At 68.0% G+C, this 56,269-nt stretch carries 51 protein-coding genes, 2 rRNA genes and 6 pseudogenes (1 of these 59 cut by a window edge); 22 read left to right on the top strand and 37 right to left on the bottom strand.

The window, feature by feature from the left end; genetic code table 11:
* The 3 genes and pseudogenes from N0A24_08640 to N0A24_08630 all read left to right on the top strand — a co-directional run.
* On the top strand, positions 1-334 hold the 3' end of the coding sequence (locus tag N0A24_08640; GenBank protein ID MCS7173433.1) for a PQQ-dependent sugar dehydrogenase. The gene continues 734 nt to the left of window position 1, outside the view; only the last 334 of its 1,068 coding nucleotides appear in the window; the start codon falls outside the window, past its left edge; it ends in the stop codon at positions 332-334.
* Positions 335-355: 21 nt separating this feature from the next.
* Complete coding sequence (locus N0A24_08635; protein ID MCS7173432.1) at positions 356-976, top strand: 5-formyltetrahydrofolate cyclo-ligase; 621 nt, start codon at positions 356-358, stop codon at positions 974-976.
* Positions 977-1,005: 29 nt separating this feature from the next.
* Positions 1,006-1,107 (top strand): annotated as a pseudogene (locus tag N0A24_08630) (DUF2662 domain-containing protein).
* On the opposite strand, the pseudogene N0A24_08625 reads toward N0A24_08630, so the two are convergent.
* The 18 genes and pseudogenes from N0A24_08625 to N0A24_08540 form a co-directional block, all read right to left on the bottom strand.
* A pseudogene (locus N0A24_08625) lies at positions 1,088-1,315 on the bottom strand (hypothetical protein). The pseudogenes N0A24_08630 and N0A24_08625 overlap by 20 nt on opposite strands.
* Positions 1,316-1,393: 78 nt before the next feature.
* Entirely contained in the window at positions 1,394-2,665 is a 1,272-nt protein-coding gene (eno, locus tag N0A24_08620; protein MCS7173431.1) for a phosphopyruvate hydratase, read from the bottom strand.
* A 10-nt stretch (positions 2,666-2,675) separates the two neighbouring features.
* Positions 2,676-2,933 carry a S4 domain-containing protein gene (locus tag N0A24_08615; protein ID MCS7173430.1) on the bottom strand — a complete coding sequence of 86 codons (258 nt, stop codon included), beginning with the start codon at positions 2,931-2,933 and terminating at the stop codon, positions 2,676-2,678.
* Positions 2,934-2,936: 3 nt separating this feature from the next.
* A complete protein-coding gene (gene mazG, locus N0A24_08610; protein MCS7173429.1) occupies positions 2,937-3,731 on the bottom strand; it encodes a nucleoside triphosphate pyrophosphohydrolase in 795 nt (264 codons plus the stop codon).
* Between the two features lie 45 nt (positions 3,732-3,776).
* On the bottom strand, positions 3,777-6,896 hold the full coding sequence (gene mfd / locus N0A24_08605; GenBank protein MCS7173428.1) for a transcription-repair coupling factor: 3,120 nt from the start codon (positions 6,894-6,896) through the stop codon (positions 3,777-3,779).
* A 159-nt stretch (positions 6,897-7,055) separates the two neighbouring features.
* The gene (locus N0A24_08600; GenBank protein MCS7173427.1) at positions 7,056-8,690 is read right to left on the bottom strand and encodes a copper amine oxidase N-terminal domain-containing protein; all 1,635 of its coding nucleotides are present in this window, start codon (positions 8,688-8,690) and stop codon (positions 7,056-7,058) included.
* Between the two features lie 2 nt (positions 8,691-8,692).
* Positions 8,693-9,298, bottom strand: a complete 606-nt coding sequence (coaE, locus tag N0A24_08595; protein MCS7173426.1) for a dephospho-CoA kinase — start codon at positions 9,296-9,298, stop codon at positions 8,693-8,695.
* Positions 9,295-9,783: an 8-oxo-dGTP diphosphatase gene (locus N0A24_08590; protein MCS7173425.1), complete on the bottom strand. Its 489-nt coding sequence runs from the start codon at positions 9,781-9,783 to the stop codon at positions 9,295-9,297. The genes coaE and N0A24_08590 overlap by 4 nt, the downstream gene beginning before the upstream one ends.
* Positions 9,780-12,359, bottom strand: a complete 2,580-nt coding sequence (gene polA / locus N0A24_08585) for a DNA polymerase I (GenBank protein ID MCS7173424.1) — start codon at positions 12,357-12,359, stop codon at positions 9,780-9,782. The genes N0A24_08590 and polA overlap by 4 nt, the downstream gene beginning before the upstream one ends.
* 2 nt (positions 12,360-12,361) lie before the next feature.
* A complete protein-coding gene (locus N0A24_08580; GenBank protein ID MCS7173423.1) occupies positions 12,362-15,751 on the bottom strand; it encodes a DNA polymerase III subunit alpha in 3,390 nt (1,129 codons plus the stop codon).
* 113 nt (positions 15,752-15,864) lie between these two features.
* Positions 15,865-16,008 (bottom strand): annotated as a pseudogene (locus N0A24_08575) (aminotransferase class III-fold pyridoxal phosphate-dependent enzyme).
* Positions 16,009-16,112: 104 nt separating this feature from the next.
* Positions 16,113-17,564 carry an Asp-tRNA(Asn)/Glu-tRNA(Gln) amidotransferase subunit GatB gene (gatB, locus tag N0A24_08570; protein MCS7173422.1) on the bottom strand — a complete coding sequence of 484 codons (1,452 nt, stop codon included), beginning with the start codon at positions 17,562-17,564 and terminating at the stop codon, positions 16,113-16,115.
* Complete coding sequence (gene gatA / locus N0A24_08565; GenBank protein ID MCS7173421.1) at positions 17,561-19,033, bottom strand: Asp-tRNA(Asn)/Glu-tRNA(Gln) amidotransferase subunit GatA; 1,473 nt, start codon at positions 19,031-19,033, stop codon at positions 17,561-17,563. The genes gatB and gatA overlap by 4 nt, the downstream gene beginning before the upstream one ends.
* Positions 19,030-19,326, bottom strand: a complete 297-nt coding sequence (gene gatC, locus N0A24_08560) for an Asp-tRNA(Asn)/Glu-tRNA(Gln) amidotransferase subunit GatC (protein MCS7173420.1) — start codon at positions 19,324-19,326, stop codon at positions 19,030-19,032. Before gatC ends, gatA begins: the two co-directional genes overlap by 4 nt.
* Positions 19,327-19,381: 55 nt before the next feature.
* A complete protein-coding gene (locus N0A24_08555) occupies positions 19,382-19,651 on the bottom strand; it encodes a NifU N-terminal domain-containing protein (GenBank protein ID MCS7173419.1) in 270 nt (89 codons plus the stop codon).
* Complete coding sequence (gene rpoN / locus N0A24_08550) at positions 19,651-21,093, bottom strand: RNA polymerase factor sigma-54 (GenBank protein ID MCS7173418.1); 1,443 nt, start codon at positions 21,091-21,093, stop codon at positions 19,651-19,653. Before rpoN ends, N0A24_08555 begins: the two co-directional genes overlap by 1 nt.
* Positions 21,090-22,439, bottom strand: coding sequence for a sigma-54 dependent transcriptional regulator (locus N0A24_08545; GenBank protein MCS7173417.1), 1,350 nt, complete (start codon positions 22,437-22,439; stop codon positions 21,090-21,092). Before N0A24_08545 ends, rpoN begins: the two co-directional genes overlap by 4 nt.
* 49 nt (positions 22,440-22,488) lie before the next feature.
* Positions 22,489-23,388 carry a nucleotidyltransferase domain-containing protein gene (locus tag N0A24_08540; GenBank protein ID MCS7173416.1) on the bottom strand — a complete coding sequence of 300 codons (900 nt, stop codon included), beginning with the start codon at positions 23,386-23,388 and terminating at the stop codon, positions 22,489-22,491.
* Positions 23,389-23,495: 107 nt separating this feature from the next.
* Here N0A24_08540 and N0A24_08535 point away from each other — a divergent pair, with 107 nt between their 5' ends.
* Entirely contained in the window at positions 23,496-24,398 is a 903-nt protein-coding gene (locus tag N0A24_08535; GenBank protein ID MCS7173415.1) for a LysR family transcriptional regulator, read from the top strand.
* Here N0A24_08535 and rocF read toward each other — a convergent pair.
* Positions 24,395-25,306, bottom strand: a complete 912-nt coding sequence (gene rocF, locus N0A24_08530; GenBank protein ID MCS7173414.1) for an arginase — start codon at positions 25,304-25,306, stop codon at positions 24,395-24,397. The two genes, N0A24_08535 and rocF, sit on opposite strands and share 4 nt — an antisense overlap.
* Entirely contained in the window at positions 25,288-27,549 is a 2,262-nt protein-coding gene (locus N0A24_08525; protein ID MCS7173413.1) for a TRAP transporter fused permease subunit, read from the bottom strand. The genes rocF and N0A24_08525 overlap by 19 nt, the downstream gene beginning before the upstream one ends.
* A gap of 82 nt (positions 27,550-27,631) precedes the next feature.
* Between N0A24_08525 and N0A24_08520 the strand changes: the two genes are divergently transcribed.
* Together N0A24_08520 and N0A24_08515 are read left to right on the top strand one after the other, a co-directional pair.
* Positions 27,632-28,438 carry a hypothetical protein gene (locus tag N0A24_08520; GenBank protein MCS7173412.1) on the top strand — a complete coding sequence of 269 codons (807 nt, stop codon included), beginning with the start codon at positions 27,632-27,634 and terminating at the stop codon, positions 28,436-28,438.
* A 3-nt stretch (positions 28,439-28,441) separates the two neighbouring features.
* Complete coding sequence (locus N0A24_08515) at positions 28,442-28,996, top strand: metallophosphoesterase (protein ID MCS7173411.1); 555 nt, start codon at positions 28,442-28,444, stop codon at positions 28,994-28,996.
* Positions 28,997-29,008: 12 nt separating this feature from the next.
* Here the strand turns inward: N0A24_08515 and N0A24_08510 are convergent, their stop codons facing one another.
* The 7 genes and pseudogenes from N0A24_08510 to N0A24_08480 form a co-directional block, all read right to left on the bottom strand.
* Positions 29,009-29,713 (bottom strand): HAMP domain-containing histidine kinase, encoded by a 705-nt coding sequence (locus N0A24_08510; protein MCS7173410.1) that lies wholly within the window; start codon positions 29,711-29,713, stop codon positions 29,009-29,011.
* Positions 29,714-29,722: 9 nt separating this feature from the next.
* The gene (locus N0A24_08505) at positions 29,723-30,307 is read right to left on the bottom strand and encodes a HAMP domain-containing protein (GenBank protein MCS7173409.1); all 585 of its coding nucleotides are present in this window, start codon (positions 30,305-30,307) and stop codon (positions 29,723-29,725) included.
* Positions 30,308-30,369: 62 nt separating this feature from the next.
* Positions 30,370-30,707: pseudogene (locus N0A24_08500) on the bottom strand (response regulator).
* Positions 30,708-30,715: 8 nt separating this feature from the next.
* Positions 30,716-31,381, bottom strand: coding sequence for a ferric reductase-like transmembrane domain-containing protein (locus N0A24_08495; GenBank protein ID MCS7173408.1), 666 nt, complete (start codon positions 31,379-31,381; stop codon positions 30,716-30,718).
* Between the two features lies 1 nt (position 31,382).
* On the bottom strand, positions 31,383-31,730 hold the full coding sequence (locus N0A24_08490; protein ID MCS7173407.1) for an FAD:protein FMN transferase: 348 nt from the start codon (positions 31,728-31,730) through the stop codon (positions 31,383-31,385).
* A gap of 85 nt (positions 31,731-31,815) precedes the next feature.
* Positions 31,816-32,304, bottom strand: a complete 489-nt coding sequence (locus N0A24_08485) for an FAD:protein FMN transferase (protein MCS7173406.1) — start codon at positions 32,302-32,304, stop codon at positions 31,816-31,818.
* 181 nt (positions 32,305-32,485) lie between these two features.
* Positions 32,486-32,656 (bottom strand): hypothetical protein, encoded by a 171-nt coding sequence (locus N0A24_08480; GenBank protein ID MCS7173405.1) that lies wholly within the window; start codon positions 32,654-32,656, stop codon positions 32,486-32,488.
* Positions 32,657-32,732: 76 nt separating this feature from the next.
* On the opposite strand from N0A24_08480, the gene rlmD reads away from it, so the two are divergent.
* On the top strand, positions 32,733-34,088 hold the full coding sequence (rlmD, locus tag N0A24_08475) for a 23S rRNA (uracil(1939)-C(5))-methyltransferase RlmD (protein MCS7173404.1): 1,356 nt from the start codon (positions 32,733-32,735) through the stop codon (positions 34,086-34,088).
* Between the two features lie 4 nt (positions 34,089-34,092).
* On the opposite strand, the gene N0A24_08470 is transcribed toward rlmD, so the two are convergent.
* Positions 34,093-34,506, bottom strand: coding sequence for a lytic transglycosylase domain-containing protein (locus tag N0A24_08470; GenBank protein ID MCS7173403.1), 414 nt, complete (start codon positions 34,504-34,506; stop codon positions 34,093-34,095).
* Positions 34,507-34,532: 26 nt separating this feature from the next.
* Here N0A24_08470 and N0A24_08465 point away from each other — a divergent pair.
* A pseudogene (locus tag N0A24_08465) lies at positions 34,533-34,640 on the top strand (energy transducer TonB).
* Here N0A24_08465 and N0A24_08460 read toward each other — a convergent pair.
* The 3 genes and pseudogenes from N0A24_08460 to N0A24_08450 all read right to left on the bottom strand — a co-directional run bounded on the left by N0A24_08460 (position 34,621) and on the right by N0A24_08450 (position 37,494).
* Positions 34,621-36,087, bottom strand: a pseudogene (locus tag N0A24_08460) (tetratricopeptide repeat protein). The pseudogenes N0A24_08465 and N0A24_08460 overlap by 20 nt on opposite strands.
* Positions 36,074-36,565, bottom strand: coding sequence for a hypothetical protein (locus tag N0A24_08455; protein ID MCS7173402.1), 492 nt, complete (start codon positions 36,563-36,565; stop codon positions 36,074-36,076). Before N0A24_08455 ends, N0A24_08460 begins: the two are co-directional and overlap by 14 nt.
* Complete coding sequence (locus tag N0A24_08450; protein ID MCS7173401.1) at positions 36,562-37,494, bottom strand: NAD-dependent epimerase/dehydratase family protein; 933 nt, start codon at positions 37,492-37,494, stop codon at positions 36,562-36,564. The genes N0A24_08455 and N0A24_08450 overlap by 4 nt, the downstream gene beginning before the upstream one ends.
* Before the next feature lie 60 nt (positions 37,495-37,554).
* On the opposite strand from N0A24_08450, the gene N0A24_08445 reads away from it, so the two are divergent.
* Entirely contained in the window at positions 37,555-38,154 is a 600-nt protein-coding gene (locus N0A24_08445; GenBank protein ID MCS7173400.1) for a sigma-70 family RNA polymerase sigma factor, read from the top strand.
* A gap of 91 nt (positions 38,155-38,245) precedes the next feature.
* On the opposite strand, the gene N0A24_08440 is transcribed toward N0A24_08445, so the two are convergent.
* A complete protein-coding gene (locus tag N0A24_08440; GenBank protein ID MCS7173399.1) occupies positions 38,246-38,599 on the bottom strand; it encodes a hypothetical protein in 354 nt (117 codons plus the stop codon).
* A 235-nt stretch (positions 38,600-38,834) separates the two neighbouring features.
* Between N0A24_08440 and N0A24_08435 the strand changes: the two genes are divergently transcribed.
* The 9 genes from N0A24_08435 (at position 38,835) to rpoC (ending at position 49,720) form a co-directional block, all read left to right on the top strand.
* Positions 38,835-39,413 carry a hypothetical protein gene (locus N0A24_08435; protein ID MCS7173398.1) on the top strand — a complete coding sequence of 193 codons (579 nt, stop codon included), beginning with the start codon at positions 38,835-38,837 and terminating at the stop codon, positions 39,411-39,413.
* 95 nt (positions 39,414-39,508) lie between these two features.
* A complete protein-coding gene (secE, locus tag N0A24_08430; GenBank protein MCS7173397.1) occupies positions 39,509-39,781 on the top strand; it encodes a preprotein translocase subunit SecE in 273 nt (90 codons plus the stop codon).
* 21 nt (positions 39,782-39,802) lie between these two features.
* Positions 39,803-40,390, top strand: coding sequence for a transcription termination/antitermination protein NusG (nusG, locus tag N0A24_08425; GenBank protein MCS7173396.1), 588 nt, complete (start codon positions 39,803-39,805; stop codon positions 40,388-40,390).
* 3 nt (positions 40,391-40,393) lie between these two features.
* On the top strand, positions 40,394-40,819 hold the full coding sequence (gene rplK / locus N0A24_08420; protein MCS7173395.1) for a 50S ribosomal protein L11: 426 nt from the start codon (positions 40,394-40,396) through the stop codon (positions 40,817-40,819).
* 11 nt (positions 40,820-40,830) lie between these two features.
* Positions 40,831-41,547, top strand: a complete 717-nt coding sequence (rplA, locus tag N0A24_08415) for a 50S ribosomal protein L1 (GenBank protein MCS7173394.1) — start codon at positions 40,831-40,833, stop codon at positions 41,545-41,547.
* 161 nt (positions 41,548-41,708) lie between these two features.
* Complete coding sequence (gene rplJ, locus N0A24_08410; protein ID MCS7173393.1) at positions 41,709-42,233, top strand: 50S ribosomal protein L10; 525 nt, start codon at positions 41,709-41,711, stop codon at positions 42,231-42,233.
* Between the two features lie 23 nt (positions 42,234-42,256).
* The gene (rplL, locus tag N0A24_08405; GenBank protein ID MCS7173392.1) at positions 42,257-42,640 is read left to right on the top strand and encodes a 50S ribosomal protein L7/L12; all 384 of its coding nucleotides are present in this window, start codon (positions 42,257-42,259) and stop codon (positions 42,638-42,640) included.
* Positions 42,641-42,877: 237 nt separating this feature from the next.
* Positions 42,878-46,270, top strand: a complete 3,393-nt coding sequence (gene rpoB, locus N0A24_08400; GenBank protein MCS7173391.1) for a DNA-directed RNA polymerase subunit beta — start codon at positions 42,878-42,880, stop codon at positions 46,268-46,270.
* Positions 46,271-46,282: 12 nt separating this feature from the next.
* Positions 46,283-49,720 (top strand): DNA-directed RNA polymerase subunit beta', encoded by a 3,438-nt coding sequence (gene rpoC / locus N0A24_08395; GenBank protein ID MCS7173390.1) that lies wholly within the window; start codon positions 46,283-46,285, stop codon positions 49,718-49,720.
* Between the two features lie 35 nt (positions 49,721-49,755).
* Here the strand turns inward: rpoC and N0A24_08390 are convergent, their stop codons facing one another.
* Together N0A24_08390 and N0A24_08385 are read right to left on the bottom strand one after the other, a co-directional pair.
* Positions 49,756-51,576, bottom strand: coding sequence for a PEP-utilizing enzyme (locus N0A24_08390; GenBank protein ID MCS7173389.1), 1,821 nt, complete (start codon positions 51,574-51,576; stop codon positions 49,756-49,758).
* A gap of 76 nt (positions 51,577-51,652) precedes the next feature.
* Complete coding sequence (locus N0A24_08385) at positions 51,653-52,789, bottom strand: NAD(P)/FAD-dependent oxidoreductase (protein ID MCS7173388.1); 1,137 nt, start codon at positions 52,787-52,789, stop codon at positions 51,653-51,655.
* Positions 52,790-52,974: 185 nt separating this feature from the next.
* Between N0A24_08385 and ispG the strand changes: the two genes are divergently transcribed.
* The 3 genes from ispG to N0A24_08370 all read left to right on the top strand — a co-directional run bounded on the left by ispG (position 52,975) and on the right by N0A24_08370 (position 54,917).
* Entirely contained in the window at positions 52,975-54,243 is a 1,269-nt protein-coding gene (ispG, locus tag N0A24_08380) for a flavodoxin-dependent (E)-4-hydroxy-3-methylbut-2-enyl-diphosphate synthase (protein ID MCS7173387.1), read from the top strand.
* Positions 54,244-54,319: 76 nt separating this feature from the next.
* Positions 54,320-54,673 (top strand): SPW repeat protein, encoded by a 354-nt coding sequence (locus N0A24_08375; GenBank protein MCS7173386.1) that lies wholly within the window; start codon positions 54,320-54,322, stop codon positions 54,671-54,673.
* Between the two features lie 67 nt (positions 54,674-54,740).
* Positions 54,741-54,917 carry a hypothetical protein gene (locus tag N0A24_08370; protein MCS7173385.1) on the top strand — a complete coding sequence of 59 codons (177 nt, stop codon included), beginning with the start codon at positions 54,741-54,743 and terminating at the stop codon, positions 54,915-54,917.
* A 40-nt stretch (positions 54,918-54,957) separates the two neighbouring features.
* Here the strand turns inward: N0A24_08370 and N0A24_08365 are convergent, their stop codons facing one another.
* Positions 54,958-55,323, bottom strand: a complete 366-nt coding sequence (locus tag N0A24_08365) for a DoxX family membrane protein (GenBank protein ID MCS7173384.1) — start codon at positions 55,321-55,323, stop codon at positions 54,958-54,960.
* Between the two features lie 107 nt (positions 55,324-55,430).
* Between N0A24_08365 and N0A24_08360 the strand changes: the two genes are divergently transcribed.
* A complete protein-coding gene (locus N0A24_08360) occupies positions 55,431-55,763 on the top strand; it encodes a helix-turn-helix transcriptional regulator (protein MCS7173383.1) in 333 nt (110 codons plus the stop codon).
* A gap of 20 nt (positions 55,764-55,783) precedes the next feature.
* Here the strand turns inward: N0A24_08360 and rrf are convergent.
* Together rrf and N0A24_08350 are read right to left on the bottom strand one after the other, a co-directional pair.
* Positions 55,784-55,900: ribosomal RNA gene (gene rrf / locus N0A24_08355) — 5S ribosomal RNA — on the bottom strand.
* Between the two features lie 63 nt (positions 55,901-55,963).
* Positions 55,964-56,269, bottom strand: a 23S ribosomal RNA gene (locus N0A24_08350); the annotation flags it as partial.

The following is a 56,269-nucleotide window of genomic DNA, read 5'->3' as shown; positions in this document are numbered from 1 at the left end:
GTGTGGGGCCCCACATCCGCCGGGGTTCACCGATGCCGTGGCCTGCAGCGGGAATGAGACATGGGCCCCTTCAGGCGCCGCCTTCTCCTCGCGCGGCGCGTGGCGGGAGGGGCTGCTCGTGGCGAACCTACGCGGTGCACACCTGCGCCTGTTCATCCTGGACGCGGAGGGTACCCGGGTGGTGCGGCAGGAACGGGTGCTGGGGGGATTCGGCCGGCTGCGGGACGTGGTGGAGGGTCCGGACGGCGCCCTGTACGTGCTCACGAGCAACCGGGATGGTCGGGGAAGCCCTGGTCCCGAGGACGACCGGATCCTACGGATTCTTCCCCCCTGAGGGCGCTACTATGGAGCTGGGATGAGCGTGGCCGTCTGCAAGCAGGAGCTCCGCCGGCGCATCACCCGTGCTCGAGTGGCGGAGCCGGATAAGGAGGCCAAGAGCCGGGCCATCCTGGAGAAGGTGTTCCGGCTCCCGCAGTTCCAGCAGGCCCGCACCGTACTCTTCTACGTGGACGCGGGGAGCGAGGTCCGCACCCGTCCCTTCCTCCCCCGGGCCATGGCCATGGGCAAGCGCGTGGCGGTGCCGTACTGCACCCGGGACGAGAGGGGGCAGGACGTGCTCCAGTTGTTCGTGCTCCAGGATCTCGCCGAACTGGAGCCCGGGTCCTTCGGCATCCTGGAGCCGAAGCCCGTCCTGCGCGCCGGGCGGGCTCTGACGGCGCAGGAGGTGGACATGGTCCTGGTGCCGGGCGTTGTGTTCGATCGCCAGGGCGGTCGCCTCGGACATGGCTGGGGTTACTACGACCGGCTGCTGAGCGGCATGCGGCCTGACTGCTGGCTTGTGGGGCTCGCGTACGAGTGCCAGGTGGTGGAGGAGGTCCCCATGGAGCCTCAGGACATCTACCTGGACCTGGTGATCACGGAGCGCACCACCTACGTGGGGCGCAGGTGGCTTGCACGCGCCGGGGGCCGCGCGTGACGGCCTACCTCAGCGGGGGCGTTTCGGAGGCGGGGTAGGGATCGGGAGAAGGAGGACCGCGATCTCCCCGGGCCGCACGAAGCCCAGCTCCTCCCGCGCCATGCGCTCCACCACCTTGGGGTCGTGCAGGCGCTGGATCTCCTCCCGCAGCCGTCGGTTCTGCGCCAGGAGGTTTGCCCGGACGCGTTCCAGGGTGCGCACCTCCCGGTCCAGCCAGTAGGCCCGGGAGGCGGATCGGGCAAGGGAGCCGAGGAGGAACGCCGCCAGGGCGAGGAACACCGCAAACTTCCCGAGTCGGGCGAGGGATGTGGTCCGATGAAACCCGCGGCGTGCCTGCATCCCGTCTGAGGAGAACCTTCGCGAACCTCCCCCGGAATTCCTGCCTCCCTCTCGAACCCACGGACGAGAACCGGTGTTTCACCGGGCGAAGACGGCGCGGCCGGCGTACTGTGCTCGGGATCCGAGCTCCTCCTCGATGCGCAGTAGCTGGTTGTACTTCGCCACCCGCTCCCCGCGGCAGGGGGCACCGGTTTTGATCTGCCCGCACCGCCACGCCACCGCGAGGTCCGCGATGGTGGTATCCTCCGTCTCCCCGGACCGGTGGGAAAGGATGGCGCGGTAGCCGGTCCGGTGTGCGGCCTGTACCGTCTGCTGGGCTTCCGTGAGGGTACCGATCTGGTTGGGCTTGATGAGGATGGCATTCGCACACCGCAACTCCACACCCCTCTGCAACCGGGAGGGATGGGTCGCGAAGAGGTCATCGCCCACCAGCTGCACGCGTCGCGCCAACGCCTCCGTGAGCGCCCGCCACCCTTCCCAGTCGTCCTCCGCGAGAGGATCCTCGATGGAGACGAGGGGGTATCGGCTTAGGAGGCCCTCGTAGTACGCGATCATCTCCTCCGCGGACCGGGCTCGGCCCTCCAGGTGGTAGCGGCCGTCCCGGTACAGCTCCGAGGCCGCGGCATCCAGGGCGAGGGCCACCTCCTCCCCGGCCCGGTAGCCCGAGGCCTCGATGGCCTCCAGCAGGAGATCCAAAGCCTCCGCGGCGGTACGGAGATCCGGGGCAAACCCGCCCTCATCCCCCACGCCCGTATCCAGCCCCCGAGCCTTCAGGAGCTGCCGCAGGTGGTGGTAGACCTCCGTCCCCATCCGCAGGGCATCCCGGAAGCTGGAAGCACCGAGAGGCACGAGCAAAAACTCCTGAAGCTCCAACCGGTTGTCCGCGTGCGCTCCGCCGTTGATGACGTTCAAAAGGGGCACGGGGAGCACGGTGGCATCTTCCCCTCCCAGGTACCGGAAGAGGGGGAGCCCTCGGTATGCGGCCTCCGCCTTGGCCACCGCCAGGGAGGTGGCCACGAGGGCGTTCGCGCCCAGTCGGGATTTGCTGTCCGTTCCGTCCAGGGCGCACAGGAGCCGATCCACGCTCACCTGGTCCGAGGCGTCCTTGCCCACCAGGGCAGGGGCAAGGATCTGCCGCACGTTCTCCACCGCCCGGAGCACTCCCCGTCCCAGGTAGCGGGCGGGGTCGCCATCCCGCAGCTCCAGGGCCTCGTGCGCCCCGGTACTGGCGCCCGAGGGTGCCGCCGCCCTCCCCCGGGCCCCGCCCTCCACCATGACGTCCACCTCCACGGTGGGATTCCCCCGGGAATCCAAGATCTCCCGGGCGGTGAGCCCGATGATCCGCGCCATACCTTACCTCCTACTCCCGAACCACCTCGAGGATCTCCACCAGCCCTCCCGCCTCCGAGGGAGGCACCGGACGCTCGGGGACCTCCCGTACCCGCACCACCACCCTCCGGATTCCGAAGTCGATCTCGATGAGATCGCCGGGACGGACGCGGGAAGCGGGCTTGGCCACGTGCCCGTTCAGGCGGACCCGGAAGTTCGCGCACAGGGCATGGGCCAGGGTACGACGTCGGACGACCCGGCTTTGCTGCAGGAACCGGTCGAGGCGCATCCGCTAGCCCGCGCGCTCCTTGGCCTCCTGCCACAGTCCCAGGAGCTCCGAGAGGGGAAGCTGCTCCATCCGTTGCCCCCTCTCCGCCGCGAGCCGCTCCATGGTCTCGAATCGCCGGATGAACTTCCGGCACGCATCCCGCAGCGCTCCCTCCGCATCGGTCCCGGTGAAGGCCGCCACCTTCACCGCGGCCATGAGCACGTCGCCCACCTCCTCCCGAATGGCCTGAAGGTGGTGCCCCTCCAACGCTTCCCGGAGCTCCCGGACTTCCTCCTCCAGCTTCCCCAGGGCTTCCCGCACGTCCGGCCACTCCCACCCCACCTCCCGCGCCCGCTGGTACAGCTTCTGGGCCCAGAGAAGCGCCGGGAGGGCTGAAGGGACGCCGTCCAGGGCCGGGGTAGCCTCTCCCCGCTCCGCCCGCTTGAGACCCTCCCACCGTTGCATCACCTGCTCCGGGGTGACCACGCCCTCCACCACGCGTCCCGCCGCGTCAGGGAAGACGTGGGGGTGGCGGCGCACCAGCTTGTCGTGCAGATGCGCGACCACGTCATGGACGGTGAAGGATCCCGACTCTGCGGCGATCTGGGCGTGGAACAGCACCTGGAGCAGCAGATCCCCCAGCTCGTCGCGCAGGCGCTCTGGATCTCCCCGCTCGATGGCTTCCAGGACCTCGTAGGCTTCCTCCAGGAGGTAGGGCCGGAGGGAGGCATGCGTCTGCTGACGGTCCCACGGACAGCCTCCCGGTCCCCGCAGCGTCGCCATGACCCGCACCAGATCCTCGAACGTGGGCAGCGCCATCCCGCCGCCTCCTCTGCGCTCCGTTTGATTGTACAGCCAGTCCGCTCATCCCGCGGGCACGCCCGTGGGCTCCTGGCGCCGCAGGCGCGTAAGGCTGTCCAGCACCTCACGGACCCACCGCAGGACCTCCTCCGGTGCGCACCGCACGAGAAGCCCTTCTGGAGTCACTCCCACCCGGCGGCGGTGTTCCAGCCGCACCCAGGTTCTTTCCCGCTCCTCCAGCGGGACCCGGAAGCGGAGCAGCACCCCATCCGGACGCTGCTGGACGGTCCCGATGCCCAAAGCTCGGGCCCTCTCCCGCAGGACCGCGATCTCCACCAGAGCGTGTACGGGCTCGGGAGGCGGGCCGTAGCGATCCTGAAGCTCCTCCCAAAGCTCCGCGGCCTCCTCCGTGGACCGCAGGGCCGCAAGCCGCCGGTAGATGCTGAGCCGTTGGGCTTCCTCCGGGATGTAGTCCGCGGGGAGGTACGCGGAGACCCGCAGATCCACCACCGGATCCGGGATCTCCTCCACGACCCCCCCCCGCAGACGGCGGATGGCCTCTTCCAGCAGACGGGTATACAGCTCGAACCCGACAGCGGCGAGGTGCCCGTGCTGCTCGGGACCTAGGAGATTCCCGGCACCCCGGATCTCCAGATCCCGCATGGCGAGCCGCAGGCCGCTGCCGAGCTCCGTGAACTCCCGCAGGGCCGCCAGGCGCTCCTGGGCTTCCGGGGTCAGCCGGGCACCCCGGGGATACAGGAAGTATGCGTAGGCCTGCCGGTCCGACCGGCCTACCCGGCCCCGCAGTTGGTACAGCTGCGCGAGCCCCAGGGTGTGGGCGTCCTCCACGAGGAGGGTGTTCACGTTGGGCAGGTCGAGTCCGATCTCGATGATGGTGGTGCACACCAGCACGTCGTACCTGCCGCCGAGGAAGTCCAGCATCACCCGCTCCAGCTTCCCCTCCGGCATCTGGCCGTGGGCTACCGCCACCCGTGCCTCCGGCACCAGGGCCTGGATGCGGCGGGCCGCCTGATGAATGGTCTGCACCCGGTTGTGCACCACGTACACCTGCCCTCCCCGCTCCAGTTCCCGGCGGATGGCGTTCTGCACCAGCCCCTCGTCCCACTCCGCCACCGTGGTGCGGATGGGAAGCCGAGCCTCCGGGGGGGTCTCCATCACGGAGAGGTCCCGCAATCCCACCAGGGCCATGTGGAGGGTACGGGGGATGGGGGTGGCGGTGAGGGTGAGGACGTCCACGCTGGCGCGCAGCTGCTTCAGCTTCTCCTTGTGCACCACCCCGAACCGCTGCTCCTCATCGATGATCACGAGTCCCAGGTCGTGGAACCGCACGTCCTTCTGCAACAGCCGGTGGGTGCCGATGACCACATCCACCTCCCCGCTGGCCAGGGCCTCCAGCACCGCCTGGATTTCCTGGCGGGGCCGGAACCGGCTCAAGAGCTCCACCCGGATGGGATAGGGCTGGAAGCGGCTCCGGAACACGTGGTAGTGCTGTTGCGCAAGCAGGGTGGTGGGCGCCAGGACCGCCACCTGCTTTCCGTCCATCACTGCCTTGAAGGCAGCCCGAACCGCCACCTCCGTCTTCCCGTAGCCCACGTCCCCCGCCACCAGCCGGTCCATGGGCCGCGGGGACTCCATGTCCCGCTTCACGTCCTCAATGGCCTTCCGCTGGTCCGGGGTCTCCTCGTACTCGAAGGCGGCCTCCATCTCCCGCTGCCAAGGAGTGTCCGGGGAGAAGGCGTGGCCCCGAACGGTCTCCCGCCGGGCGTAGAGCTCCAGGAGCTCCCGGGCGATCTGCTGGGTGGCCTCCCTAACCCGCCGCTTCTCCCGCTCCCAGTCCCCGGTTCCCAGCCGGTGGATCTTCGGCTCGATCCCCTCCACCCCCACATACCGCTGCACCAAGTTCACCTGGTCCGTGGGCACATATAGGGCGTCCCCTTCCGCGTACTCCAGGTACAGGTAGTCACGGGTCGCTCCGTCCACGGTCTTGCGCACCATCCCTCGGAACCGGCCGATCCCATGGTGGACGTGCACCACCAGGTCTCCAGCTTGGAGATCGGCCCAGGATCGTAGCCGGCCCCCCTCCACCGCCCGGCGGAACCGGCGCCGCCGGCGCCGCCACCCCAGCACCTCCGCGTCCGTGACCACCACCAGGCGCAGATCCTCGATGCGGAACCCGTTCGAGAGGGAGGCGGAGACCACCACAACTCGCCCCGGCTCCGGCACCTGAACCAGATCCTCGGCCAGGCCGGCCGGAAAGCCCTGGTCTGCGAGGATCTCCACCAGGCGGTGGGCCTGGGCGCTGGCCACCACCACCCGGTAGCCGGCCTGCCGCCACCGCTGAAGCTCCTGAGCCAGCATGCTCACCTGCCCCGCAAAGGGATCCACGCTTCCGCACTCCAGCCGTACTCCGGGCCAGTCCTCCGGAGGGGCCGTAAATCCGCTGAGGACGACGGCCCGCAGACGCGAGAGGGAACGCTGGATCCTTGCCCATCCGAAGACTCCCTCCGCGGTCCGGCGCTCCAGTTCCAGCGGTTCGTCCAGGACCACCAGGGAGCCGTCAGGGAGTAGGTCCACCACGCACACCTCTCCCTCGGGTTCCCGCGCAGGAGGGATCTCCACGGAGGGGAGTTTCCGCTCGGACCGCTGGGTCTGTGGATCGAAGCACCGGATGGACTCCACCACATCCCCGAACCACTCCACCCGAAGCGGACGGTCCGCATCAGGGGGGTAGACATCCAGGATCCCGCCCCGGACCGCAAAGGTCCCAGGACGACTCACCAGCGCCTCCCGCTCGTAGCCACCCGCGGCGCAGAACTCCGCGATGGCTTCGAGAGGGACGCGCTCGCCCTCCCGCAGGCACACCTGGGAGGAGCGGAGGCGTTCCGGGGAAGGCACGGGAGCCGTCACGGCCCGGACAGGGGCTAGGAGCGCCGTCGGCCGGCCCTCCGCGAGGTTCCGAAGCGCCCTCAGACGTTCCCCCACGGTCTGAGGTCCTGCCTCCTCCGCTTCCAGGGGCGGAAGCAGCCGGAGGAACGGTTCGAGTTCCGGAGCAAAGCCCAGGAGGTCATCCGCCAGGCGATCCGCGGCATCCTGGCCGGGTACGAGCAGGAGCACGGATCCGCGACCCTCCAGCACCTCCTCGCGCACGCACGCAACGAGCACCAAAGCCTTCTGAGACCCCACGGGCCCGGTGATCCATACCCTCCCCCTCTCCCGCAGCGTGCCGCGCGCGGCTGCGTACGGGGACCACGTGGCGATGAGCGAAGGGAGTGCGCGGAGTGGCATCCTCGTCCGCGTGTATCACTCTACCACGGCCAGGCCTTACTCCCCTAAGACCAGTACCGTGGAGGGCCCTGACTCCTGGCCCGCGGGATTCACGGCCACGGCCACCAGGGCAAGGCGGCTGCCCCGGAAAAGGACCGGGAACCGAAAGGCCATCTCCCACCGGCCTGTGGGGTCCGCGAGGATCTCTCCCTCCCCGAGCCGGATGTGCAGGGGCGTGGTGCCGGTCGTGGACTCGGAGAAGAGGGCCACCCGCACCCGTTCCCCCGGTGCGGTCCGTCCCCGCACCAGGAGAGGACTCTGCACCCGCTCCCCTCCCCGGGGTCGCTCCACCAGGGGTGGGGCGGGAGGCCGGGCGGCGAGGATCACGCCCGCGGTGGTGGCCCGTACCAGCCCCCCTCCCGGTCGGACGAAGGTGACTCGAATCCGACCGTTCCAGAGGCTATCTCCCGGCCGCACCGTATATGCCCCCTCATAGCGCCCGGGCTCCACCTCCCGCATGGGCACGTCCTCCACCACCCCTTCTATGGTGAACCTTGCCTGCCCTCCCGTCTCCCCAAGGGCCCACACGGTCAGCGCCTCCCCTGCCCGGAGAGGGCGAGGAGGTTCGAAGGCCACCGCCCGGATGGCTTGCCCTCGGGTCCGGATGAAGAAGGACCATCGGTGCTCGATGGTGTTCCGCGCCCGATCCACCACCCGCACCCGGACCTCTGCCGGACCCTCCGGCAAGGGTCCGGGGGGCACAAACCCGAGGATACCGGTCTCCGAAACCGCCTCCTGGAGAACCTCCCCGGCCCGCAGGGAAAGGCGCAGCTCCCGCACGCCGGATCCCGGGCCATCGTCCGCCACCACCAGGAGGTTCGGGCGCTGGTTTGCCAGGAGCACCCCGCCCGGAGGAATCGTGGCCACCAGTCGGGGAGGGGTGGGATCGAAGGTCACGGGGGGTGCAGCCTGGATCACAGCACTGGACGCGGCTCCTACCGCGAGCCGGCCGAAGACCGGGGCGTTGGTGAGGTCGTCCCGACGGCGTACGGTGTACGTCCCCACATACTCCCCGGGGGAGCGCTCCACCATGCTTGCCCCCTGGACCACATCCCCCAGAAAGAAGCGGGCCCGCCCTCCGGGAGTTCCGCGGAGGACCACCGTGAGGATCTCCCCCGCCCCCAGGGGCCTGCGGGCATCGTGGGTGAGGTCCACCGCTACGGGGGGTGGACTCGCGGGCAGATCCTTCGGGAGCTGCCCGTATCCCGGGGCCGGAGGCCGGGACCGGGTGTTGATGACCACCGTCCGGCCCGCCTCGTCCCACTCCACCACCGTTCCCAGGGCCTCGCTCACGAACCGGAGGGGCACCATGATCCGCCCCCGGACAACCATGGCGGGAACGTCTAGGGGGGTGGGGCGACCGTTCACCCACGCCACCGTGCTCCCCACCACCAGCCGCACCACCACGCTTCCCCGACGGATGTGCACCGTACGCGTGGCCTCCTCGAACCACACCCTCGCTCCCAGGTGCTCGAAGATCTCCCGGACGGGCACCAGCACACGGCCCGCCACCTCCACGGGGGGGACCTCCACGGCGAGGCGCTCCCCGTCCACCAGCACCCGGATCTCCGGAGCCGCGGCCTGTGCCAGGAGAAGCGCGGCGAGGGGAAGGAACACCCACGCGCGGTGCATCCTCACGGATCCGTCAGGATCTCTTCCCAAATCCGCTCCACCTGCTCGCGGGTCCGGTGTAAAGGTCCCTCGTTGTCCACCACCCATCGGGCCCTGGGAAGTTTTTCCTCCAGGGGCACCTGAGCCCGAAGCCGTGCCTCCGCCTCCACCTCGCTCAGGCCGTCCCGGCTCATGAGGCGCCGCAGCCGGGTGGCGGGCGTGGCGTAGACCACGATGGCGTCCAGCTGCTCAAACTCCGGGAGGGGCACGTCGAAGAGCAGGGGGAGGTCTACCACCACCACGGTCTGGGGCCTGGAGGCCGAGATCTCCCGCAGCCGCTCCCGGAGCCGGCCCAGGATACGGGGATGCATGATGGCGTTGAGCCGGCGGCGGGCCTCCGGGTCTGAGAAGATCAGACCCGCCAGCCTGCGGCGGTCGAGCCGACCGTCCGGAGTGAGGAAGTCCCCCCCGAAGGCCTCCACGATCTCGTCGAGGGCGGGCTGACCAGGCTCCACCACCTCCCGCGCGGCCTCGTCCGCATCCAGTACCTCCGCGCCGAGCGTCCGCAGCATGCGGGCCACCGTGCTCTTCCCGCTTGCCACCCCTCCGGTGAGGGTCACCACCTTCACGGAGCCTCTCCGGGTTCCTCCGGCTCCACCTGCAGCTCGTAGTGCAACAGGCGCTGGGCGGCCCCGTCGAAGTGAAAGCGGCCCCGGAACCTCCGGCCCGCCAGCAGGTGCGGAAGCCACAGCCGGTCATCCGGCCACATCTCGTCGTAAGGGAGCTGGTGCACGGGGAACCACCGCGGCTCCCCCTCATCCCCGGCCCGGGGTTCTCCCACATAGGTGTCCGTCCAGAACACGTCCACGATCCAGTCCACAAGCGTCCCTTCCTCGAAGGTGAAGTGCAGCACGCCCTGGTGCTGGAGGCCCTCCACGCGGAGGCCCGTTTCCTCGTACGTCTCCCGCACCGCGGCCTCCCGGGGGTCCTCCCCGGGCAGGACTTTTCCGCCGGGCGCGTTCCACTTCCCCTCTCCCCACAGCCCCGCGGCCTTCCGGAGGAGGAGGACTTCCCCGTCCCGGAGGATGTAGCACAGCACCGCGCGGATGCTCATAGGGGATCCAAATCCCGCCAGTTCGGTCCCGCTTTGACCCCCACCTCCACGGGGACGTCCAGGGCCATGGCGTCCCGCATGGCCTCCCGCACGGCCCTGCCCAGCTCCCGCACCTGGTTCCCAGGGGTTTCGAAGACCAGCTCGTCGTGCACCTGGAGGATCATGTGGCTATGGGGAAAGCGGGGCAAGACCTCCCGGTGGATCCGGATCATGGCCATCTTGATGAGGTCCGCCTGAGAGCCCTGGATGGGTGTGTTCCATGCGGCCCGCTCCGCGGCTTCCCGCACGGAGCGGTTGCGGCTGTGCAGATCCGGCAGGTACCGGCGCCGGCCCAGCAGGGTGGTCACGTACCCCTTCCGGCGGGCCTCCGCCACGGTGCGCTCCAGGTACGCTTTCACGCCCGGGAAGGTATCGAAGTAGCGCTGGATGTAGCGCTCCGCCTCCGCGGGGGTGCAGCCGATCCGCTGCGCGAGACCATAAGGGCTGATGCCATAGACGATCCCGTAGTTGATCACCTTCGCCACCCGCCGGTGCTCCGGCGTGAGCTGCTCGGGGGGCAGACCGAAGACCTCGCTGGCGACCTCCGCGTGGATGTCCCGGCCTGCCCGGAACACCTCCTGCAGGACCGCATCGCCTGAGACGTGGGCGAGGATGCGCAGCTCGATCTGGTTGTAGTCCGCGGAAAGCAGGACTTTCCCCGGCTCCGCGATGAAGGCCCTGCGGATCCTCCGCCCCTCCTCTGTCCGGACGGGAATGTTCTGGAGGTTGGGGTCCTGGGAGCTGAGGCGGCCCGTGGCAGTCCCCGTCTGGTTAAAGGTGGTGTGCACCCGACCCGTCCGTGGGTTCACCAGCTTCGGGAGCACCTCCACGTACGTGGACAGGAGCTTAAAGAGCTCCCGGTACTCCAGGATCTTCGCCACGACCTCGTGGTGGGGCGCCAGGGCCTCCAGCACCTCCGCGTCCGTGGAGTATCCGGTTTTCGTGCGTTTCAGACGCGGAAGCCCCAGCTTCTCGAAGAGCACGAACCCGAGCTGCTTGGGCGAGCTCAGGTTGAACTCCATGCCCACCAGGGCATAGATCTCCGCCGCCAGATCCCGCAGCCGCGCCCGGAATGCCTCGCCCAGGACCTGGAGGTAGGGCACGTCCACCGCTACCCCCACCAGTTCCATCTCCGCCAGGACCGCCACGAGGGGGAGTTCGATCTCCCAGTAGATCCGTTCCACCTCCCGCTCCCGCATGGCCTGCAGCAGGGGAGGGAAAAGACGCTGGAGCACGTCCGCTTCCTCGCACACCCGCCGCCACCGATCCCCGAGCGGCAGATCTGCGGCCCCGTCTTCCGCAAGCCGCCACCGGATCTGCTCCCATGCCACGGTGCGGAGGTCGTGCGCACGCCGGCTGGGGTTGAGCACGTAGGAGGCAAGTCCCACATCGAAGGCAAAGCCTTGAGGCCGCAGCCCCATGCGCCGCAGGCGCACGAGGTCGGACTTCGCATCCGCGCTGATCTTGCGGACCTCCCCCTCCAGCACCGCGGCAACCCCCGCGGGAATCGCCTTCCCCACGGGCACGTACGTGGCCTCCCCGGCCTGCACGGAGAGGGCCACGCCTGCCACCGCGCCCTCCAGGGGCTTCTCGGTTCCGTCCAGGATCACCGCCACCCACTCCGCGGGCCGTGGAGCCCAGTCCGGGGCCTGGGTGTAGCGGCCCGCGGAGTGATGGACGGGGGTCAGCCCCAGGCGCTCCAGGAGGCTTTTGAACTCCAGCTCCGCAAAGACCTCGGCCACCTCCTGGGGGTCGTACGGCCGCACCCGCAGGTCCTCCCAATCCAGCCGCAGAGGGACATCCCGCACGAGGCGCGCGAGCTGCTTGCTGTGCAGGATCTGCTCCCGAGCCTGTCCGAGACGGGCCCGGAGGCTCGGGGGAAGCGCATCGAGGTGTTCCAGAAGCTCCTCCACCCCTCCGAACTGCTGCAACAACCGCGCCGCGGTCACCTCCCCCACTCCGGGGACCCCGGGCAGGTTGTCCGAGGGATCCCCGCACAGGGCCTTCAGATCCGCCAGCTGGGCGGGCTGAACCCCGAACCGTTCCCGCACCCGGGCTACGTCGTAGACCGTGGTCTCCGTGAGGCCGCGGCTGGTGACCATCACCTTTGTCCGGTCCGTGACCACCTGCAGGAGGTCCAGGTCCCCCGTGACCACCAGGACCTCGAATCCCGCGGCCTCTGCGCGGTACGCCAGGGTAGCGATCACATCGTCCGCCTCGTATCCCTCCACCTCGAACACGGGCACGCGGAAGGTCTCGCACACCCGCCGGACGGAGCGGATCTGCGGCCGCAGGTCGTCCGGCATCTGGGGTCGGGTAGCCTTGTAGGGGCGGTAGGTGGCGTGCCGGAAGGTGGGGACGGGACGGTCGAAGGCCACCGCAAGGTGGGTAGGGCGCTCATCCTCCAGGACCTTGAGGAGCATGGTGGTAAAGCCGTACACGGCGTTGGTCGGGCGGCCATCGCGGGTGGTGAGGTAGGGGAGGGCATAGAAGGCCCGGTATACGAGGCCGCTGGCGTCCAGTACGACCAGCCTCAACCTCACTCCTCCCACACGCTCCCGGGGCCCAGAAGCTGCTCCAGCTCCTCCCGGAACGCCCCGTCCCTGGGAACCCCCTGTCGGAGACGGTGGATGCTCTCGCCCCGCACGGTGAGGACGTGCGCGTAGGCCGGCCGCGGGCCCGGGCGGCCGGCCAGGAATTCCACCAGCTGCAGCAGCTCCTCCGCACTGGCGATGCGGATGTGGAGGGTCCGCGGACCCTCCGAGGGGCCGTTGGCCCCCGGATTGCCCTCCACGGGCAGCACCTCCTCCGCCAGCACCCGAGCCCGCCCCTCCTGGATTTCCACCCGGCCCCGCACCACCACCACCGCTTCCGGCCGCAGGACCTCCCGGTACCGCTCGTAGGTCTTGGGCCACACCACGACCTCCGCGGAACTCGTGAGGTCCTCCAGGACCGCCTGGGCCCAGCGACTGCCGGTGGCCCGGGAGATTTTCTCCCGCACGCCCGTGAGCATCCCCCCGCACACCACAACTTCCCCATCCGCCAGGCTCCCCAGCTCCGCGAGGCGGTGGCGCACGTAGCGATCCAGCAGGGGCTGCCAACTGCGGAGGGGATGGTCCGTGAGGTACAGCCCCAGAGTCTCCCGCTCCATGCTCAGCAGCTGTGGACGGTCAAAGGGGGCTACCTCCGGCAGCGGGGGGACTTCCTCCTCTCCAAAGGCGAACAGCCCTGTCTGGCTGGGCTTCGCCCGCTGCCTACGGCTGCCGTACTCCAGGGCGCTGTCGAGGGCTGCCAGCAGCCGCGCCCGGTCCCCCAGGGAATCGAAGGCGCCGGCCTTGATGAGGCTCTCCACCACCCGTCGGGTTACCAGGCGCCCGTCCACGCGGGCACAGAAATCGAACAGGGAGCGGAAGGGGCCCGCGGCCCGTACCTGGACGATGTGCTCCGTGGCGGTGCCGCCCACGTTCTTGATGGAGCCAAGGCCGAACCGGATGGTGCGGTCGTCCACCACGGTGAAGTCCACATCGCTCTGGTTGATGTCCGGCGGCAGAACCTCCATTCCCATGCGCCGGCACTCCTCCACGTCCAGGGCGATGCGTTCCAGATTGCCGCTGTCCGCGCTGAGGACCGCGGTCATGTACTCCGCGGGGTAGTTGGCCTTGAGGTAGGCGGTGTAGTACGCGATGAGCCCGTAGCAGGCCGCGTGGGCTCGATTGAATCCGTAGCGGGCAAAGGGCTCGAACTGCTCGAACACCTTATCCACGATCTCCTTGGGGATCCCCCGCTCCCGGGCCCCCCGTTCGAACTTCTCCCGCTGGGCGAGGAGCTTGTCCTTGATCTTCTTGCGGATGGCGTAGCACAGCACATCCGCCTCCGCCAGGGTGTAGCCTGCCATCGCCTGGGCCACCGTCATTACATCCTCCTGGTACACCAGGACCCCATAGGTCTCCCGCAGCACGGGCTCCAGCACGGGGTGGAGGTAGGTTACGGGTTCCCGCCCGTGCTTGCGGCGGATGTAGACGGGGATGTTGGCCATGGGACCGGGGCGGAACAGGGCCACCATGGCCATGATGTCCTGGATACTGCTGGGGCGCAGCTCCTGCAGGTAACGACGCATTCCTGCGGACTCCAGCTGGAACACTCCTACCGTCTCCCCCCGGCTCAGGAGCTCATAGGTTCTCGCATCGTCGAGGGGAATCTTCTGGAGATCGAGGCGCACACCCCGGCGCCGCTCGATGATCCGGAGGGCTGTGTCCAGGATGGTAAGGTTGGTCAGGCCCAGGAAGTCAAACTTTACAAGGCCGATGTCTGCGACACTCGTCATGTCGTACTGGGTCATGATGGCGCCGTCCCTGCCCCGGGTGAGGGGGACGTGGTCCGTGAGGGGATCCCGGGAGATGATGACGCCCGCCGCGTGCGTGCTGGCGTTCCGGGCCACCCCCTCCAGCTTCTTAGCCAGATCCAGCAGCCGAGCTACCCGTGGATCCTCCTGTCCGAGCCGACGCAGCTCCGGGTCCTGCTCCAGGGCCTGCTCCAGGGTGAGGTGCGGGGGGACACGCTTGGCGATGCGGTCCACCTCCCCGTAGTTCATCCCCAGCACCCGGCCCACATCCCGCACCGCCTGTCGGGCTTTCATGGTGCCGAAGGTGATGATGTGGGCCACCCGGTCCGACCCGTACTTCTCCATCACGTACCGGATGACCTCGTCCCGGCGGGTATCCATGAAATCCACATCGATGTCCGGAAGGGTGTACCGTTCCAGGTTCAGGAAGCGGTCGAAGGGCAGCCGGTAGGCGATCGGGTCCACGTCCGTGACCCCGCACGCGTACAGCACCAGGGATCCTGCCGCGGATCCCCGTACGGTGGTGAGGATGCCGTTCCGACGGGCAAAGTTCACGAAGTCCTGCACGATGAGGAAATAGGGGGCGTATCCCATCTTCTCGATGACGCTCAGCTCGTACTCCAGCCGCTCCCGGATTTCCGGGGTGATCTGGGGGTACAGGCGCCGGAGTCCTTCCTCGCACAGGTACCGGAGGTACGATTGAGGGGTGAAGCCTTCCGGGACAGGGAAGTCCGGGAGCTTGGGCACGTTCAGCTCGATCTCCACCGAGCACCGCTCCGCGATCTCCAGGGTGCTCTGCAGGGCCTCCGGAAGGTCCGGGAAGGCCTCGCGCATCTCCTCCGGGCTCTTCAGGTAGAAGGCAGGGACATCCCCCATGCGGGGGCGGTCGGCATCCTGCAGGGTCTTGTTCATCTGGATGCACATGAGGACGTCCTGGGCCTCCGCGTCCTCCGGCATCACGTAGTGCACGTCGTTGGTGGCCACAAGCCGCAGCTTCAGATCCCGTGCGATGCGTATGAGATCCGGCAGGATGCGGTGCTGCTCCGCCAACCCCTGGTTCTGCACCTCGATGTAGAAGTTCCCGGGGCCAAATAGATCCCGGTAGGTGGCCGCGAGTTCCCGGGCTGCCCGGTAATCTCCCTGCAACAGCTTCTGCGGGATCTCCGCCTGCAGACACCCCGAGAGCCCGATGAGGCCCTTGCGGTACTGGCTCAGCAGCTCCCGATCGATCCGGGGGCGGTAGTAGAAGCCCTCCAGATGCGCCCGGGTCACCAGCTGAATCAGGTTGCGATATCCCTCGTTGTCCTCCGCCAGAAGGGTCAGGTGGAAGCTGCTGGCGTCGAGTTTCGGATCCCGATCCGTGTACCGCCGGGGCGCCACATAAGCCTCCACCCCCAGGATGGGCTTGATTCCCAGCTCCTTCGCGGTCCTGTAGAACTCAATGGCCCCGTAGAGGGCTCCGTGGTCCGTGAGGGCCAGGGCTGGCATTCCCAGTTCCCGGCATCGGTGCAGGAGCGGTGCGATCCGGCTGTGCCCGTCGAGGAGGGAGTACTCGCTGTGCACGTGGAGGTGGACGAACGCGGACATCCTGGCCCCCCCTCCTTTTTTCGCTCATCCTGATATTGTAGTGTAGCCACCCTGCCCCCGGACGTCCCCGACCCAGGCGCACCGGCTCTGGAGATCCCGGGCACGCAATCCAGGACCCCGGCCCGGCTGATCGCCGCGGAGAGCGGCAATCCGGCGGCGATGGACTTGCCCACCACCAGCGGATCGGGCTCCACCCCGAAGTGCTCCACGGCCCACAGGCGGCCCGTGCGCCTCAACCCCGTCTGGAGCTCGTCCACCGTGGGGGTGACCGGATGGGCCCGTTCCAGAAACCGTCGCACTCCGGGGGCCGGGAAGTGGGCTCCGGATCGAGGCACGGGGCATGGAACCCTCCGCAGGACCCTCAGGCGGGCAGGCGTTCGAGCTCCTCCCGGAGGATGCGGTTCACGAGGGCAGGGTTGGCACGTCCCCCCGTCCGCTTCATGACCTGTCCCACCAGGAACCCAATGGCCCGTTCCTTGCCCTTGCGGAAGTCCTGCACGGGCGCGGGATAGTCCGCGAGCACGGCCCGCACCACCTCCCGCAGGGCCTCCTCGTCGCTGATCTGCACCAACCCCCGTTCCTGCACCATCTCCCCGGGACGTTTCCCACTCCCGAGCACCTCGGGAAGGATCTCCTTGGCGATGCGACCGGAGATCACGCCCTCCTCGACGAGCCGAACCAACTCTGCAAGATGCAGGGGGGTGATGGGAAGGTCTTCCAGCTCCAGGTTGTGCTCATTGAGGTAGCCCGCCACATCTCCCACCAGCCAATTGGCGATCGCCCGGGGACTTGGGTGCAGCCGCACCGCCTCCTCGAAGAAGTCCGCCTGGAACCGGGTGGAGACCAGGAGCTCCGCCTCGTATCGGCTGAACCCGTACACGCGCATGAGTCGGTCGCGGCGGGCATCCGGGAGCTCCGGGAGGGCTTCGCGCACCTGCTCGATCCACGCGGGGGTAATCTCCAGGGGTACGAGGTCTGGCTCCGGAAAGTACCGGTAATCCTCCGCCTCCTCCTTGGTCCGGGAGGAGAAGGTGAATCCCCCCCGCTCGTCCCAGTGCCGGGTCTCCTGCACCACCGCTTCCCCCCGCTGCAGCAGGGTCCGTTGCCGCTCGATCTCGTACTGCAACGCCCGCTCCACCGCCCGGATGGAGTTCATGTTCTTCACCTCCGTGCGGGTGCCGAGGGGGTCTCCGGGCCGCCGGAGGGAGACGTTGGCGTCGCACCGCAGGGTGCCCTCCTCCATGCGGCCGGAGCTCACCTCCGCGTACTGGAGGATCTGCCGGAGCTTGAGCAGAAACGCCCGGGCTTCCTGAGGGGAGCGGAGATCCGGATAGGTGACGATCTCCATGAGGGGCACACCGGATCGGTTGTAGTCCACCAGGCTGTAGTCCGCGCCCTCCGGATGCACGAGCCGGCCCGTGTCCTCCTCCAGGTGTACCCGTCGGATCCCGACGCGGCGGAGCTCGCCTCCCACGTCAATCTCCAGATACCCGTCCGTGGCGAGGGGGGGGTGGTCGAGGTACTGGTACTGGGAAATCTGGTAGTTCTTGGGGAGGTCCGGATAGTAGTAGTTCTTGCGGTGGAACTGGGACCTGGGGTGGATGGTGCAGTGAAGGGCCAGGGCCGTGCGCAGCCCGAGCTCTATCGCCTTCCGGTTGATTACCGGGAGGGCGCCGGGAAGGCCCAGACACGTAGGGCACGTCTGCGTGTTGGGCGGAGCCCCGAACCGGGTACTGCACCCGCAGAACATCTTGGACTCCGTCCGCAGCTGCACGTGGATCTCGAGTCCGATGACCGCCTCGTAGTCCGTCACCGTTCCTCCTCCCCAATCCTCGGGCGCACCGCGGTCTTCCCAGCAACCTGCTCGTACGTGTACGCAACCCGCAGAAGCGTCTCCTCGTCGAAGGCGCGGCCGATGAGCTGCATCCCCATGGGCAGCCCTTCCCAGAATCCACAGGGGATCGCGATGGCCGGCAGCCCTGCCAGATTCACGGGCAGGGTATAGATGTCCACCAAGTACATCTGGAGGGGGTCCTCCAGCCGCTCGCCCAGGCGGAATCCGGGCGTGGGTGAAACGGGGGTGACGAGGAGATCCACCCGCTCGAAGCACCGCTCGAAGTCCCGCCGGACCATGGTCCGCACCTGCTGGGCCTTGCGGTAGAAGCCCTCGTAGTAGCCCGCGGAGAGCGCGAACGTGCCCAGCATGATCCGGCGCTTCGCCTCCGGACCGAACCCCTCGGCCCGGGTTCGGGTGTAGAGGGTGTAGAGATCGGAGGCGCGGGGGGAGCGGTACCCGTAGGCCACGCCGTCGTAACGGGCCAGGTTGCTGCTCACCTCCGCGCACGCGATGAGGTAGTAGGCGGGGAGGGCATACTCCAGGGTCGGGAGGCGCACCTCCTCCACCACCGCACCCTCCCGCTCCAGCACCCGCACCGCCCCCTGCACCGCTTCCCGCACCGCGGAGCGCAGTCCCTCCCCAAAGGCCTCCCGGGGGATTCCGATCCGCACCCCCTGCACCCCGGGCCGGAGGGAGGAGAGGTAGTCCGGCACCGGGACCTCCACGGAGGTAGTGTCCATGGGGTCCTTGCCCGCAATGACCTGCAGCAGCAGGGCGCAGTCCCGCACATCCCGGGCGATGGGCCCGATCTGGTCCAGGGAGCTGGCGTACGCCACGAGCCCGTACCGGGACACGCGGCCGTAGGTGGGCTTGAGCCCCACAACTCCGCACAGGGCCGCGGGAAGCCGCACAGATCCGCCCGTGTCCGATCCGAGTGCTCCCAGGGCGCTGCGGGCCGCAACCGCGGCCGCAGACCCCCCACTGGATCCTCCGGGCACGTATTCCGGGTTCCAGGGGTTGCGGGTGGCGAAAAAGGCGGAGTGCTCTGTGCTGCTGCCCATGGCGAACTCATCCAGGTTGGTCTTGCCGAGCACCACCGCCCCCGCCTCCACCAGCCGTCGCACCGCGGTGGCATCGTAGGGAGGGACGAAGTTCTCCAGGATCCGGCTTCCACATGTGGTACGCACCCCGCGGGTGCAGAGGTTGTCCTTGAGGGCCACGGGGAAGCCCACGAGGGGCGGTAGCTCTTCGCCCCGCCGGATCCGCTCGTCCCACATCCGGGCCTGGGCCCTGGCCAGATCCGCGGTCACGGTGAGGTACGCCCGCACGACTCCGTCCGTGCGCTCGATGCGGTCCAGGTACATCTCCACCACTTCCCGTACGGAGAGGTCGCGGCCGAGGCGCGGGCGCAGGGCGTGGTAGGGAAGTTCCAGGAGGTCCGTCATGGCTCCGGCTCCAGCACTCTCGGGACCACGAAGTACCCTTCCCGGGTCTGCGGGGCCATGGCCAGAACCTCCTCCAGGGGCAGGGAGGGTGCCACCACGTCCTCCCGGAAGACGTTGGTCGCGGGGATGGGGTGAGCAGTGGTCTCCACCCCTTCCGTGGGGAGCTCCGAAAGCCGGCCGAAGTACTCCAGGATGGTGTTGAGCTGAAGCCGGTAGCGCTCCAGCTCCTCCTCTGTGAGTTCCAGCCGGCTCAGTCGGGCGATGTGGGCGACAAGTTCCCGATCGATCCGCACGGTCGTCCTCCTCTCCGGGGGGCCGTGCGTATGGTACCACGAAGGAACGCGGGCCTCACCCGTCCCCGAAGTGCTCCCGCAGACACCGCTCCACTTCCGGGACGATGGCGCCCCAGTCCGCCTCCGGATCCCGGGTCACGGTGACGAAGTCCCGGAGCAGGAACACCATCCGCACCCCGGGGATGGCGAGGAGTCGGGCAGCAAGGGGGTCATCTTGAGCTTGCTCTGGAGAGGTGTACGTGCGGCTCCGCCCTTCCGTCACCCACCGGTCCAGGGTGAACTTCAGGGCGTGCACGTTGGGGGTGGGCTGGACCTCGATCCGCATCACCGGCCTCCTACCGCTTCGGATGTAGGGACGCCCAGGGTGACCCGCCGGCGACGGACGGAGGAACTGGGGATCCCCAGTTCCTCCCGGTACTTCGCCACCGTCCGGCGGGCCACGTGGACTCCCTCCCGCCGCAGGAGGGCCGAGATCTTTTGGTCCGTAAGGGGATGTCGGGGGTCCTCCTGGGCCACCAGCTGCCGGATGCGCTCCTTGATAGGCCGGCGGGGCTCGAAGAACACGTGGCTCGAGACGATGCGACCGTCAGGGAGCTGCACGTACTTCCCGTCCAGGGCCCGGCTCACCGTGCTTTCGCTGATGCCAAGCCGCGCGGCCACCCCTGCCAGGGTGAGGGGCTTGAGGAACCGTGGGCCCCGATCCAGGAATTCCCGCTGCACCGCCACGATCACCTCGAAGATCTTCCGCAGGGTCCAGTTTCGGCGCTTAATGGTCTCGATGAAGAGCTTGGCCCGGTTCACGTGGTCCCGGATGTGCTCCTGGGCGTGTGGCGCAAATGCCTGGGGCTCCTCCCGCGCCTGCCGGTACAGGTCCCGGTAGAGGGGATTCAACCGGAGCCCCATGGTGGGCGAACCCGCCACCTCCACCGCGTAGCCTCGGGGCGTGCGCACGATGATCACGTCCGGCCGGGGGACTTCCTCCGGACGCCGGCGGCCGCCCCCTTCTCGCTCCACCTCGTACCGGTCCGCGGGATACGGGTAGCACGAGGTACAGAGGTAGGCGTGGGCCCGCCGGACCTCCTGGGAGGTGCACCCCAATCGCCGGGCGATCTTGCCGTACTGCCCCCGGGCCAGCTCCACAAGACCCTCCGCCTCAATCACCCGCCGGGCCAGGAGGTTCTCCCGCGTGGGCTCCAGGGCCCGCAGCTGCAGCAGCAGGCACTCCTCCACGGATCGAGCTCCTACCCCGGGGGGATCGAACCCTTGGATCACTCCCAGCACCTCCTCCACCACCCGCCGGGAAACCCGGAACCGCACGGCCACCTCCCCCAGATCCGCTTGGAGATATCCGCGCTCGTCGATGGAGCCCACCAGGAACTCCCCGATCTCCCGGCGCCTGCCCTGCAGCCGCTGGGCATGGAGCTGCAGGAGGAGGTGTTCGTGGAGGGAGACCTCCGCGGGGAGAAGCGTCAGCGGATCGAAGTCTTCCTCACCCTCCGTCCTCGGAGCGGTGGGGATCGGGTCCTCCGAAAGCAGCTCGCCGAGGAGGTGCCCGCAGTTGCCGCACAGCACGCCCCCGAGTTCCATTCCACACCGGGGGCAGAGGGTGTTCTCCCGCTCCAGGGCGGGGTTGTTGTCCAGCTCTGCCTCGATGCGGGCCTCGAGCGCCTGCAAGGGCAGCACCAGGATGGCGTTTACCGCCATGAGCTTGGGGACCATGCGGAGCTGAGGGAGGGGGCGGAGTGCCACCGTCTGCTCGATCTTCATGGCTCCGGGTCTCCCACGAGATGCTCTTCCAGGCGGTGCTCCCCGACCTTCCGGCGCAGGGCGGGAACGCCGATTCCCAACAGGGCCGCAGCCCTTGCCAGGTCTCCTCTGGCCTCCTCCAGGGCGTGGAGGATGTGCCGTCGTTCTACCTCCGCCAGGGTTGGGAAACGATCCTCTTCCTCCTCCTGTAGCCACAGATCCTGCGCGGTGATCTCTTCTCCCGTACAGAGAATCACCGCCCGCTCGATGCAGAACTCCAGCTCCCGTACGTTGCCGGGCCAGGGGTAGCGCCGCAGCTTACGCTGGGCCTGTGGGCTGAAGCCCCGGACGTTCTTCCGGTAGCGCTCCCGGTAGCGTTCCAGGAAGTGCTGGGCCAGGATGGGGATGTCCTCCAGCCGCTCCCGCAAGGGGGGCAGATGGATGGGGATCACGCTGAGCCGGTAGAAGAGGTCCTCCCGGAAGCTTCCCTCCCGGATGGCCTGCCGCAGATCCCGGTTGGTGGCCGCGATCACCCGGACGTCCACCTTAATGGGGCGGTTCCCGCCCACCCGCTCGATGGTCCGCTCCTGCAGCACCCGCAGGAGCTTCACCTGCATGGCGGGGCTCATGTCCCCCACCTCATCGAGGAAGATCGTGCCGCCCGAGGCGGCCTCGAACTTCCCGACACGACTCTGGATGGCCCCGGTGTAAGCACCCTTCTCATGGCCGAAGAGTTCCGTCTCCAGCAGGGTTTCCGGGATGGCACCGCAGTTGATGGCCACAAACGGTCCCTGGGCCCGGTGGCTCTGGTAGTGGATGGATCGGGCCAGGACCTCCTTGCCGGTCCCCGTCTCCCCGTAGATGAGGACGGTGGCGTCCGTGGACGCCACCGCCGCAGCAATCCGCAATGCCTCCCGCATCTTCGGGGAAGTCCCCACGATGCCTTCGAACTTAAAGGTCCGCCGCAGCTCCTCGTGCAGGCGGCGGTTCTCCGCCCGCAACCGCTCGTAGTCGAGGGCCCGGCGCACCCGGACCAGGAGCTCGTCCCTCTTGAAGGGCTTGGGGATGTAGTCGTAAGCACCCGCCCGCAAAGCCTCCAGGGCCTGCTCGATGGAGGCGTACGCGGTGATGATCATCACTACCGCGTCCGGATCCACTTCCCGGATCTCCCGGAGGACGGTCATGCCGTCCTTTTTGGGAATGCGGACATCCAGGAGGATCAGGTCAAACTCGCCGCTGGTCGCTTTCTCCAGTCCCGTGGGGCCGTCTGAGGCCGTCTCCACCTCAAACCCCTCCCGCTCCAGGATCTGCCGCACCAGACCCCGGATGGGTTCCTCGTCGTCCACGACGAGGATGCGTCGCCCCACGCTTCCTCCTCCCCTGGTATGGTTCGGCACTGAGGGCAAAGCCTCCTCGTCAGTGTATGCGGCTCCCCTCCCCCTCTTCCACCAGGTCCGTGGCCCATGCGCTCACCCGGGCGAAGTGGAGGAGGGCGGGGAGGGAGGCCCGCAGGGTTCCTAGGGTGCGCTCCGGTCGGTCCACGGATCCCGCGGTCACCAGCCGCCACCGGGACTCCACCAGGGCCGCCATCCAGAGGGCCTGCTCCATGGGGAGGATGCCCAGGTCCGCGAGGGGGAGGAAGACCTGCCACCGGCGGGGGGGGCGGGGCTCCTCGTAGGTGGTGAGCATGGCCTTTGCGATGCCCGTAGCGGCCCCCACCGCGTTGCTGAACCATCCTACCACCTGGGCGACCTGCTCCGGGTCCTTCGCCGTCTGCTCTATGTCCCGGGTGCTCACCTCGATCACCGCGCAGGAGGTGAGCACCCGGCCCAGCCGCCACCCGACCCGGATGGGATCCACCAGCCGCAGGGTCCGACCCGGTGGGATGGAGAAGGCGGGGATCCCTTCCCCCATGGCGCGGGCCTGCTGCAGGATCTCCCGGGCCTCCTCCAGGTGGCGCGCCCGCTCCGCCCGCATCCGCGCCTCCACCTCCGCCTCAAATCGCTGGCGGAGATCCGGAGCGTTCTCCAACAGCACCTGCCCGAACCGGATCTGTTCGTACTGCACGGGGAGGATGTGCCCGTTGAGGACCGTGGGCATGAGCACCCCGTCCGTGGGACCCAGGGGGTTCTCCTCCGCAAGGTGTTCCAGGTACTCCCGGATGTCCTCCTCCGCCACTTCCGGCCGGAACAGCAAGGCTACCTCGATGTCGCTGTCGGGATACGTGGGAGGTTCAGCGTAGCGGCCGTACAGGTACACCGCGGCAAGTTCCCGGCTGCGCCGGAAGAACTCCCCCAGGGCCTTGAGCGGATCCATTTGTTCCCATCCTACCGCAGGCAGTTCCTACCGGACCAGCGGGGAGGGATGGACGGGGGTGACCGAGAACCATAGAAACCGCTTATGGATGTAAGGAGGAGGTGGAGGTGAACCGGATCCCTGAGGGCATCGAGAAGAACCTGGAGGCCTTTCTGGCCGTGGCCCGGGAACGCAGCTTCACCAAGGCCGCGAGCGCCCTCTTCCTCACCCAGCCCTCCGTCACGGCCCGCATCCAGGCCCTGGAGCAGGAGCTGGGCCGGCCCCTGTTCGAGCGGAAGGGACGTACCGTGCGCCTCACGGAGGCGGGGGAGGCTCTCCTCCCCTACGCCCAGCGGGTGGTGGAACTCCTGCAGCAGGGGCTGGAGGCGGCCCGGGAGGCCACGGGCCAGGGGACTGTGACCGTGGGGGCCACCGTGTCCGCGGCCATCGCCATCCTCCCGGACCTGCTGGAGGCCTTCCGGAGGGAGCGGCCCCAAGCCCGGGTGGTGGTGCGCTACGGCCACTCCAACGAGGTGATGGCGTTGTTGCACGACCGGATGGTGGACGTGGGGTTCCTGGTGCGGCCCCTGCACGAGCCCCTCATCGCGGTGGAGCCCCTCTTGAAGGACGAGATCGTGCTGGTGCTCCCCCCGCAGCACGAACTGGTTCGCCGCAGCCGCATCCTGGCAGGCCAGGTGGTGGACTGGCCCCTCATCAGCATGCAATGGGGAGAGGGGTACGAGGAGTTCGAACACTGGATGCGGGAGGAACTGGGAATGCGCGCGCAGATCGAGGTGGACGGCATCCCCCTGGGCGTGCTCCTGATCGCCCGGGGCATGGGCATCGGATTTGCGCCCCTCCGGTCCGTGGTGCCCTTCGTGCGCTCGGGGATGGTGCGGGTACGTCGGGTAACCGGACTCCCGGAGACCCGGCGAGAGATCTTCCTAGCCCTACGCCGCACGGGAGACCTCTCCAGCAGCACCCGCGCCTTTGTGGAGCTGGCCCGGTCCTACTTCCACAGGTCCCGCTAGAGGACGCGCTTGCCGAGGGCGGAACTCAACAGCTCCACCGCCAGCTGCGCCGTGCGGTTGTGGTCGTCCAGGATGGGGTTCCCCTCCACCACCTCCACGGACACCAGCTGGCCGGTCTCCGCAACCAACTCCATGGCGAGGTGTGCTTCCCGGTACGTGAGTCCGCCCGGCACCGGGGTTCCCACTCCGGGCGCATACTGCGGATCCACGGCATCCAGGTCCAGGCTCAGGTGGATCCGCCCACCCCGTCCCGCCACCCCGATGGCCTCCCACACCACGGCGGCGATTCCCCGCTCGTCCACCTCCTTCATGGTGAAGGCCACCACCCCCCACCGCTTCAGAAACTCCCGCTCGCCCGGATCCACCTCCCGCAGCCCCACCAGGGCCACCTCATCTGGGCTCACCTTGGGCCAGAACCCACCCACCTGCACCAGCCGTGGATCCCCCTCCCCCAGCAGGCACGCGAGCACCATACCGTGCACGTTGCCCGAGGGGGTGGTCTGGGGGGTGTTGCAGTCCGCGTGGGCGTCCACCCACAGGAGCCCTGTCTCTGGGAAGTGGCGCCGTACCGCGGCCACGGTCCCCAGGCTCGTACTATGATCGCCACCTAGGACCACGGGGAGGTATCCCTCTTCGAGGATCCGCCCGACCTGCTGGAACACTTCCTCCGCAACGCGGGCGACCACCTCCCCATAGCGGAGCCGCGGGGATCCCTGCGCCAACTGTTCCATCACGGGGAAGCTCACGTTCCCGAAGTCCCGCACTTCCCACCCGAGGCTCCCGAGGGATTCCACGAGCCGTGCGTACCGCATCGCACTCGGGCCCATATCCGTACCCCGCCGGTTGCTGCCCAGGTCCAGGGGCACACCGAGGATGCCCACTTTCCGCCTCACTCCTCCCGTCGCCATCCTTGCTCCTCAGACCACGTCCACCGGGGAGCGTGTGTACGAACCGTCTCTGAGCCGGCACCGGGGATGGGTGTCGCGGGCAGCGGGACCGTCTGCAGCATCCGGGCAGATGCCCTCGAACGGCGCAACCGCTGAGCGACCGCCACCAGAGCAGCGGCGCCCAGGCCCAGGAGGTCCAGCAGGGGGTTGTGAAACACGAGGACCACGGAGGCTGCCACCAGGACGACCCGTTCCAGGAGGTGCGCATGCCAGAAGAAGTATCCACTCACGCCCGCGCTGAGCAGCACGATCCCCACCAGGGCCGTGGCCACGGCCAGGGCCTGGTCCGCCGGACCTCCGCTCAGCAGGAGGATCTCCGGGGAGTAGACGAACATGTAGGGCACCAGGATGGCCGCGAGGGCGTGACGGGTAGCCTCCAGGCTCACAGGGAAGGGAGGGGTGCGGGCGATGCCGGCCGCGGCGTAGGCCGCCAGGGCATCCGGGGGGGTGAGGTCCGCGATTACCCCATAGTAGAAGATGAAGAGGTGGGCCGCGAGGCGGGTGACGGGGACTCCGGGAGCCACCTGCGGTCCCGTGGCGGGCAGGAGCTGCTCGATGGCGGGAACCGCCAGGGCCGCCAGGATGATGTAGGTGGCCGTGGTGGGGATCCCGCTTCCGATGATGGTGCACGCCACCATCACGAGCGCGAGGGTCAGGAACAGGTTGTGCTGCCCGAGGGTCACGGTGAGGGTCACGAAGGCGTTCCCAAGCCCCGTGAGGGTCACAACCCCGATGATGACGCCCACCACGGCACAGGCCACCGCCACCGTGAGGGCGTTCCGGGCCCCGTACTCCAGGGTACTCCAGAGGTCCCGGAAGTACCGGTAACGCACCGGCCACGCCACGAGACCGACGAACGCCACCGCGAGCGGCCCGGCCCACGGCACGCCCCGGTGCGCCATCCCACCAAGGATCGATGTGCCCGCCACGAGGACCGCCACCGCCCGCAGCCCCACCACTCCCCGAACCTTGCGGGGATCGGCCTCCAGCAGACAGGTGACCAGGTGGGTAAGGGCCGCGAGCACGATCCCCCAGAAGGCGGCCCGCAGGGGGGAGAAGCCCTGAAGGAGGTAGCCGAGCATCACCCCCAGGGGGATCGCCAGGTACCACCGGTGCCGGAGGATCTGCCACACGTTCGGGAGCTCCTCCCGGGGAAGCCCGCGGAGATCCAGTTTTCGGGCCTCGAAGTGGATCATGAAGAACAGGGAAACGAAGTACAGAAGGGCGGGGATGACCGCGGCCCGCACCACGGCGAGGTAGGGAACGCCCAGGAACTCCGCCATGACGAAGGCCGCCGCGCCCATCACGGGCGGCATGATCTGCCCGCCCACGGAGGTGGCGGCTTCCGCTGCCGCGGCGAACCGGGGGTGGTAGCCGAGCCGGATCATGAGAGGAATGTTGAACACACCGTCCGCCATCACGTTGGCCACGGAGGAGCCGGAGACGGTGCCCAGCAGCGCGCTGCTGAAGACGGAGACCTTCGCGGGACCACCGTGCATCCAGCCCGCCAGGGCCATGGCCACTTCTACGAACAACTGCCCCAGCCCGGTACGCTCCAAAAATGCCCCAAGGAGTACAAACAAAAACACGAAGGTGGCGCTCACACCGAGCGGAATTCCGAACACCCCCTCCGTGGTGTACCACATGTGCTCGATGACCCGGTCGAGGGGAAAGCGCCGTACCCCGAAGATCCCCGGTACGTACTCGCCCAAAAACGGGTAGAGCAAAAGGGCCAGGGCGATGAAGGGGAGGACCCCCAGAACCCGACGGCCTGCTTCCAGCACCAACACCAGCCCCACAGCCCCCACCAGGAGGTCCCAGAAGCCCAGCTGTCCCGCCTGGAACATGAGCCGGTCGTGGTGGAGGAGGAGGTAACCGATCACCCCGGCACCCGCCCCCGCGAACAGGACGTCCGCGGAGCCAAAGCGCGGTTGGGGTGCCTGACGACGCCGGACCGGGTAGAGGAGGAACACCAGGAGGAACACAAACCCCAGATGCACCGCACGCTGCTTGAGGGCCAAGAGCTGCCCCCACCCCGCGGTGTACACGTGGAAGAGGGAGAAGGCTACCGCGAGGACGGAAACCACCTGCGCGAAGGGCCCCACAAGCCGCCGGTACCCGAACTCCGGCCCCGCCTCCGTCAGCAGCCGCTCCACCCGCTCCCGGGAAGCCTCCGGTATGTCCCCGACCCCTGTCCGCTCCATCGTTCCCCGGGGACAATGTAGGGGATCCGCGGAGGGCCGTCCACGAGGGTGCGTACGTTAAATAATAGAGGAGGGACGTCCCATGAAGTACCCGGACAGCGACCTCACCTTCGTGGCCACCACCCTTGCGGATCGGCCAGAGGAGGTGCCTCCCCTGGTGGAGAAGCTGCGCCGTCCGGAGTTCCTGGAGGTGGCCCTGGAGGACGACCGCTTGGTGGAGCGCATCCGAACGGACCCCGACATCACCCTCAAGATCTCCCCGCGCCTGTTGTTCAACATCCTCCTGAGGCGGGTGGCCCGGGACATCCGGCATGCCCGGTATACCCTGGAGCGGGTGGGCCTCACCCAGTCCGTGCCCGTGTTCGACACCCACCGGGTCAACGACCTGTTGGAGGATGCGCAGGTGCTGGAGTACCTGAGCGCCATGCTGGCCTCCTTCGTGCGCACGGAGACCTACGTCCTCTACGTGCGCCGGGGGAACCGCCTGGAGCGGCTACGGTTCTCGGACATGGACATGGACGACATGATCCGGCTCGCGGACCTGGTGGACGAGACATGGCGGTTCCCCCTGCTACGTCGGATCGCGGACATCGCCCTGTTCTTAACCGGCATCTTCCCGGGCTACGTACTCTCCCGGGGGCTGTATGCCCGGCGCATGCGGCCCGGCCGCGCCATCGGGGGCGAGTGGCGCAGCCTCGAGGAGTACGAGCAGGAAGGGGCGACCTTCTACCGGCTGGCCGCGGAGCACGAGGAAGCTGCGCAAACCGGCCTGCGGCCCGTGCTCAGCAAGCTCAGCGAGCACTTCCCCAGTGCCCGCAAGCCTCTGAACCTCCTGAGCGACCGTTACCTCCGGTGGCGGCACCTCCGGCTCTTCCACCTGCCCGGGTGAGGGATGCGGATCTACGCCCTCGCGGACATCCACGGGAAGCCCGAGCGCATCCGGCTTGTGGAGCGCACCGCAGAACAGCTCCGGCCGCAGGTGGTGGTCATCGCGGGCGACCTCACCCACGCGGGCCGGGGGCGGGAAGCGCTCCAGTTGCTCTCTACTCTTCCGGCCCTGGTCGTCGCCATCCCCGGCAACATGGACCCCGCGGACGTGGAGGAGGCGATCCCCCACCATCCCGGACGGCGGGTCATCGTTCAGGAGGGCGTGCGGTTTGGAGGCCTGCAGGGGGAGGCATGTGACATCCTGGTCTCCCACGAGCCGCCCTACGGCATCCTAGACCGGGCCTGGACCGGTCAGCACATCGGCTCCCGCGCGGTACGGGAGCTTGTGGAGCAGCTGCAGCCCCGGGTGGTGGTGTGCGGCCACGTGCATGAGTGTCCCGGGGTCGCACGGCTCGACAGGACCGTGGTGGTCAACTGCACCATGGGCAACGACCGCTACCTGGGCGCCCTCATCACCTGGCAGGAACCCGAGCCCCTGGTGGAACTGCTGCCCCGCTGAGGACCGCGGCGCTCAGGGGAGGACTTCACCGCTCCGCACCACCTCCCGCGGCAGGCGTACCCGGAACTCTGTCCCGAGCCCGGGAGCGCTGCGGACGTCCACCCGTCCCCCGTGCGCCTCCACCACCTCCCGGACCAGGGCCAATCCCAGTCCGCTCCCTTCAGATCCGCGGACCCGTGTAGGAACCCGATAGAAGCGGTCGAACACCTTCGGCAGGTACTCGGGAGCGATCCCCACGCCGGTATCCGCCACCACGAGCTCCACCCACGCGTCCTGGGCCGCCGCGCGCACCGTCACGTGCCCTCCCTCCGGGGTATGCTTGACGGCGTTGTCCAAGAGGTTGCGCACCACCAGGCGGATCTGCTCCGGATCTGCAAAAACCTCCGGAAGGTGCGGAGGGACGTCCACCTCCAGCCGCAGCCCCGCGTCCGCAGCGAGCGGTGCCATCTCGTCCACCAGCTCGTACAGCACCGGTGCCAGGTCCACCGACCGCCGGTGCGGGGCACCCACCTCCTGGACCGCCCAGAGGGCCAGGAGGTGATCCGCGAGCCTCTGGAGCCGGTCCAGGACCCGCAGGGCGTCGTCTAGGGACCTCCTTGCGGCCGGGTCGGGCACGAGCTCGCCCTGTAGGACCTCTAGTCGCAGGCGGAGGCTTGCCAAGGGGGAGCGCAACTCGTGCGCCGCGCGCGCCGCGAACGCCTGTTGCTGTGCCACCATGGCCTCCACCTACTCCGCCATCCGGTTGAAGGCAGCAGCCAGCCGGCGGATCTCCTCGGCCCCCTCCACGCGAACCCGCTGCGACAGCCGGCCTGCCGCGAGAGCGTCCGCCGCCTCCGTAAGGGCCCGCAGGGGCCGGGTGATCCACATGGCCAGCACGCTGCTGGCTGCCGCCACCGTCCCGAGCACGACCACGCCCACGCCGGCCAGGGCCGCCCACAGGGCCCGCACTGGTCCCAGCACCGCTGTCCCAGGTACGGAGAGCTCCACGGCCCCGTGGGCGCGGCCACCCTCGTCCAGGACCGGCACCGTGGCGTACAGCCGTCGGCCGGAGTCCTCCGTGTCCCAACCCTGCCGCAGGTCTCTGGGAAACCCGGGTGGGACCGGCTCGGAGGAAACCAGCACCCGCAGGTGGCGATCCAGCACCACCACCCGTGCACCGGCCCTGCGGGCGTAACTCTCTACTGCCGCGGGGAGTAGCCAGCCGTGCTCCAACGGCTCCCGGAGGACCGCGGCGACAATGAGCGCCTTGGCCACCAGCTCGTGGTAGGCTCGCTCCTCGGCACTGCGCCGCAGCTGGTAGCCAGACCACACCAGACGACCTCCCCCACCACGAGGCGGTCTGTAGGCCGCGGCGCTACCCCCCGGTCCAGTTCCCGGCGCCGCAGGATGGCCCGCAGCCGGGCCACGAGCTCCCGGAGGCTGAAGGGTTTGGTCACGTAGTCGTCCGCGCCCACCTCCAGCCCCGTTATCCGGTCCAGCTCGTGACCGCGGGCGGTGAGCATCAGGATAGGCATGTCTGACCGTTGAACCCATCCACATCCGGCAGCATCACGTCCAGCACCACCACGTCCACGGGCTCGTCCCGCAACGCCTCCAGGGCCTCCCGGCCGTTCCGCGCGTGGACGGTTCGGAACCCCTGTTGGGTGAGGCCCTCCTGCAGGGGCTCTGCCAGGTCGAGGTCATCCTCCACCAGCAGGACCCGGGGCCCCATCGGGCTGATCACGGTTTGGTCACCTCCCGGCGGACAATCTGCTTTCCCAATCCCTCCCACGCGCGCAGGCCCAGCATGGCGCAGATCGCGGCGGCGGACGCCAGGACGAGTGTGCCCGTGGTCGGGCCCACGCCAGTCCCCGCGCCCAGGAGATGGAGGGTGGCTAGGCCGTACGCTCCAAAAGCAGCATAGTGCACGCTCCGCCACAACCGGTAGCCGATGCGGCGACGGGCCCAACTCGTGGCATACACCGCGGCCAGCGCGTAGGCCGCCAGCTGCCCCAGCCCCACCCAGGGCCTCCGTCCGGGAAAGCCAAAGGGTGCAAGGACCACCAGGAGGTCCGGATGGAGGTACCGGTCCCCGAGCAGGACCAACCCGTGGAGGGCCACGAAAGCCAGGGCAAGCCCTGCGGTGAACTGGTGCAGCTCCGCGGGGTCCCCGGCAGCCCTCCCCTGTACCGTCCTTCCGGACAGCAACAGGCCCAGGGAGGTGGTAACCCAGAGCAGTCCGTAGCTCACCCACCCTGTGCTGCGGCTCGCGTACCAGAACGCCTTCGCCTCCGGGCCACGGAGGGCAGCCACCCACGCGGGTGCCTCGACCGCAGCCCAGATTCCTCCCGCAGCGCCGCCCAGCTCCACTCCCACCAGCAAGAGCAACACCCTGTCCCGCCCCATCTCAGCGCACCTCCTCCCCCACCACCTCGGCCGCCTGGTGCAGGACCATGCCGTGCAGCCACAGTTCTCCGTCCTCCCGGGCGATGGCCACCCGGAGGTGGGGACGCCGGGCCAGATACGCCTTGGCCGCTCCGGTGCCCAGCACCACCACCGCCAGGGCGTTGGCGTTGGCCTCCACCGCGTGGCGGGCGAGCACCGTGGCGCTCGCCACGTCCGTGCACGCGGGCAGGCCGGTGCGCGGGTCCACGATGTGGTGCGCCCACGCGCCACCGCCGCACGTCGGTCCCAGATGTAGACACAGCACCTTGTCGCAGCCAAAGGACCCCCGCACCCCCCACGGCGTCTCCACCGCAACCGGCCAACCCGGCCATCCAGGGGGTACCCGCGCACCGCCGCGTCCCCGCCTGCTTCGACCAGAGACGGGCCGAATCGCCTCATCTCCGCGGCCAAGCGCTCCGCGATGAACGCCTTGCCCACCCCACCCGGCTCCCGGGCGGCAGCGCCACCACGGGCCGGAGGCGGTGTATCCGCACCAGGCGCCAGCGCCCGAAACCGGTGGGACCAGGCTCCGGCAGGGCATGCACATCGGGTGCCCACTCGAACCCCGCCCGGTAGCCCGCGGCCTCCAGCCGATCCAGCACCGTGGGATCATACAGCCCGCCGGTCGCTTGAGCCGCCCACAGGGCCCACCGCAGCGCCTGCCACAGCACCGGGTGGACCCGCATCGGACTTCCCGAGGACCGGTTGAGCGAGCACAGCGCGCTCTCTTCCCGGAATCGGCTCAGCACCGCCTCCCACTGCTCCACCCGGGCCCGCGCCAGGGCCACCGTCCGGCGGGCGGCTCGAGGGCTGTCCGTGGCCACGCACACGCGGAAACTGCAGCCCATGGCGCGGAAGTTCCCTGCGAATAGCCTTGTGCTCACCGGGGAGACCTCGTGGTGGCCACGGGACGCCGGACGGAAGGAACCGGTGGCAACACCTCTAGTTCCACGTCCGGCCCCACCTCCACCCTCTGGGGAGCGCCGCGCGGATCTCCAGAGAGGGTCCTCTCCCGGCCCGCCAGGGTACTCCAACCCACCACGCTGGCCAGCAAGGAGCCAGCTGCTAGCAGGGCCTTCCGAGCGCGCATGCGGGAACGGGAATCAGTAGAAGGTCGTTGGCCTCCTCCAGCCTTTGACGGTACAGCGCCTCACGCTCCCGATACGCCGCCACGAGTCGCCGCAGCTGCCGCGACTCCCCCCGGAGCCGCTCCACCTCCGCGGCGCACTCCTGCACCGTACGGCCAGCAGGTGCCTGCGCACCCGCCAGCGGCCTTGCCCACTTCTCCTCTGTCCTCTACCCTGCCCTTGGTATGGCAGGTTCCCGGAAGGGGCAGGAGCTGGATCTGCGCATCGACCGGCTCTCCTACGGGGGTCGGGGGGTAGGCCGGGTGGACGGATACGTGGTGTTCGTGCCCTATACGGCTCCAGGGGACCTGGTGCGGGCCCGCATCACCCGGACCAAGCGCGACTTCGCGGAGGCGGAGCTCGTGGCGGTGCTCGAACCAGGGCCGGATCGGACGCCGCCGCCCTGTCCCTACTTCGGACCCTGCGGGGGATGCACCTGGCAGCACTTGGATTACCCCGCGCAACTGCGGATCAAGGAACAGATCGTCCGGGAAAGCCTCGAACGCCTGGGCGGCCTGCGCGACCTCCCCCTCCGTCCCATCCTTCCCGCCCCGGAGCCCTACCACTACCGGAACAAGATGGAGTTCGCCTTCCACCCGGAGGCTATCCTGGGCCTCCACCTGCGGGGTCGGTTCGACCAAGTGCTGGGAATCGAGCGGTGTCTGTTGCCTTCACCGGTGGTGAGCGAGATCCTGCAAGCGGTGCGGGCCTTCGTGGTCGAGCACCGCATCCCCTGCTACGACAACCGCACTCGAACGGGGCTCTTGCGCCACCTGGTGGTGCGGGAGGGACGGCGGACCGGGGAGATCCTTCTGGGCATCGTTACCGCACCCGGGGAGTTCCCGGAAGGGAAGGCCCTCGCGGAGGTCCTGGCCGCGCGGTTCCCCCAGATTCGGGGGGTCGTGTGGGTACAGTCCAGATCCCTCTCCGATGCGGTGCGGGTGGATGCCCTGGAGGTACTGTGGGGCCGCGACTTCATCGAGGAGGAGCTCTGCGGCTTCCGATTCCGCATCCGGCTGGAGACCTTCTTCCAGACCAACACCGAGGCCGCCGAGCAACTGGTACAGGTTGCCCTAGACCTCCTGGACCTGCGGGGAGACGAGACCGTGGTGGACCTGTACTGCGGGGTAGGTACCTTTACCCTGCCGCTTGCCGCCCACGCCCGGGCCACATACGGCATCGAGGTAGTGCCGGAGGCGGTGGAGGCGGCCCGGGAGAACGCCCGACGGGCGGGGATCGCCAACGCGGAGTTCCTCGCCGGGGACGTGCGCCTGGCGCTGCCGGAGCTCATCGGACGCATCGGCCCACCAGACGTCCTGGTGCTAGACCCGCCCCGGGCCGGAGCGGGCCGAAGGGTCATGCGGAAGATCGGCCGATCGGGAGCCCGCCGTGTCCTCTACGTCTCCTGCAACCCCACCACCCTCGCTCCGGACCTCAGGGAACTGTTGCCCTTCGGCTACGGGATCCACACCGTGCAGCCTGTGGATCTCTTCCCCCAGACGTACCACGTGGAGACGGTCACGCTGCTGGAGCGGATCTGAACCGTTAGCGGTACAGCCAGCGGTAGATCCCATAGCTCTGGAGCACGCGGCGCAGATAGGTGCGGGTCTCCGCGTAGGGGATACGCTCCACGAACTCGTCTGGATCCCGAATTCCTCCCGCGGCGAACGCCCGAGCCGCGCCGGGACCCGCGTTATAGGCGGCTAGGGCCAGCCGCAGGTCTTTGAACCGCTGCAGCTGCTCCGCCAGATACCGGGCGCCCAGGCGCAGGTTCACCGCTGGACTCAGGAGATCCCGGAAGTCCACGGTTGCGTCCAGTTCGCGGGCGGTGGCGGGCAGGAGCTGCAGGAGACCCACCGCGCCCGCATGGGAAACCGCCTGGGGATCGAATCGACTCTCCTCCCGCATCACCGCCAGCAGCAGGAGGGGGTCCACGCCGACTTCCTGAGCGGCCTGCACCACCGCGTCCCAGTATGCCCGGGGATACGCGAGCCGCCACAGAGCCGCATCCGCCTTCCCCCGGCGCACCGCCTCCTCCGCCGCAGCCACAGATCCCGGGAGATCCCCCAACTTCACGCGCGCCTCCGCCAGCACCCGGAGAACCCGATGGGAAGGCCCCTGGGCAAGCGCGGCCTTGGCCTCCTCCGCGGCCTCCTCCGGAAATCCCAAGGCCAGCAGCTCCTCGTACACGGCCAGGAAGCTTTCCGATGGCAAGACAAGCGGGGCTGTGGAAGCCGGCTCAGGTGGGGGAGCAAGCCCCAGGCGCTCCCGGGCCCGCATGCCGTAGTACGTATGCGGATAGGTCCGCGCAAGCCGGACCAGCAGAGGCCGCGGATCCAATCCTCTCCGGCTGCGGCTCTGAGCGGCCCAGTACAGGTGGGCCGGAGCCCGCTCCGTCCCAGGGTGCTGGCTGGCGGACTGCAGGAAGATCCGCTCCGCCTCCCACCACCTCCCCTGCCGGTAGCGCAGCCACCCCCTCCGCCACCGCGCCTCGTCCGCGGCGGGCGTGGTGGGGTAATGGTCCGCGAGCCATGCAAAGAGCTGGTCGGCTTCTTGAAACCGCCCCTGGGCCTCCGCCCGGAGACCCAGGGCGAGGAGGGCCCGGGCCGCCCACGGACTTGTGGGGAAGCGGCGAACGAGCGCACGCCAGATCCGCCCTGCCTCCTGGCCTCCCAGGGCGATGCCCAACCAGTACAGGGCCTGGGGGGCGACGGCCGGAAAGCGGGCGGCGCGACGGAAGGCCTCCGCAGCCCCGGAGGTCCTCAACCGCAGCATGCCAAGCCGGAACCATGCCTCCGCCTCCGCGTCGGGTTCTAGCCCCGCCCGGAGAGCCAGCACGAGCTCCCGCTCCGCTGTCTGCGGCTCCACCAGGCGTCGGGCTCGGCTCAACCGGGCGAGGGGAGGGGGTGTAGGCGGCCGGCCGCGGAGAAGGAACGCAAGTTCTCGGCCTGCCTCCTGCTCCATGGGGCTTCCCGGAAACGCCCACCACGCCCAAGCCAAGGCCTCTACGGCCTCTGCCAGCCTCCCCTGTGCGCGCAGGGCCCGACCGAGACTTCCCCATGCCCGTGCCAGGGTCGTGGCGTCGTCCGCTCGGCCGATCACCTCCCGGGCGTAGCCCTCCGCCGCCCAGGGATCCGGTGCCAGGGCTTCTGCCAGCGCCAGCGCTGCCCGCACGGCCGCGGGCCCGGATCCCAGGACGCGCCTGAGGCGTGCCGTCCCTCCCCCGCGATCCCCCCGGCGCAGGGCCAGCTTTCCCGCCCACAGCCATGCGTACGGTGCAAGGGGCCCGGTGACGGCGTCGAATGCCCGAATCGCCCGATCCGGCCTCCCCAAACGGATCCAGCATCGGCCGAGCAGGAGGCCCGCGCGTGCCCGGTCGGGACCGGACCGATGAAGGAGGGCTTCAAGAGCGGGGAGGTGCGGTTCACACCGCCCCCGGCGAATCTCCTCGGCGATGGCTTCAAGGCGCGGGGTGGGTCTGGTGCCCACCCCGAGGGCCAGGACGAGGGCCAGCGCGAGCCCGGGGCTATGGGTGCGCATCGTGGGCGATTTCCTCGACGGTACGTCCGGTCTTCACGGAGCGCGTTCCCCGGGGATCGAACCCGGGTTGGGCGAAGGCGTCACGGGTCTTGAAAAACAGCCATTGCCTCCCGTCCCCGCGTGCCAGTCGCACCAAGTGGAACTCCCCCCGCAGCTTCTGGCCGTGCAGCACCAGCGTCATCTTCCCCTTCTGGAAAGCCCGGACGGGATCTCCTTCCCGGCACACATACGTCCCGGCGTCCCACAGCATCACGACTCCGGCCCCATATTGCCCGGGCGGGATCACGCCCTCGAATTCCCCGTACGCCAGCTCATGGTCTTCCACCAGGATGGCGAGCCGTTTCACGTCCGGGTCCAAGGAAGGGCCTTTGGGAAGGGCCCACGAGCGCAGCACACCCGCCATCTCCAGACGGAGATCCCAGTGGAGGTGGCTCGCATGGTGCTCGTGGACGTAAAACCGCCGCGGGGCCGACGTCATGGTCGGTACCGGAACCGGGATCGGAACCAGGCCACGGTGCGCGCTAGCCCTTCCCGGAGCGAGGTGCGGGGCTGCCACCCGAAGGCCTGTTCGGCCCGCCGGCAGTCCAGGGCAATCCGTCGCACATCCCCCGCCCGGGGAGGACCGTAGACGGGTTCGCCCGGGTAACCCACCAGCTCCCGGAGGAGCTCGAAGAGGTCGCGGGTGGAGGTCTCGATCCCGGTTCCAATATTGTAAACCCCCTCCACCCTCTGCTCGATGACCTGCAGGTTCGCCTCCGCCACGTCTTCCACGTACACGTAGTCGCGGGTATGCAGTCCGTCTCCGAAGATCACGGGCCGCTTTCCCGCCAGCATGGCGGCCGTAAAGATGGCCACCACCCCCGCCTCCCCCTCGGGATCCTGACGAGGACCGTACACGTTGGCGTAGCGAAGTGCGGTGCAGGCCAGACCATGCAGGGCCCTCCAGGCGTGGAGGTGGTGCTCCGCGCAGAGCTTGTGTACCCCGTAGGGGCTGATGGGCTGAGGTGGGTGGTCCTCGGAGCAGGGAATCGCCGTGGTCTCCCCGTAAATGGCACCACCGGTGCTGGCGAAGACGAAATGGCGAACTCCTGTTCGCGCACAACACTGGAGGAGTTTCAGGGTCCCCACCACGTTCACCCGGGCATCCAGCTCAGGATTCCGCACGGAGACCGCCACGGAGGCCTGGGCCGCGTGATGGCTGACCGCGTGAGGCCGCTCCCGCTCGAACACCTCCGCCACGCGGTCATCCAGGATGTCGAGCTGGTACAGGCGCACGCCCGCGGGGAGGTTTTCCCTGCGTCCCGTCCGCAGGTCGTCCACCACCACCACCTCGTGTCCGGCCCGTAGGAGGCGTTCCACCACGTGGGACCCGACGAACCCCGCCCCCCCCGTCACCAGGACCTTCATCCTCCTCCTCCAGACAGGATTTCGCCGCCGCATGTCAGAATACTCCATGATCCCCTGCGCATGGGCGACCAGAAGGAGCTTGAGGCATACCAGCTCTTTCGGCGCGCCCTCGTGTTCCGGGACGAGGACGCGTGGCGGACCCTCTACGCCCGGTACCAGGCCCTAGTGGCCAGCTGGGTACGCCGGCACAGCGCGTTTTCACACGCGGGGGAGCCGGTGGAGTGGCTGGTGAATCGGGCCTTCGAGAAGATGTTCCTGGCCGTGGACGAGGAGAAGTTCCGGCGGTTCCCGGACCTCCCCAGTTTGCTGCGCTACCTGCAGATGTGCACGCACAGTGCGGTGGTGGACGCCATCCGAAGACGAGAGCAAGCCTTTCTGGTGGAGGATCCGAAGGGCAACGCGGCCGCGGATCCCGAGGCGGAGGCCGTGGCGCGGATGGGGATCCAGGAGCTGTGGGAGACCCTCCGCTCCGTGGTCGCGGACGAGCGGGAGCGGGTCGTGCTCTACGAGTCCTTCGTCCACGGGATCCCCCCGCGGGAGCTGGTGCGCCGCAGGGGCGACCTGTTCGCATCCGTGGAGGAGGTCTACAACGTCAGGCGTACCCTCCTCAGCCGGCTACGCCGTCACCCCAGGCTCCAGGCCTTCCGGGGTTCCTGCTAAAACACGACGGCCCGGCGGGCGCCGGGCCGTCGCTGGGGGGTGGGGCGTGACTCCCCGGCAGGGGGGGCCGGGGAGTTCTCCAGCAGCTATTCTATCCCACGGTCTGCGGTGAGGGAAGCAATTCCTGTGCCACAGGTTGCTCGGTCTTCTCCTTCCGCCGGCCCTTTGCACGCCGCAGGGCCTGCAGCTGCTCGTAGAGGGCCACCAGCTGCAAGATCCAGGGGTTCTCCTCCAGGGCCCGACGGTGCGCGTCGAGACTCTCCCGGGCCAGCCGCTTCGCCTCCTGGAGGCTCGCCCGGTGCTCCTCCGGCGGGGCCACCCGCGGGGCCGACCGATACCGGATCAGTCCCCGCCGTTCCCGCTCCAGCAGCTGCCGGTACACCTCCCGTTCCGCCGTAGCCTGCCGACGAGCCTCCACCAGGACTCGTTCATGGGCACGGATCATCGCGCACCCCCGACAAAAAACCAGGCCGGCTACCGACCCCTGCCGGGAGGCGCCGGCCTCTTGAATCCAAACAAATTTAGCGGTTCTGTCCGGCCTTCCCTGACCGGACATCACCGCCTTCCGTTCCTTATGGTACCCGATCCCCCCGCGGTGTCAAGGGGAGGGAAGTCGGCAGCTGAAATTTCGGGTCCCTCCACGTGATCTGTTCGTGACCGGCTGGGCGTATGCTGAGAGTGTGGCGTTGCTTTTCGCGTTCCTGACGGCCCTGAGCACCGCGGGGCACGTGCCGCCCGTGCTCGCGGTGGCGGAGTTCTCCACCGTGGGGACCGCGGCCACCCACCTGCTTGTGGATCTGGAATCCCCGAGCGCCCAACTCGCCTCCCTGCTGGGACACCGCATCCCAGGGCTCCGGGTCCTGCCCGTGGATCGGGTTCGCAGCGTCGCCCGAGAGCTCGGATTGCGCCCGGAGGACCTTTACGTCTGGACGGGGAGAGCCGCGGTGGTGGCACGGACAGCAGGGGCGAGTTGGATCGTCACCGGTCGGTGGACCCACCTCGACCTGGACGGCCTCTCCCTCCCGGCCCCAGCCTCCCGGGTGCCTGCGGTCTCCGTGGCCCATGCGGCCCTGCAGCTGCGGGTTGTGGAAGCCGTAACCCAACGCATCCTACTGGAGGAAACCTTCGCCGCCACCCGCGCGGACGGGAGGGGAACCGCGGCCCTGGTAGAGGCGGTGCTCCTCCAGGCGGCCCGCCGGATTGCAGGGCTGCTGGCAACCCTCGCCCCGTTTGACGGCCCAGGAGCAGGGTCCCTATAATCACGGGGGCGCCCGAGGAAGGCATCCCCGTGCCCGTACACCTGTCCACGGCGAGCACGAAAGGCACACTTTGTTTTCCGAACGGGGGGAATCCCATGGCCCGCGTGACCGATCTCGCAAAGCGATCCGTAAAGGCGATCCGGCCGGCGGGGAAGGCTCCCGCGCGCCGGGAGCCCACCCTGCCGGAGCGTACCTCCCGCTACCTCCGGGAGGTGCGGGCGGAGTTGAACCGGGTCACGTGGCCCAGCCGTCAGGAGCTCCTGGCGAGCACCCTCGTGGTGCTGGTGGTCGTTACCCTGACGGCCCTGTACCTGGGGGCGTGGGACGCTCTCTTCACGTGGTTCTTCCAGCACGTGCTCGTCCGCTGAACGGTTCCTGAGGAAATCCCGATGACGGAGCAGGAGAAGAGGGAGGAAGCGCAGGGGCGATCGGGGGAGGCCCCGCCGAAGGACCCGCGGCGGCGCTGGTACGTGATCCATACGTACTCCGGATACGAGAACAAGGTGAAGGCAAACCTGGAGCGTCGGATCGCCTCCATGAACATGCAGGACAAAATCTTTCAGGTGATCGTGCCCACCACGGACGAGATCGAGATCAAAGAGGGGAAACGCCGGATCACCCAGCGGCGCATCTACCCCGGCTACGTCCTGGTGGAGATGATCATGGATGATGATTCCTGGTACGTGGTCCGGAACACCCCGGGGGTCACGGGGTTCGTGGGAGCCGGGGCGCGCCCAGTGCCCCTCGACGAGGAGGAGGTACAGACCATCCTCGGACAGATGCGGGGGGAGGTCCCTCGTCTGCGGATTACGTACCAGAAGGGGGACACGGTGCGCATCACCTCCGGCCCCTTTCAGGAGTTCACGGGTGTCGTGGAGGAGATCCTTCCTGAACGGGAGAAGGTCCGGGTGCGGGTCTCCATCTTCGGACGGGAGACTCCCGTGGAGCTGGACTTTACACAGGTGGAGAAGGTGTAGGCCATGGCGAAGAAAGTGGTCGCGGTAGTCAAGCTGCAGCTCCCCGCGGGGAAGGCCACTCCGGCTCCGCCCGTGGGCACCGCCCTGGGGCCGCACGGCATCAACATTATGGAATTCTGTCGGGCCTACAACGAGCGCACGGCCTCCCAGGCGGGCCTCATCGTGCCCGTGGAGATCACCATCTATGCGGACCGATCCTTCACCTTCGTCACCAAGACCCCGCCGGCCTCCGTGCTCCTCAAAAAGGCCGCGGGAATTGAGGTGGGCTCTCCCGAGCCCAATAAGAAGAAGGTGGGCCGGGTCACCCGCCAGCAGGTGGAGGAAATCGCCCGGCTCAAGATGCCCGATCTCAACGCCCGATCACTGGAGGCAGCGGTACGGATGATCGAGGGGACGGCCCGGAGCATGGGCATCGAGATCGTGGACTAGGAGGGCGCGTCATGGCCAAGCGCAGCAAGCGGTACCTGGAGGCGGCAAAGCAGGTGGATCGCACGCACCTATACGACCCCCGGGAGGCCGTGCGCCTGGTGAAGGCGACTGCGAACGCACGGTTCGACGAGACGGTGGAAGCAGCCATCCGGCTGGGGGTGGATCCCAAACACGCGGACCAGCAGGTGCGGGGCACCGTGGTCCTTCCCCACGGCACGGGCAGACCTGTGCGGGTGCTGGTCTTCGCCAAGGGCGACAAGGCCAAGGAGGCGGAGGCGGCAGGAGCCGATTTCGTTGGGGCGGAGGAACTCATCGCCAAGATCCAGGAGGGATGGCTGGACTTCGACGTGGCCGTGGCCACTCCGGACATGATGCCCCTGGTGGGCCGGCTGGGACGGATCCTGGGACCCCGGGGGCTCATGCCCAACCCCAAGGCCGGAACCGTGACCTTCGATGTGGGAAAGGCGGTCCGAGAGCTGAAGGGGGGGCGGATCGAGTTCCGGGTGGATAAGTCCGGGATCATCCACGCCCCGCTGGGGAAAGCCTCCTTCCCGGAGGAGGCCCTCCTGGAGAACTTCCTCGCCCTCCTGGATGCGGTGGTCCGGGCCCGCCCCGCGGCGGTGAAGGGAGCCTACCTGCGCAGCATTGCCCTCTCCTCCACCATGGGGCCTTCCGTGCGGGTGGACCCCGCCAAAGCCCAGGCGGCCCTCAGCGGCCGAGCCGCGTAGCCGTGCGTTGACGGACTCTCGAAAGCCTGCTAGGATCGTCACGGTGTCGCGGGGATCCGTAGACCGCAGGTCCCGAAGGGGGTAAAGCGGAACGCGCCTGCCGAGGATCCGGTGAGAAGGGCGTTCCGGGGCGGAGCGCCTTTTTTGTTCGTGGAGGAGCCATGCCAAAGCCGGAGAAGGTTCAAGCAGTCCAGGAGCTCCGGGACCGGTTGCAGCGGGTCCGGGGCCTCGTCCTCACGGACTTCCGTGGCCTCTCGGTGCCAGAGATGGAAAGCCTGCGGGAGGCTCTCCGCAGAAACGGAGTGGAACTGCGGGTGGTGAAGAACACCCTCTTCGGTCTCGCGGCCCAGGAGGCGGGCCTCACAGGGATGGAGGCCTTCCTGGAGGGCCCCACCGCGGTGGCCTTCGCCTACGACGACCCCACAGTCCCGGCCCGCACCGTGATGGAGTTCATCCGGCAGCACCGGAAGCTGGAGGTCAAAGGGGGACTCGTGGAGGGACGGGTCTTGGATGCGGCAGGGGTGCGGGCCCTGGCGGAGCTCCCCAGCCGGGGCGAGCTCCTGGCCCGGGTGGTGGGAGGAATCCAGGCCCCGCTGGGAGGCCTGGTGCGGGTGCTCACCGGCCTGCAGCGGAACCTAGTCTACGTCCTGGATCAGATCCGGGAGAAGCGGGAATCCCAGGCATAAGCCCACTGGAGGGAGGGAAGAGAATGTCCAGCAGGACCCAGGAGATCGTGGAGGCCATCAGCAACCTCACCGTGCTGGAGCTGGCGGAGCTCGTGAAGGCCCTGGAGGAGAGGTTCGGAGTAACCGCCGCGGCCCCCGTGGCCGTAGCTGCTCCGGCCACCCCCGCCCCTACCGCGGCTCCCCCCGTGGAGGAGCAGACGGAGTTTGACGTCATCCTGAAGTCCGCGGGGGCCAACAAGATCCAGGTGATCAAGGTGGTCCGGGAGCTCACGGGCCTCGGCCTAAAGGAGGCCAAGGACTTGGTGGACGGGGCCCCCAAGCCGGTGAAGGAGAGGGTATCCAAGCAGGAAGCGGAGGCCATTAAGGCGAAACTGGTAGAGGTGGGGGCGGAGGTCGAGATCAAGTAGGTGGAGCCTGAGGGCTCCTGAGGGTGTGTGAGGGCACCCCCCGGGGGAACCCCTTGACGGGGGGTGTGCCCTTTGGTATGTTATTCCCTGTCGTCTGAACTCGAATCCGAGTCTTTTCGGTGTCGGTCAGCACATTCCCACGCATCTCCCCAAGGGGCAAGATCTGCTGGCGTGTCCGTCGGGACCGCCCGAACTAAGGGGGTGAAGGCTACGAAGGGCGCCATGGAGCACCAAGCGATGAGTCCTGCCCACTCGGAGGGAATCCAGCGGGCCCCGGACCTCGGTCTCGGCCGCGTGGTCCGACGTGGCCGGCGGGAACGTGTTTCCTTCGGTAAGCTCCAGGAGATCCTGGAGCCGCCGGATCTCCTGGAGGTGCAGCGGAAGTCCTTCCGCTGGTTCATCGAAGAGGGGATCCGCGAGGTCTTTCAGGAGATCTCCCCCATTTATGACTTCACGGGGAACTTCGAGCTGCACTTCGCCGTCCCTCCGGAGGAGAAGCGCCGTCGCAGGGTAGCGGAGGCTACGGACGTCTTCCACTTCACGGAGGGCATCCTGGACTTCGGAGGCTACTATCTGGAGGCCCCGAAGTACTCCCCGGAGGAGGCCCGGGAGCGGGACGCAACCTACAGTGCGGCCCTGAAGGTGCGGGTCCGACTCGTGGTCCGGGAGACGGGGGAGATCAAGGAGCAGGATGTCTTCATGGGCGATCTCCCCCTCATGACCGCAAACGGCACCTTCGTCATCAACGGGGCCGAGCGGGTGGTGGTGAGCCAGCTGGTCCGCTCCGCGGGTGTATACTACGACTACATCACGGACAGCAGCGGCCGGCAGCTCCCCGCCGCCACCGTGATCCCCCAGCGGGGGGCCTGGCTGGAGTTCGAGATCGATGCCTCCGGGGGCGTGTACGTCCGCATCGACCGGTCCCGGAAGATTCCCGCCACCGTGCTCCTCCGGGCGGTGGGGTATGAGTCCGACGAGGTGATCCGGCGGCTGTACGACGATGACCGGGCCATCCTCACCACCCTGGAGAAGGATCCCACCCGGGATCGGACCAGTGCCCTCATCGAGATCTACAAACGGCAGCGGCCCGGGGATCCGCCCACCGTGGAATCCGCCACGGCCATGCTGCAGCAGCTCTTTTTCGAGCCCAGACGGTACGACCTTGGCAAGGTAGGTCGGTACAAGCTCAACAGGAGGCTGGGACTCAATCTGCCCCTGGACGTCCGGGTCCTGACCCCGGAGGACATCGCCCAGATTATCCGTTACCTCATCGCCCTCCACAACGGCCAGGGCGAGCCGGATGACATCGACCACCTCGGGAACCGGCGGGTCCGGGCGGTAGGGGAACTCTTGCAGAACCAGTTCCGGATCGGGATGCTCCGCATGGAGCGGGTGATCCGGGAACGGATGACCATCCAGGAGATGGACCAGGTCACCCCTCAAGTCCTCATCAACATCCGGCCGGTGACCGCGGCCATCAAGGAGTTCTTCGGCAGTAGCCAGCTGTCCCAGTTCATGGACCAGACCAACCCCCTCTCGGAGCTGCGGCACAAGCGCCGGCTCTCGGCCCTGGGTCCCGGAGGTCTGAGCCGGGAGCGGGCGGGATTTGAGGTGCGGGATGTGCATCCCTCCCACTACGGTCGGGTCTGCCCCATCGAGACCCCGGAGGGGCCCAACATCGGCCTCATCTCCTCCCTGGCCACCTACGCGCGGGTGAACGACTTGGGGTTCATCGAGACCCCTTACCGCCGGGTGCGGGACGGACGGGTGACGGACGAGATCGTCTACCTCACCGCGGACGAGGAGGAGAAGTACACCATCGCCCAGGCCAATGCGGCCGATGCGGCCATGGATGAGAACGGGATGTTGCCGGAGCGGGTGGTGGCCCGACAGGCGAAAGGGCATCCCGTAGTGGTGCGGCGAGAGGAGGTGGACTTCATCGACGTCTCCCCCAAGCAGATGGTCTCCGTCACCACTTCCCTCATCCCATTCCTGGAGCACGACGACGGCACCCGGGCCCTCATGGGCTCGAACATGCAGACCCAGGCGGTTCCCCTCCTCCGGTCGGAGGCTCCCTTCGTAGGCACGGGGATGGAGTACCGGGCAGCCCTGGACTCCGGGGCTTTGGTGGTGGCCAAGGAGGATGGGGTAGTGGAATCCGTCACCGCAGATGAGATCGTGGTCCGTGGGCAGCACCGCACCGTCTACAAGCTCACGAAGTTCCGGCGCAGCAACCAGGGCACCTGCATCAACCAACGTCCCATCGTGCGTTCCGGGCAGTTCGTGCGGGCGGGGGAAATCCTGGCGGACGGCCCGGCCACGGACCACGGAGAGCTGGCGTTGGGGCACAACGTACTGGTGGCCTTCATGCCCTGGGAGGGATACAACTACGAGGACGCCATCATCATCAGCGAGCGGCTTCTCAAGAAGGACTACTTCACCAGCATCCACATCGAGGAGTACGAGGTGGAGGCCCGGGACACGAAGCTGGGCCCCGAGGAGATCACCCGGGACATCCCCAACGTCAGCGAGGACGCCCTCCGGGATCTGGACGAGCGCGGGATCGTGCGTATCGGCGCGGAGGTGCGCACGGGGGACATCCTGGTGGGCAAGGTAACGCCCAAGGGTGAGACGGAGCTCACCGCGGAGGAGCGGCTGCTGCGGGCCATCTTCGGAGAGAAAGCCCGGGAGGTGCGGGACACCTCTCTCCGGGTGCCTCACGGGGAGAAGGGCAAGGTGGTGGGCGTCAGGGTGTTCAGCCGGGAGGCGGGGGACGAGCTGCCACCCGGCGTAAACCAGATGGTGCGGGTGTACGTGGCCCAGAAGCGGAAGATCACCGTGGGGGACAAGATGGCGGGCCGGCATGGCAACAAGGGGGTGGTGGCCAAGATCGCCCCCGAGGAAGACATGCCCTACCTCCCCGATGGGACCCCCGTGGACATCGTGCTCAACCCTCTCGGGGTTCCCAGCCGCATGAACGTGGGGCAGGTTCTGGAGACCACCCTGGGGTGGGTCTGCAAGGAACTGGGGTTCTACGCAGAAGTTCCCGTCTTCGACGGTGCCCGGGAATCGGAAATTGAGCAGCTCCTGGAGCAGGCGGGTCTGCCCCGCACGGGGAAACTCCAGCTCTACGACGGGCGCACGGGGCTGCCCTTCGACCACCCCTGCCCCGTGGGCTGGATCTATATGATGAAGCTCCTGCACCTGGTGGAGGACAAGATCCACGCCCGCAGCACGGGACCCTACAGTCTCATCACCCAGCAGCCGCTCGGCGGCAAGGCTCAGTTCGGCGGCCAGCGGTTCGGGGAGATGGAGGTGTGGGCCCTGGAGGCGTACGGGGCTGCCAGCACCCTGCAGGAGCTGCTGACGGTGAAGAGCGACGACGTCACGGGGCGTGTGAAGACCTACGAAGCCATCGTGAAGGGCGAGAACATCCAGGAACCCGGAGTGCCGGAGTCCTTCAAGGTGCTGGTGAAGGAGCTCCAGGCCCTGTGCTTGGACGTCCGGGTCCTGAGCGCGGACCGGCGGGAGATCGATCTCCGGGAGATGGAGGAGGAGGTGGTGGATACCGTCCGGTCCCTGGGCATCAACCTGGAGGGCGAGGAAGCCCTGATGGAGGAGCCCATCTGAGGAGGGGGGCGCATGCAGGACGTGAACGCCTTTGATGCCATTCAGATCCGGCTCGCCTCTCCTGAGCAGATCCGCATGTGGTCCCGGGGCGAGGTGAAGAAGCCGGAGACCATCAACTATCGGACCCTCAAGCCCGAGCGGGATGGCCTCTTCTGCGAGCGCATTTTCGGCCCCGTGCGGGACTGGGAGTGCCACTGCGGGAAGTACAAGCGCATCCGCTACAAGGGCATCATCTGCGATCGGTGCGGGGTGGAGGTCACCCGTTCGAAGGTGCGGCGGGAGCGGATGGGCCACATCGAGCTGGCTGCGCCCGTGGTCCACATCTGGTACCTGAAGGGGGTCCCTAGCCGGCTGGGTCTCCTGCTGGACATCTCGCCCCGGGCCCTGGAGCGGGTGGTGTACTTCGCCGCCTACATCGTCATCGATCCAGGGACCGTGAAGGAGCTGCAGCCCAAGCAGCTCCTCACGGAGAACGAGTACCGGGAGCTGCGGGAGAAGTACGGGAACGCCTTCCGGGCTGGCATGGGGGCGGAGGCCATCCGGGAGCTGCTGCTGCAGCTGGACCTGGACGCGGAGTCCAAGAAGCTGCGGGAGGAGCTGAAGACGGCTCAGGGCCAGCGACGCATCAAGATCCTCAAGCGACTGGAAGTCATCGAGGCCTTCCGGAAGAGCGGCAACCGGCCGGAATGGATGGTCCTGGAGGTCCTTCCCGTCATCCCGCCGGACCTGCGGCCCATGGTGCAGCTGGACGGCGGTCGGTTTGCCACCAGCGACCTCAACGACCTCTACCGCCGGGTCATCAACCGCAACAACCGCCTCAAGCGCCTGCTGGATCTGGGAGCCCCCGAGATCATCGTGCGCAACGAGAAGCGGATGCTCCAGGAGGCGGTGGATGCCCTCATCGACAACGGGCGCCGAGGCCGGCCGGTGACGGGCCCCAACAACCGGCCCCTGAAGTCCTTGAGCGACCTCCTCAAGGGGAAGCAGGGGCGGTTCCGCCAGAACCTCCTCGGCAAGCGGGTGGACTACTCCGGCCGCTCCGTCATTGTGGTGGGCCCCAAGTTGAAGCTCCACCAGTGCGGGCTCCCCAAGGAGATGGCCCTGGAGCTCTTCAAGCCCTTCGTGATGAAGAAGCTGGTGGAGCGGAACCTGGCGCAGAACATCAAGAACGCCAAGCGCATGGTGGAACGTCAGCGCCCTGAAGTGTGGGACGTGCTGGAGGACGTGGTGAAGGAGCACCCCGTGCTCCTCAACCGGGCCCCCACCCTCCACCGGCTGGGCATCCAGGCGTTTGAACCCGTGCTCATCGAGGGCAAGGCCATCCAGATCCACCCCCTCGTGTGCACCGCCTACAACGCGGACTTCGACGGCGACCAGATGGCGGTACACGTTCCCCTCAGCGCGGCGGCCCAGGCGGAGGCGCGGCTGTTGATGCTCTCTTCCTACAATATCCTCCTGCCGGCCTCTGGGAAGGCCGTGGCGAGCCCACAGCGGGACATCGTCTTCGGATGCTACTACCTTACCCTGGAGCGTCCGGGGACGAAGGGGGAGGGCAAAGTCTTTAGTACCTCCGCGGAGGTGTTACTGGCCTACGAGCACGGAGTGGTGGACCTGCATGCAAAGATCAAGGTGCGGCTGGCCCCCGGCACGGAGCCCATCGAGACCACGGTAGGCCGGGTGATCTTCAACGAAGCCCTGCCCGAGGAACTGCGGTTCGTGGACCAAGTGTGCGACCGGAAGGTTCTGAGCCAGATCGTCACGGACGCCTACTACCGGCTGGGGCCCACGAAGACCGCACAGCTCCTGGACGCCCTCAAGGAGCTGGGGTTCCGCTACGCCACCCAGTCCGGGATGGGCATCGCCATGACGGACCTGGTGATCCCGCCCGAGAAGGAGCAGATCGTGGCGGACGCGGAACGGAAGGTGGAAGTCATCAACCAGCAGTACCGCCGGGGCCTCATCACGGACGAGGAGCGGTACCTGCGCACCATCGATGTGTGGAACGAAGCCACGGAGGCCATCACCAACGCCATGCTCAAGCACTTCGATCCCTTCAACCCGCTCTACATGATGGCTCAGTCGGGTGCCCGGGGGAACATGCAGCAGATCCGGCAGCTGGCGGGCATGCGGGGGCTGTTCGCGGACCCCTCCGGCCGCATCATCGAGATCCCCATCAAGAGCAACTTCCGGGAGGGGCTCACGGTCCTGGAGTACTTCATCGGAATGCACGGCCAGCGCAAGGGCCTGGCGGACACCGCCATCCGGACCTCGGAGTCCGGATATCTCACCCGGCGACTGGTGGACGTGGCCCAGGATGTGATGGTACGGGAGGAGGACTGCGGAACGGACCGATTCATCTGGATGGAGCCCGCCCGTCAGGGCAACGAGATCGCCGTTCCGCTCCGGGATCGCATCGTGGGCCGCATCGCGGCCCGGGACGTCTACCCACCGGAGGGCACCACCCCCCTCGTCCGGGCCGGGGAGGAGATCGCGGAGGAGATCGCGGAGGCCCTGGAGGAGGCAGGAATCGAGCGGGTGCCCGTGCGAAGCGTGCTCACCTGCGAGACCCGGTACGGGGTGTGCAGCAGGTGTTACGGCCGCAACCTGGCCACCGGGAAGCTCGTGGAGGTGGGGGAAGCCGTGGGGGTGATCGCGGCCCAGTCCATCGGGGAGCCCGGAACGCAGCTCACCATGCGCACCTTCCACACGGGGGGAATCGCAGGGTTCGACATCACCCAGGGTCTGCCCCGGGTGGAGGAACTCTTTGAGGCCCGTAAGCCCAAGGGGCAGGCCATCATGGCGGAGATTCCAGGCCGGATTTCCATCGTGGAGGAGAGGCGAACCCGAAAGGTGGTGGTCCAGGGCAAGGAGGAGACCCGGGAGTACGTGGTGCCCTTCGGCCAGCGGCTCCTAGTTTCCCAGGGGGAGTTCGTGGAGGCGGGCCAGCAGCTCACGGAGGGGCCCCTCAACCCCCACGATATCCTGCGCATCCTGGGTGTGGAGGCGGTGCAGCGCTACCTCGTGGAGGAAATCCAGAGCGTGTACCGCTCCCAGGGCGTGGAGATCAACGACAAGCACATCGAGATCATCGTGCGCCAGATGCTGCGGCGGGTGAAGATTCGGGACGAGGGCGACACGGAGTTCCTCCCCGGGGAGATCGTGGACGTGTTCGCCTTCCAGGAGGAGAACCGGAAGGTCCAGGCGCGGGGCGGGCGGCCTGCGGAGGCGGATCCCGTGCTCATGGGCATCACCAAAGCGGCCCTGGCCACGGAGTCGTGGCTGTCCGCGGCGAGCTTTCAGGAGACCACCCGGGTGCTCACGGACGCAGCGACGAAGGGCAAGGTGGATCCTCTGCTGGGTCTGAAGGAGAACGTAATTATCGGGAAACTCATCCCCGCCGGCACCGGCATGCCACGGTACCGGCAGATGAAGGTGGCGGCGGAGCTCTAACCAGTTGGGGCCCGGGGAGGAACCGGGCCCCAGGATCACTCCAGAACGGTCACCACCCCGCGATCCCCGTCCACCCGAATCCGTTGTCCGGTGCGGATCCGGGTGGTCCCGAAGCGCGTACCCACCACGGCCGGCAGTCCGTACTCCCGGGCCACGATGGCTGCGTGGCTCATGATCCCGCCGATGTCGCACACCACTGCGCGAATGCGGGCGAACACCGGTGTCCAGTTGGCCATGGTGAGGGGCGCCACCAGGATCTCCCCGGGCTGCACCTCATCCAGCTGCTCCACCGCCCGGATCACCCGGGCCGTCCCCTCCACCACCCCGGGGGAGGCGGCATACCCGGTGAGGGCCTTCTCCCCTCCCTCCGCCTGCCCGAGCCACTCCTGGATGCGCTCCGTGGTCACGCCCCACAGCATGATGAGCATGGGATCCGTTACCTCGTCCGGCGCGGGGCCCAGAGCCGGGGGCGGCGTCCACTCCCGCAGCCGCTCTAGGATGGCCCGACGGCGGGCCACGATGGGCGGCCAGTACTTGGGGCCCAGGGGTTCCGCGCCCGTGGCCCACGTGAGCCGGAGTTCCTCCAGAGCCTGAGCCACCTCATGGCGGTGCAGGCAGAAGACGTCCTGGGGCTGGCGCAGAAACCCGTGCTTCGCCAGCAGCGCCCCGAACTGTCGGGCCTTCTGCCAGAACACGGTCCAGTGCCAGTGCTCCACGTAGAACCCGTGTCCCTCCACGTAGGGGAACACCGTGCGCGCGAGCCCCAGGGCCTCGTCGAAGGCCCGGCGGGTGTCCTCGTCCGGAAGCAGGGCGCGGTAGGCCGCGGTAATCCGATCCCGCTCCGCGATGAGGCCGGCCACGTCCCGGTCGATCCGTTCGCCTGCCTCCACCAGCTCCACATACCGTCGGATGGCGCTCAGCGGGACGTCCAGGTTCTCCACCCAGCTGCCGTGGTAGTGGTAGAAGCCGTTGCCGCAGGAGTAGTAGAACCACGGGTGTTTGGCCCCGTGAAACTCCTGTAGCCAGCGTCTTCCCGCCTCCGTCGCGGAGAGGGCCTCCTCCAGCTCCTGAGGAGTCTTTGTCCGCTTGACCACAGGAGCCACCCCCAATGCCACCGCGAGGCGCGCAAGGCGCTTCAGCTCCTCGTCCGGTCGGAAGATGGGAATGTCCTGCTCCAGACCTGCCACCATCCTCGCGATGGTCTGATCGGGGATCTCGGGGAAGTGCTGCCTGCAGAATTGGGTGAAGCTCAGATAAGCCGCGTATCCCAACACCAGCAGCTCGAAGTGGTATTGATAGATCTTGCAGAAACTCTCCAGCAGGCGGTGGTACGCTACGAGGAGGTCGTAGGCGGAGGCCAGCCCGCGGCCTTCCGTCACCACCGAATCCGGCTCCACTTCCGGCAGGTCTGGCACCCGCAGGGCCTCCAGCTCGCGGATGGTCTCCTGCACCTTCCCCAGCCATTTTTCATACAGGTCGTTCCAGTTCCGGTAGTAATAGCCCGCCCGTTCCGCGAAGATCTGGGCCCGACGCCCCACTTCCCCGGGGTCCGTCACCGGGATCCCGCTGATGTAAACGTAGCCGTTGAGCACCCGGTGCTCGATGCCCAGGGCTGTGGGGAGCAAAAACACGCGGGCGTTGATCTGTCCGATGCCGATGTACCCGTCGTCCGCGGTGATGATGTCGAAGGGGTAGATGGGCTCCGGAAAGTGCATGCTGTTCCACACCCACAGCCGGCTTTCCTCCGTCGCCCTCCGGTGCTCACTGAAGCGGAGATAGGGCGGGTACATCTCCTCCCACCCCTCCGCGCCCGGCGGGGTGGGGATCTCGAACGGGCTAGGGAACGCACGCTTCATCGTCTCTCCCCCCCTCCTACGACGTCCAGGAGGCATGCATTCGACGGGGCTTGAGGGCCCTCCTCCCGGATGGGTGCTACAGCCAGGCCTCTAGCCGCTCCCGTTCGAAGGCCTCCTTCTCCGCAAGCGTCTTCTCCTCCGGCGGAGCGATCTCTACCACGGGGGCCGGGTGTTCCAGAAACCGCCCCACCACCTTCGCGGCCCTGCCGTCTCCCACCTCAATGAAGCAATACCCGAACCCGTCAAACCCCTCGGGCTCCGGTCCCAGGCCCAGGTGGTGCAGGATCCACCGGGCCGCCACCCGCCCCTGGGACTCCGCGAACACCCCGGCCTTGGGGAGGGGCATACCGTTGGGAAGGAGAATTTCCGTCACGTCCCCCACCGCGTACACGTTCTCAAAGGAGGTGCGTAGGGTTCTCGGATCCGGCCGGATCCACGCCCCTTCCGGGGCAAGCCCGCTTTGCTCCACCACCCGGGGCGGCCGGTGCGGCGGAACCGCCAGAAGGAGATCGAAGGGCAACTCCTCCCCGTTGAAGACCACCCGTCCGGGCTCGATCCGCTGAGCCTTCCGGTTGGGCAGAAATCGAATCCCCCGCTCTCCAAGCCACCCCTCCAGACGGGCGCACCCCGCGGGCCCTACCACCGGCAGCGATGCGGGCTGAGGCGTGAAGGCCACGAGCTCCACCCGGTCCCGGATCCCAAGCCGCTGGAACCGATCCTCCAGCAGCATGGAGGCCTCATAGGGAGCAGGAGGGCACTTGTAGGGAACTCCGAAGATTCCCACCACGAGTCGGCCTCCTGCAAAGCGGCCGACTGCAGGAGCATGCCGTTCCACCTCCGCCGCATCGTACAGGTTCACGGCGTGCTCGAACCCGGGCACCAAGTCCGGCCGGAGCTCCGCGCCCAGGGCCACGATCAGGAAATCGTACGGGAACTCCCCCGCGGTGGTCCGGACCCTGCGCCGGTCCGCTTCAATCCCCACCAGGTCCGCCTGGACCCAGGTGGTCCCGTGCCTGCGAACGTTCCCGAGGGGCCGGGAGCCCTCCCCGTAACCCCCCCGCCCCGACAGCACCCACAGCTTTCGCAACCCCATGAAGAACTGGTCCTTGCGATCCACCAGCACCACCCGATGGCCCGCCCGGGCCGCGGGTGCCAGCTCCTTGGCCGCGCTCAGACCCCCGAATCCGGCTCCCAGGATTACGACGTCTGCCATTGGTCACCTCCGCTCAGACGTTCCCGATTGCAGGTCCCCACCGATCGTGTTAGGGTAGCAATGCCGGCGGTTGTCCGGCTCCGAGATGGGAGGAGGCGCTCCGAAAGGAGTGGCCCGGCCTAACTTGGAGAGGGCAGCCGCCGGTGTTCTTTAACGGACTCCTGCACATGCTATCCTGATACGGGATGTCTTCGCCGTCGTCCCTCAAGACCCCTCCCCGTCTTCGGAGGCGCTCCGTACCGGTGCGCATCGGCACCCGGTGGATCGGAGGTGAAGCCCCCATCGCGGTGCAGTCCATGACGGATACGGACACCGCGGATGTGGAGGCCACGGTTTCGCAGGTTCGGGCGCTTGCGGAGGCGGGAAGCGAACTGGTGCGGATCACGGTGAACCACGAGGCCGCAGCCCGGGCGGTGCCTGAGATCGTACGGCGCCTCCGGGACGAAGGAGTTACTGTGCCCATCGTGGGCGACTTCCACTACAACGGGCATCTCCTCCTCACCCGCTTCCCGGAGTGTGCCCGGGCCCTGGACAAGTATCGGATCAACCCGGGCAACGTGGGTCCCGGGGGACACGACGAGAACTTCCGCACCATCCTCCGGGTGGCCCTGGATCACGGGAAACCCGTGCGCATTGGGGTGAACTGGGGATCCCTGGACCAGCGGCTCCTCACGGAGCTCATGGACCAAAATGCGCGTTCCCCAGAGCCCCGCGACGCCCGGGAGGTGGTACGGGAGGCCATGGTGCAGAGCGCGCTGCGAAGCGCGGCCTTCGCGGAAGCGTGCGGTCTGCCGCACGACCGTATCGTGCTCAGCGCGAAGACCAGCAGTGTGCCGGACCTCATCGAGATCTACCGACGGCTGGGAGCCGCATGCGATTACCCCCTGCACCTGGGCCTCACGGAAGCGGGAATGGGGACGAAAGGGATCGTGGCCTCCGCAGCTGCCCTGGCCGTGCTCCTGTACGAGGGGATCGGGGATACCCTCCGGGTCTCCCTCACCCCGCCCCCGGGCGGGGACCGTACGGAGGAAGTACGGGTAGCCCAGCAGATCCTTCAGTCCCTGGAGCTGCGGTCCTTTGCCCCGCAGGTCACCGCCTGTCCGGGCTGCGGACGCACCGCCAGCTCCTTCTTCCGGGACCTGGCGGACCAGGTCGAGAGCTACATCCGGGCGCGCATGCCCGAGTGGAGGGAGCGGTACCCGGGAGTGGAGGAGCTCCGGGTGGCGGTGATGGGGTGCGTGGTGAACGGTCCCGGGGAGAGCCGGCACGCCCACATCGGCATCAGCCTCCCAGGGACCTTTGAGGAGCCCAGGGCACCCGTGTATGCGGACGGGCGGCTACTGACCACCCTCCGCGGGGACCATATCGCGGAGGAGTTCCTGGTGATCCTGGAGCAGTACGTGGCCACGCGGTTCGGGACCCGCGGCCGACATCCGTCAAGGAATTCTACTTGACGGATGGGGGTCTTTTCCTGCTATAGTGATCCTTGGGGGACATCCCTCAAACCGCAGAGAAAGGGGGTGAGGAGCGATGACATGGGCGAACTACGTGGTGGCGCTCATCGGGATCTGGTTCATCCTTGCGCCGTTTGTCCTCGGGTTCCAGGCCGCGCAGGCCCAGATGTGGACCAGCATCATCGGCGGACTGATCCTTTTGATCCTCGGCGGCTGGGCGGCCTTGAACGAAGAGGCGCGGCGCAAGCTTTGGATCCAGTACGTGAACGGGCTGGTGGGCGTCTGGTTCGTGATCGCCCCGTGGGTGCTGGGGTTCGCCGACCGGCCGGGAGAGATGTGGACCTCCCTGCTGGGCGGCCTGATCACCGTGGTGCTGTGCGCGTGGCTCGCCTTCTCGGTCCTTCCGCGGGAGCTGGCCACGCGGCGGTAAGGTCACACTGGACCCTCCGCGAGCTCTGTGGTAGATAAGAAGCCATGGAGCTCGCGGAGGGTTTTTGATGCCGGAAAAGGACTTCTGGATCGGCGCGCTCGTGCTGGCCTCCTGGACCCTGAGCCTTACTTCATTTTCCCTTCATGCGCTGCAGATCCCGGAGGAGGATCGTCTTCCCGCCAGCCTCTCCCTGGCCGCGGCCTTCACCATGCTGGGGATCCCGCTTCTCCAGCTGTTCCGCTAAGCCGTGTTGCCGCTCCCCGTGGACCTCCGCCCGTCCCCTTCTACGTCCACAAGTAGAGCAGCAAGAAGGCCGCGCCCAGCAGTCCCATGTTCTTCAAGAAGTTCACCTGCTCCGTCATCTTCCGCATGGGGTCCTCGATGGCCCAGAAGTTGTGCATCCAAAAGGAGACGAACACGAGGAAGATCACCAACAGCCACAGGCCGACCTGCACGTATAGGCCAGTGAGAACCGCCAGTCCGCCCAGGAGGAGCATGAGGCCGGTGACCGCCACCGCCACCCGCGGGGCCGGGACACCCTTGGACTGGGCATAGCCGGACATCATCTCCAGGCGCTGAAAGTGGTTGATGCCGTTGAGTATGAAGAAGCCACCGTACAGGATCCGCCCCAGCCAGAACAGCGCCTCCATCCTTCCCCCTCCCTGTTGTGCTTTATAAATTCAACCGCTAGGATAAATTTAGCTTAGAGGCGTGTCAAGGGCAGGCGTTCCGATCTTGGGCGAGTCGAGGGGGATCCGTGCGGGAGGAAGCCCTCTGCCCAGCCCGGAGGGCCATTGAGCTATTGCAGGAGAAATGGGTACTGCACATCGTCCGGGCCCTGCTGGACGGTCCTAAGGGCTTTAACGAGCTGGCCCGGGCCACGGGCGGGTGCAATGCAGCCACCCTCTCCCACCGGCTGGAGCAGCTGGTGGCCCTCGGGCTGGTGCGCAAGACGGTGCACTCCACCATGCCGCCCCGCACCAGTTACCGGCTCACCCGGGCGGGTCGGGCCCTGCGGGGCGTCATCCGGGCCATTGACCGCTGGGCCCGCCGATATCTCGCGGAGACGCAAAATACGGAGCGGGATTGAATCCCGCTCCGTATTTTTCTTCCCGGCAGCGACCTACTCTCCCGCGCCGTCTCCAGCGCAGTACCATCGGCCCTGGAGGGCTTAACTTCCGTGTTCGGAATGGGAACGGGTGTGGCCCCTCCGGTATGGCCACCGGGAAGACACACCCCCGACAACTGCATGCGAGATCCGGCACCGGAGCTCTGCTCCAGCGGTAGGAGGCCGTCAAGCCCTCGGCCGATTAGTACCGGTCGGCTTCACGCGTTGCCGCACTTCCACCTCCGGCCTATCCACCAGGTATTCTCCCTGGGGCCTTAACCGGTTGACCCGGTGGGTGGCCTCATCTTGGGGCGTGCTTCGCGCTTAGATGCTTTCAGCGCTTATCACGACCGCACATGGCTACCCGGCGCGTGCCGCTGGCGCGACAACCGGTACACCAGAGGTGCGTCCACTCCGGTCCTCTCGTACTAGGAGCAGCCCCCCTCAAGCCACCTGCGCCCGCAGTGGATAGGGACCGACCTGTCTCA

This window comes from Armatimonadota bacterium, from assembly GCA_025059775.1.
Classification (GTDB): Bacteria; Sysuimicrobiota; Sysuimicrobiia; order Sysuimicrobiales; family Sysuimicrobiaceae; genus Sysuimicrobium.
Note: the sequence above shows the minus strand (reverse complement) of the source record. Positions and strands in the feature narration are given on the sequence as shown.

Coding starts and splice junctions, on each gene's coding strand:
- N0A24_08370 (MCS7173385.1), top strand. CDS start 54,741: ATGCCGGAAAAGGACTTCTGGATCGGCGCGCTCGTGCTGGCCTCCTGG.
- gatA (MCS7173421.1), bottom strand. CDS start 19,033: ATGACGGACCTCCTGGAACTTCCCTACCACGCCCTGCGCCCGCGCCTC.
- N0A24_08495 (MCS7173408.1), bottom strand. CDS start 31,381: ATGGGGCGGGACAGGGTGTTGCTCTTGCTGGTGGGAGTGGAGCTGGGC.
- rplJ (MCS7173393.1), top strand. CDS start 41,709: ATGCCAAAGCCGGAGAAGGTTCAAGCAGTCCAGGAGCTCCGGGACCGG.
- N0A24_08515 (MCS7173411.1), top strand. CDS start 28,442: ATGCGGATCTACGCCCTCGCGGACATCCACGGGAAGCCCGAGCGCATC.
- N0A24_08525 (MCS7173413.1), bottom strand. CDS start 27,549: ATGGAGCGGACAGGGGTCGGGGACATACCGGAGGCTTCCCGGGAGCGG.
- N0A24_08385 (MCS7173388.1), bottom strand. CDS start 52,789: ATGGCAGACGTCGTAATCCTGGGAGCCGGATTCGGGGGTCTGAGCGCG.
- eno (MCS7173431.1), bottom strand. CDS start 2,665: ATGGCGCGGATCATCGGGCTCACCGCCCGGGAGATCTTGGATTCCCGG.
- N0A24_08450 (MCS7173401.1), bottom strand. CDS start 37,494: ATGAAGGTCCTGGTGACGGGGGGGGCGGGGTTCGTCGGGTCCCACGTG.
- N0A24_08365 (MCS7173384.1), bottom strand. CDS start 55,323: ATGGAGGCGCTGTTCTGGCTGGGGCGGATCCTGTACGGTGGCTTCTTC.
- N0A24_08600 (MCS7173427.1), bottom strand. CDS start 8,690: ATGCACCGCGCGTGGGTGTTCCTTCCCCTCGCCGCGCTTCTCCTGGCA.
- rplK (MCS7173395.1), top strand. CDS start 40,394: ATGGCGAAGAAAGTGGTCGCGGTAGTCAAGCTGCAGCTCCCCGCGGGG.
- mazG (MCS7173429.1), bottom strand. CDS start 3,731: ATGGCGCTGCCCACGTTCGAGGATCTGGTGCGGGTCATGGCGACGCTG.
- ispG (MCS7173387.1), top strand. CDS start 52,975: ATGTCTTCGCCGTCGTCCCTCAAGACCCCTCCCCGTCTTCGGAGGCGC.
- N0A24_08615 (MCS7173430.1), bottom strand. CDS start 2,933: ATGCGCCTCGACCGGTTCCTGCAGCAAAGCCGGGTCGTCCGACGTCGT.
- rpoC (MCS7173390.1), top strand. CDS start 46,283: ATGCAGGACGTGAACGCCTTTGATGCCATTCAGATCCGGCTCGCCTCT.
- N0A24_08375 (MCS7173386.1), top strand. CDS start 54,320: ATGACATGGGCGAACTACGTGGTGGCGCTCATCGGGATCTGGTTCATC.
- rpoB (MCS7173391.1), top strand. CDS start 42,878: ATGAGTCCTGCCCACTCGGAGGGAATCCAGCGGGCCCCGGACCTCGGT.
- N0A24_08440 (MCS7173399.1), bottom strand. CDS start 38,599: ATGATCCGTGCCCATGAACGAGTCCTGGTGGAGGCTCGTCGGCAGGCT.
- N0A24_08510 (MCS7173410.1), bottom strand. CDS start 29,713: ATGGTGGCACAGCAACAGGCGTTCGCGGCGCGCGCGGCGCACGAGTTG.
- N0A24_08580 (MCS7173423.1), bottom strand. CDS start 15,751: ATGTCCGCGTTCGTCCACCTCCACGTGCACAGCGAGTACTCCCTCCTC.
- N0A24_08590 (MCS7173425.1), bottom strand. CDS start 9,783: ATGAGCATCCGCGCGGTGCTGTGCTACATCCTCCGGGACGGGGAAGTC.
- N0A24_08455 (MCS7173402.1), bottom strand. CDS start 36,565: ATGACGTCGGCCCCGCGGCGGTTTTACGTCCACGAGCACCATGCGAGC.
- rocF (MCS7173414.1), bottom strand. CDS start 25,306: ATGGCGACGGGAGGAGTGAGGCGGAAAGTGGGCATCCTCGGTGTGCCC.
- N0A24_08520 (MCS7173412.1), top strand. CDS start 27,632: ATGAAGTACCCGGACAGCGACCTCACCTTCGTGGCCACCACCCTTGCG.
- N0A24_08540 (MCS7173416.1), bottom strand. CDS start 23,388: ATGGATCCGCTCAAGGCCCTGGGGGAGTTCTTCCGGCGCAGCCGGGAA.
- secE (MCS7173397.1), top strand. CDS start 39,509: ATGGCCCGCGTGACCGATCTCGCAAAGCGATCCGTAAAGGCGATCCGG.
- N0A24_08445 (MCS7173400.1), top strand. CDS start 37,555: ATGGGCGACCAGAAGGAGCTTGAGGCATACCAGCTCTTTCGGCGCGCC.
- N0A24_08555 (MCS7173419.1), bottom strand. CDS start 19,651: ATGCGGATCGAGGTCCAGCCCACCCCCAACGTGCACGCCCTGAAGTTC.
- rpoN (MCS7173418.1), bottom strand. CDS start 21,093: ATGAAGATCGAGCAGACGGTGGCACTCCGCCCCCTCCCTCAGCTCCGC.
- nusG (MCS7173396.1), top strand. CDS start 39,803: ATGACGGAGCAGGAGAAGAGGGAGGAAGCGCAGGGGCGATCGGGGGAG.
- rlmD (MCS7173404.1), top strand. CDS start 32,733: ATGGCAGGTTCCCGGAAGGGGCAGGAGCTGGATCTGCGCATCGACCGG.
- rplL (MCS7173392.1), top strand. CDS start 42,257: ATGTCCAGCAGGACCCAGGAGATCGTGGAGGCCATCAGCAACCTCACC.
- N0A24_08390 (MCS7173389.1), bottom strand. CDS start 51,576: ATGAAGCGTGCGTTCCCTAGCCCGTTCGAGATCCCCACCCCGCCGGGC.
- rplA (MCS7173394.1), top strand. CDS start 40,831: ATGGCCAAGCGCAGCAAGCGGTACCTGGAGGCGGCAAAGCAGGTGGAT.
- N0A24_08635 (MCS7173432.1), top strand. CDS start 356: ATGAGCGTGGCCGTCTGCAAGCAGGAGCTCCGCCGGCGCATCACCCGT.